This window comes from Streptomyces sp. NPDC015130 (assembly GCF_043080005.1).
In the GTDB taxonomy this organism is placed as follows: domain Bacteria; phylum Actinomycetota; class Actinomycetes; order Streptomycetales; family Streptomycetaceae; genus Streptomyces.
The window spans coordinates 1-57,149 of the sequence record NZ_JBIBVC010000007.1; the positions used below are offsets into that span (position 1 = coordinate 1).

Genomic DNA, 57,149 nt, shown 5'->3' on the forward strand with positions numbered 1-57,149 from the left:
ACCGCCGCCGCGAACGGAACGATCTTCGCCTCCGCCAGCGCACGCACCGACTCACGGAGCATGTCGTGCTCCTCGGAGGGCCGATACAGGTCGAAGTCCTTGCCCATGATGTGGAGCTCCCCTAGACGCTTGTGGCACTGAGTACCCTCAGCAAAACACACTCAGTGCCATGACGCCAGAGCGCCCCGACGCTGTTCCGCGTCGGGGCGATCATGAGACCGTGTGGTCGGTTTTGTTCGACGGAGTGTGGACGCGAGCCCTACTGCTCCTCGCGGCGCCGCTGGCTCGCGTCGTACTCCGCGGCCAGCTGGTCGGCGCGGTCCTCGTTCAACTGGAGACCCGTCAGCAGCGCCGGCGTGCAGATGCTCGGCAGGAGGTACTTGAGCAGCACCGAGACCCGGTGGTTCAAGTCGTTGCGATTGCGCAGGATCTGGGACATCGTCTGGATGCCGGCGTATGCGCCCGAGAAGAGCTCGGCCACGTCGGACACGTCCACGTGGCTCAGGATCTCGCCCCTGGTCCTCGCGACCGTCAGGATCTCCGTCACCTGGTCGATCCACGCCGTGAAGGGCGCGGCCCGGTCGACCCCGGTGGCACCGCTGTCCAGGGCCAGCGCGACGCTCGCCCGGACGAGCGGGTCGCGCTGAAGCCGGTGGCCGAGCAGAAAGGCCTGGTCCGCGAGCTCCTGGAGCTTGATCGGCTGCGGGGACATCGGCTCGTCGAGCATCTGGGCGTCCAGCACACCCAGGGCGAGGTCTTCCTTGGAAGCGAAGTGGAAATACAGAGCTCCCTTGGTCACCCCGGCGCGCACCAGGATCTCGCCGATGGTCGTCCGCTCGTAGCCGCGCTCGGCGAAGACCGTGGCGGCCGCCTCCAGAATCGCCCGTCGGGTCTTGATTGCACGCGCTTGCTGCGCCAAGGCGCCGCCTCCTGCTGTCTCGCTGTCTGTGCTCACCGTGTGACGTGATGCGTTGAAAAGAAAACCGGACTGTACGTATTCTATGTTTGGCGGACACATCCGCTCAGGGGTGTAGGACGCAAGGGGGATCCATGGACCAGGAGTGGCGAGGAGCGATGACGCGCGTCCCCGGGGAGTTCGTCCACCGTGCCGACCCCGCGGACATCTTCCCCACGGACTGGACGCGGCTGGCCGAAGACCGGTTCTCGGTATCCGCCCGCTGGCCTGCTGCGCATCCCTTCTTCTCTCCGGTGACAGGGGACCGGCACGACCCTGTACTGGTGGCCGAGACGATACGCCAGGCCACCATGCTCGTCGCTCATGCCGAACTGGGGGTACCCCTGGACGAGCAGTTCGTCATGTGGGGTCTCGGCTACACCACCGACCCCGAGGCGCTCGCCGTGGACGGCCTCTCCTCGGACGTCACCGTCGACCTCGTCTGCTCCGAGCTGATCCGCCGCGGCGGCAGCATCCGGAACATGCGCGTCGCCCTGGTGCTCACGCGCGACGGCCGGCACCTCGCCACCGGCAGCGCCCTGACCCGCTGCACCTCGGCCAGGGCGTACCGCCGGATCCGCGGCGAGCGTCTGGCCGCGCTCGGCAGGCCGGTCCCGCTCATACAGGGCGTGGCGCCGCAGCTGGTCGGCCGCGAGAGCCCCAAGGACGTCGTCCTCGGCGTGGGTGCCAGGCCCGGACAGTGGCAGCTGCGGATCAACACCGGACACACCACCCTCTTCCGCCGCCCGAACGACCACGTGCCGGGCATGGTGCTCCTGGAGGCCGCCCGTCAGGCGGCGACGCTGACGACCGGGAGCACCGCGTTCCTGCCGGTCGCCATGGAGTCCTCCTTCTCGCGGTACGCCGAGCTCGACAGCCCCTGCTGGATAGAGGCCCGCGTCATGCCGTCCTCGGACCCCTCGACGACCCCCGTCGTGGTCGTCGGCCGGCAGGACGGCCACGAGGTCTTCCGCTCCGTGCTCACCTCGCCGGCACGTGACCTCGCGGTCGCCGGAGGCGGCCTCCGCGGCCGGCTGGCGGGTTGAGCGGGCCCGGCGCCGTGGGGCCTCGCGTACTGATCACCGGCACGACCGGCTTCGTCGGGAGCCGGGTCGCCGCGCTGGCCGCCGTCCGTCCGGACCCCGGCCGACTGCGGCTGCTCACCCGTCGCCCGCAGTCGCCCGGGACGACGTACGGGACGACGCCCGACCGCGTGCCCGCTCCCGAGACCGTCACGGGTGACCTCCGCGACGCCGACTCCCTGCGCCGGGCCTGCGAGGGCGTCGACGTGCTGATCCACTGCGCCTCGGCGATCGGCGGGGACGAGGAGCTGGCCCGCAGCGTCAACGACGAGGGCACCCGCGCCCTCGTCGACGCGGCCGTACGCGCCGGCGTGACCCGGATCGTCTCCCTGAGCACCGCCTCCGTCCACGGCCGCGGACCCTTCCGGGCCGCCGCCCCCGGTTCCCTGCCGCTCGCTCCCGGCTCGGCGACCAGCCGTACGCGGGCGGCAGGCGAGCGGTACGTCGTCGAGGCCGGCGGGGCCGTCCTGCGACCCCATCTCGTGTACGGCTCCGGCGACCGGCAGCTGGTTCCCGGCCTGGTCCGGCTGCTCGAACTGCTGCCGGGCCCGCTCGACGCCGGGGCCTCGCTGCACTCCCTGATCGACGTGGAGAGCCTGGCGGGCGCCCTGCTCGGTGCGGCGCTCTCGCCGCGGACGGAGCCGGGCGCGTACTACGTCAACCACCCCGAGCCCGTACCGGTGGCGGAACTGCTCGCGCCCTGCGAGGCGCTCCTGGCCGGGCGTGCGGGGCGGTCCCGGGCCGCGGCGGTGGACCTCGCCGAGGCTCACGAGCTGCTCGCCGGTCATCCCTTCGGCCGGCACCACCTGGCCATGCTCGCCACCGACCACTGGTTCGCCGACGACCGTCCGTGGCGGGAACTCGGCTGCGACCCGGGACCGGGCTTCACCGCCGGGTTCGCGGCCCACGCGCGGTGGTACCAGAATCTTCTCGACCCTTCCTGAAGCAGGACCCGAACCCCGACCGAACCGCCCCGCACGACCGCGGGACGAACCGAAAGAAGGCACCACCGACATGTCCCCGCTGGCCGGCAGGACCGCGATCGTCACGGGTGCGAGCCGCGGCATCGGACGAGGCATCGCGGAGCGCCTGGCGAGGGACGGCGCCTTCGTCGCGGTGCACTACGGCAGCAACGGCGACGCCGCGCGCGAGACCGTGCGGCGCATCGAGGAGCACGGCGGCCGGGCCTTCGCCTTCCGCGCGGAGCTGGAGGCGCCGGACGCCGTGGACACGTTCTACGCGGCGCTGGACGCGGGTCTCGCGGAGTGCGGGGCGGAGCCCGGCTTCGACATCCTCGTGAACAACGCGGGTGCCAGCGGCTCCGGCCGCATCCACGAGCTGACCACCGAGGTCTTCGACCGGCTGTTCGCGATCAACGTGAAGGCCCCGCTGTTCCTGATCCAGCGGGGTCTCGGCCGGCTGCGCGACGGCGGCCGGATCGTCAACGTCTCCTCGGCGGCGACGCGGATCGCCTTCCCGGACTCCGTCACGTACGCGATGACGAAGGGCGCCGTCGACACGATGACGCTCGCCCTCGCCAAGGAGCTGGGGCCCCGGGGGATCACGGTCAACGCGGTCGCCCCCGGCTTCGTGGCGACGGACATGAACGCGCGCCGCAGGGCGACACCGGAGGCGAGCGCCGCCCTCGCCGCCTACTCGGTCTTCAACCGGCTCGGGACACCGGCCGACATCGCGGACGTCGTGGGGTTCCTCGTCTCCGACGACGCCCGCTGGATCACCGGCCAGTACGTGGACGCCACGGGAGGAAGCGCGCTCTGAGCCACGGTCAGCCGACCGGGGTGAGGGAGCGGAGGAGTACGGCCGGCGTGCCCGCCGGTTCCAGGGCCGCGAGGGCCTCCGGGGTGGTCATGGTGGGCAGCAGGGTGCGCCATAAGCCGGTGACGGCGTGGGGCGAGAGCCACTCGCCGCTGTCCTGGGACAGGGTCACGAGCCCGATGGTGGCGGCGACGATCGTGCGGGCGAGGTCCACCTGACGCAGGCCGCCGGTGGCGAGGAGGCCCTCGTCGGCGGCCTCGGCGAGCCGCTGCTGCACGCAGCTCTGCCACTCCTGGCGCAGATTGAGCTCCGTACGGCAGTCGTTCGCGCAGCTGAGCCGGAAGCCGGCCCGTACGACGATGTCCTCGCGGAACAGGCCGGCGAGTGCGTGCGTGGTGTCGACGAGGTTCTGGAGGGCGTCCGACCGGTGGCGGTAGGCGATCCTGGCGGTCCGTCGCAGTGTCGTACAGGCCGCGTCCTCGACCGCCTCGGCGACGGCCGCCTTGTTCTCGAAGTGGAAGTGGAGCGCGCCGGGGCTGACGCCGGCGCCCACGCTGATCGCGGACAGCGTGGCCTGGGCGAAGCCGCGCAGATCGAACTCCCCGGCCGCCGACCGGATCAGCGCGTCGCGCGTTCGTGTTCCCCGCTCTTGTTTGGTCACCCACGGCTCCCGTAGCACCCATGCGTCGCGGCGGCACGGACCTGCGCCCCGTCACACCGAACCACCCGACGACCTCAAACCGACTGATTGGTATTCTACGAGGTTTCGTCGTAGTCCAAAGGCGTATCCCGGTTGTCGGATTTGCCTACCCCGGGCGGGTGTTGGCGAGCCCTCCGCAGGGGTGTCCGGTGCGGGCCGGGTCGCGGAGCGGGGTTCGTGAACAAACCGAGAGGAAGGTTTGTCGGTCCGTCGGTGGCGGCGTACGGGCAGGCGTTCCGGTCCGGACGGGCGGTCGCGCTCCCACGGATAAAGTGGGGCCACGATGACACGTTTCCGCGAGAGCGTCCGTTCCCTGCTGCGCGAGCAGGTGCTCGACGCCGCCTACCGCCTCGTCGCAGCCGAGGGCTGGGGCGGGCTGCGTATGACCGCCATCGCGCGGGCAGCCGGGATCAGCCGCCAGACGCTCTACAACGAGTTCGGCTCGAAGGAGGCCATCGGCAAGGCCCTGGTGCAGCGCGAGCTGGAGGGCTTCCTGCTCGGGATCCAGCGCGAACTCGACGCCCACCGGGGCGAACTGGAGGCCGCGGCCGCCGCCGGGGTCGGCTACGCGCTCCAGCAGGCCGCGGACAACCCCCTGATCAAGGGGGTCCTGGTGGCCGCGCGGGGCGGCGAGGACGATCTCCTCGCCTATCTGACCACGCGACCGGAGCCGGTCTTCGGGACGGCGATGACGATGCTCGACGCGTACGCGACCGAGGCCTGGCCCGATGTGGACGAGGAGTCGCGGGGTCTCGCGGTCGAGACGATCGTCCGGCTCACGGTCAGCCACATCGTCCAGCCGGTGGCCTCCCCGGAGGAGTCCGCGCGGCGCATCGCCCGGATCACGGCACGTACCGCGTACCCCGGCGGCCGCTGAGGCGCGGCCCCGGCGGCGGGTGTGGGGAGGGCGGCCCGGAAGGTCGACGAGGCCCGCTGCCGGACACGGGGGATCTCCGGCAGCGGGCCTCTGTTGAAGATTCTACGAGATGGTCGGGGCCGGCCCGCACACCGGGACCGTCCCGGTCGCCCACCGGTGGCGCCGCCCGGCAGTGCCCGGCCATGTCCGTGACGGGCGAAGCGCGGGGCGACGGGGTAGATCTCAGCTGAGAGACATGTCGCCGGCGACGACAGGGAGGCCGCCGTGGAAGGCAGAAGCAAAGGGTTCGTGCACTCCTTCAACCGTCTCGGCGGGTACGGCTTCGTCGTCCCCGTGGGCTCCGAGGAGCAGGTCTGGTTCAACGCGGAGGACATCGAGGGGGACGTCCGGACGGTCTCCGAGGGCCAGCAGGTCACCTTCGTCCTCGTCCTCGGCGACGGCCGCTTCGAGGCGAAGGAGCTGCGTCTCTGAGTCACCCGGACGGGCGAGCGGCGGCTCCGCGTTCGGTGCGTGGGCACAGGCCCGGCCGTGCCGTGCGCGGGGCTGCCTACGATGACCCCATGTCCGAGCGCGCAGACCCGCCAGACACCGCGGGCCCCGAAGACCCCACGACGGATCCCGCGGCGGATCGCGCGACCGGTCCTACGGCGGATGCCGTGGCCGTCGCCGGCGCCGTCCCCCGTCCGCACGAGCGGACGCCCGGGGCGCGGGAACTCGCCGCGGCGGCCGAGGTGTTCGCGCTCCTCTCCGACCCCACCCGGCTCCACCTCCTCTGGCTGCTCACGCACGGCGAGGCCGACGTCGGCGCCCTGACCGAGGCGTGCGGGGCCGCGCGCCCCGCCGTGAGCCAGCACCTGGCCAAGCTGCGCCTCGGCGGGCTTGTGCAGTCCCGCAAGGACGGGCGCCGTGTCGTGTACGCGATGCCGGACGGGCACCTGAAGCGGCTGGTCGTCGAGGCGATCAGCCGCGCCGACCACGTGGTGAGCGGCGAGCCCTGGCACGACTGAGGCCGTTCCGCCGGGGCCCGTTCACGTGAACATGTGCGCACTTGTGCACACGTCGGCTACGGTGAGGAGACGGAGAAGTCCGCCGACCGCCGTGGCCGACCCGGGGGCGTCCTCATGCTGTCCGTGCTGCGCAACCGCGCCTACCGGCGCCTCTTCACCGCCCAGGTCGTCGCCCTCGTCGGCACCGGCCTCGCGACCGTGGCGCTGAGCCTCCTCGCCTACGACCTCGCCGGGACGGACGCCTCCGCCGTACTCGGCACCGCCCTCGCGATCAAGATGGCCGCGTACGTCGGCATGGGCCCCGTCGTCGGCGCCCTCGTCGGCCGGCTGCCCCGCCGGACCCTGCTCGTCACCATGGACCTCGTACGGGCCGGGGTCGCCCTGTCCCTGCCGTTCGTCACCCAGGTGTGGCAGGTCTACGTCCTGATCCTGCTCCTCCAGGCCGCCTCCGCCGCCTTCACGCCGACCTTCCAGGCGACGATCCCCGAGCTGCTGCCCGAGGAGCGCGACTACACCCGGGCGCTCTCCCTCTCCCGGCTCGCCTACGACCTGGAGAGCCTGCTCAGCCCGGTGCTCGCCGCCGCGCTGCTCGTCCTCGTCCCGTACGACCGGCTCTTCACCGGCACCGCCGCGGGCTTCCTCGTCTCGGGCCTCCTGGTCCGCGCGACCGCCCTGCCCCCGTCCGCGCCGGCCGCCCGCGCGGGAGGCCTCCGGGCCGGCGCCGCCTTCGGCACGCGGCTCCTCCTCGGCACCCCGCGCCTCCGGGCCCTGCTCGCCCTCGACCTCGCGGTGGCCGCGGCGGGCGCGACGGTCCTCGTCAACACCGTCGTCCTGGTCCGCGACACCCTCGGCCGCGCCCCCGGTGACGTCCCGCTCGCGCTCGGCGCGTACGGCGCGGGCTCGATGACGGTGGCACTCCTCCTCCCGCGCCTGCTGGACGGCCCGCCCGCCGACCGGCCGCGCCCACTTGGGTGCCTCCTCCGCCCCGCAGGGGAACGGGCGCTCATGCTGCGCGCCGCCTTCGCCCTGCCCACGGCCCTCGGGGCGCTCGCACTCGGACTCACGCTAGGGGTCGGGGTCGGGGCCGGGGGTGGAGCGGGAGCCGGGGCGGGAGCCGGGCCCGGGTGGGGCGGCGGGCCGTGGTCCTGGCCCGCGCTGCTCGTGCTCTGGGCGGTCCTCGGCGCGGCGACCTCGGCGATCCTGACGCCCGGCGGCAGGCTGCTGCGGCGCTCCGCACGGAGCGCCGACCTGCCGGCCGCCTTCGCCGCCCGGTTCTCCCTCTCGCACGCCTGCTGGCTGCTCACCTACCCCCTGGCCGGCGGGCTCGCCGCGGGCGCCGGGCTCGCGACCTCGGCCGCCGTACTCGCCGGGGTCGCGCTGCTCGGTGCCCTGGCCGCGGCCCGCCTGTGGCCCCGTACCGACCCGGCCGCGCTCGAACACACCCACCCCGAGCTCCCCGCGGGCCACCCCCACCTCACGGCGGCGGGCGGCGGAGGCCGCCACGCGCACGACTTCCACATCGACGAACTCCACCGCCGCTGGCCCCGCCGGGAGGCGGCCTAGGGCGTGTTGCGAAAGTCCCGCCTGCCCGACGGCCCTTCGGGCGGCCGGCGCTACTTTCGCAACACGCCCTAGAGACAGGTCTCAGCGGGGGAGGCGCATCTCCAGGCCGTCGAGGACGACGTCCAGGCCGTAGGCGAACTTCGTGTCGCGGAGTGCGACGGGGTCGACGGGCGCATGGACGGCGGCGTCGGCGTACGCCTCGGTGAGGTGGTCGTGGCCGGCCGCGGCCTGCTGGGCGGCGGGCATCAGCCGAGCGATGAACTCGCCCTCGGTGTCGCCGGAGCGGGCGACCGTGGTGAGCCAGGCGGCCTCCGTCGTGCTCATCCCGATGACGTACGACAGGAGCGTGTCGATCGCCCGGCTCGGCTCCGGGAAGCCGGCCGCCGTGAAGAGGGCGGCGAGCCGCTCCGAGTACGACATCAGGTTCGGTCCCAGATAGGCGAGGCCCGCCTGGCCGAGGACGGACGAGAGCCAGGGGTGGCGCAGGGCCGTCGCGCGGAACGAGCCCGCGGCCTCGGTCGCGGCGGCGCGCCAGCCGGCTCCGCCGCGGGCGGCGTCCGCCGGAGGGACGGTGATCTCGGCGGCGACCTCGTCCACGGCGAGCTCCATGAGCTCGTCCTTGGTCGCGACGTGGCGGTAGAGCGAGGTGGCGCCGGCGTTCAGACGGGCGCCGAGCTTGCGCATGCTGAGCGCCTCGATGCCGTCGGCGTCCAGCATGACGACCGCCTCGCGGACGATCGCGGTGCGGCTGAGCGCGGGCTGATCGGGTGCGGACTGCTGCCGCGTCCACACGGACGGGACGGGGTGCGCCTTGGCGGCCATGGGCCCTCCTTCACTGCGTACGGCGTTCGCATCCAGCGTACAGGTGATGGGGTTGCGAACACTGTGCGCGCCTGCGTACAGTGTTCGCACCGAAGGAGATCGGCAAGCGAGAGACGGAAGTCGAGGGGGAAGTCCGATGGATACCCGCAACCCACGCCGCTGGTGGATCCTGGTCGTGCTGTGCCTCAGCACCCTGGTCCTGGTGGTCGACAGCATGGCGCTGACCGTCGCGGTCCCCTCGATGACGGAGGACATCGGCGCGAGCGCCCAGGACATCCAGTGGATCCTGGACTCCTACATCCTGGTCTTCGCGGGACTCCTCCTCACCTCCGGAAGCCTCGGCGACCGGTTCGGCAGGCGGAAGATCATGGTCATCGGTCTGCTGCTCTTCGGCGCGGCGTCACTGGCCGCGACGGTCTGCACCAGCCCCGGCGAGGTCATCGCCGCGCGGATCACGATGGGCATCGGCGGCGCGCTGATCATGCCCTCGACGCTCTCCATCCTCATCACCGTCTTCGACGAGGACGAGCGGCCCAAGGCGATGGCGGCCTGGGGTTCCGTGTCGATGCTCGGCCTCGTCGGCAGCCCCGTCCTCGGCGGGGTCCTGATCGACCGGTTCTCCTGGCAGTCGATCTTCTTCATCAACGTCCCGGTCGTCGTCCTCGCGGTCGTCGCCGCCCTCACCCTCATGCCGGAGTCCAAGGGGCCCTGGCAGAAGCCCGACCCGCTCGGCGCGATCCTCTCCGCCGTCGGCATGACCGCGCTGATCTGGTGGATCATCGAGATCCCGCAGCACGGCGCCTTCGAGGGCCGCTCGCTCGTCACCCTGGCCGTCGCGGTCGTCGCCCTCGCCGGCTTCGTGATCTGGGAGAACGTCACCCCCGAGCCGATGGTGCCGCTGGTCCTCTTCAAGCACCGCAACTTCAGCGGCGGTTCGCTCTCGCTGACCCTCGTGCAGATCGGCAACGGCGGCCTGCTCCTCGTCCTCACCCAGTACCTGCAGTTCGTCCTCGGCTACTCGCCGGTCAAGGCGGGCCTCGCCTTCGTCCCGCTCGCCGTCGCCGCCCTCGTCGGCAACGGCGCCGGCGCCGGACTCGCGGCCAAGGTCGGCCACCGCGTCCTCATCCTCGCGGGCATGCTCGTCATGGCCGGTTCCTTCGCCCTGCTGACCACGGTCGACGCCGGCACCGGCTTCACCGTCCCCGCCATCGCCCTGAGCCTGCTCGGCCTCGGCGCCGGCCTCGCGATGCCGGCCGCCGTCGGCGCCCTGATGAGCACCATCCCCGAGGAGAAGGCGGGCGTCGGCTCCGCCCTGAACGACACGATCCAGCAGGCCGGCACCGCGCTCGGCATCGCGATCCTCGGCTCGCTCCTCACCAGCACCTTCTCCCGTGAGATGCCGGCGGACGCCCCCGAGCAGGCCAAGCAGTCGATCGGTGGGGCGCTGGCCGCCGCCAAGGGCGACCCGGTGATGATCGAATCGGCCCGCGAGGCCTTCACCACCTCGATGTCCACCACCTTCACGATCAGCGCGATCGGCGTCCTCGCGGCCGCCGTCCTCGCCACCCTGGTCATGCGGGACACCAGGAAGACCGCCGGTGAGGCCGAGGCGGCCAAGACGGACGAGGCGGCCGAGACAGGCGAGGCGGCCGAGGCGGACGGGACGGCCGAGACAGGCGGGACGGTCGAGGCGGACGGGACGGTCGAGGCGGACGGGACGGTCGAGGCGGACGGGACGGACCGGACGGACGGGCAGGACGGTCAGGACGCCGCGGGCAGGGAGAAGTCCGGGCTCGCGATCTGATCCGCCCCGACGACCGGAGCCGGTACCCCCTCGGGGGCGCCGGCTCCCGTCGTACGGCGAAAAGCTTCCGCGAACAGCCGCGTCCACCCGCCCCCGCCTGGCACGCTTTCGTCCGTGACCTATGTCGTAACCGTGGAAATACGCGTTCCGGAGGGTGCTCCGGAGCTGGACGGGCTCCACCGCGTGGGAGCCACCGCCCTGCTGGAGCAGGGCTTCGCGTCGGTGGCCGGGATCGAAGGCGCCGACGGCATGGAGATGGACCTGTTCGACGTCGCCGTGGCCGTCCATCCGGGCGGGGCGATCCTGAAGGTGATGGTCGCGGCGCCGTCACTGGAGTTCGCCGAGGAGGCGGTCGGCTCCGTGAGCGAGGAGGTCCTGGAGCGCTCGGAGCTGCTGGCCGAGTGGACGGTCGAGAGCAGCGAGGTGCAGCTCCACACCGACGCGGCGCGCGAGAGCCTCGAAGCGGCCGACGGGCCCGGCGCCCCGCCCAGCGACCCGCAGGCCCGCCGGGCCCACCACACGGCGAAGCCCGACACCGCCGACGAGGCGGAGCGGGAGGCGCAGGACCACGAAGCCGCGTTCCGCACGCTGGCGGCCCAGCTCCGCTCCTTCGGCCCGGCGGTCTTCGGCGCCACGGAGCCGGAGACGGAGTGGGGGACGGAGCCGGGGGCGGGGCCGGCAGCGGAAGTGGGCGAAGGCTCGGGAGGTCCGGGAGGCCCGGGACATCCGGGCGAGGGGGACGAACTCCCGCGGGTCAGCCCCGGCAGCGCCGAACTCGCCGCCGGTTCGCTGGTCTACGGCGCGGAGGTCCTCATCGACGAGCTGTACGACGACGTGCAGGCGCTCGCCGAGGAGGACACCACCGTCGCCGAGTGCCAGGGGCACCTGTGGCACCTGGACCAGCTGCCCTCGCGCCACGCCCACCAGTACAACGAGCTCTTCGCGCGCCGCTTCCTGGTGACCGCGATCGCCCTCACCACCCGGTTCACCGACGGCAGCTTCCGGCGGCTCGGCTGCCTCGCCGAGGAGCTCGTGCTGAAGCTCCTCCTCGAACAGGCCCACGTCACCCTCGACCTGCACGGACTCCTGGACGAGGAGGTCGCGGCGGCCCTCGGGCGCTTCGCCGGGGAGGTCTACGAGGACATGGACTTCGCGTGGCTCCAGGACGGGGCGGAGGACGGCACCCACGGCCACGGCACCCACGGCCACGGCGCCCACGGCCACGGCCCCGACGGACGCGGTGCCGCCGGGGCGGCGATCGGCTTCGGCACGTGGTTCACGCCCTTCGACGACGCGCGGTACGTCCACCCGTACGCCCTCGACGAGACGCCGGAGACCGGCGTCCCCGACACGGCGGAGAACTGAGCCGCCCGAGGCCCGGCACAATGCGCTCATGGCCCAGTCCTTCCGGCAGTCCTTCCTGCCCGTACTCGAACGCATCGGCGAGGAGATCGAGGGCCTCGCCGGCCGGGGCCGCCCCGCCGACTACATCCCGGCTCTCGCCGCCGTCGACCCGAACCGCTTCGGGATGGCCGTGGCGGAGCTCGACGGCACGGTGTACGGGGTGGGGGAGTGGCAGCAGCCCTTCTCCACCCAGTCCGTCACCAAGGTCTTCACGCTCGCCCTCGCCCTGTCCCGGGAAGGCGAGGAGCTCTGGGAGCACGTCGGCCGCGAACCCTCGGGCAACCCCTTCAACTCGCTGGTCCAGCTGGAGTACGAGCACGGCATCCCCCGCAACCCCTTCATCAACGCCGGCGCCCTCGTCGTCACCGACCGGCTGCACCGGCTGACCGGAGACGCCTCCGGCAGCCTCCGCGACTTCCTGCGCGCCGAGTCGACCAACCAGGACCTCGACTTCGACCGGGACGTGGCCGCGTCCGAGACCGCCCACGGCGACCGCAACGCCGCCCTCGCCCACTTCATGGCCTCGTACGGCAACATCACCACCCCCGTGCCGACCCTGCTCCGCGAGTACTTCCGGCAGTGCGCGATCGAGGCGTCCTGCGCCGACCTCGCCGTCGCCACCGGCTTCCTCGCCCGGCACGGCATCCGCGCCGACGGCTCCCGCCTGCTCACCCGCAGCCAGGCCAAGCAGGTCAACGCCGTGATGATGACCTGCGGCACCTACGACGCGGCCGGCGACTTCGCCTACCGGGTCGGGCTCCCCGGCAAGAGCGGCGTGGGCGGCGCCATCATCGCCGTCGTCCCGGGCCGCTGCACGCTCTGCGTCTGGAGCCCGGGACTCGACGACCGCGGCAACTCGGTCGCCGGAGTGGCCGCCCTGGACCGCTTCACCACCATCACGGGCCTGTCCGTCTTCTAGGGCGTGTTGCGAAAGTCCCGCCTGCCCGACGGCGCCTGGCACGCACGCTCGCCGCGTTATCGGGATCACCCCGATACATCCAGTGTCGGGGCGACCCTCCGCCTTGCGATCGCACGCACCAGACGCCGTCGGGCCCGCCCTTCGGGCGGCCGGCGCTACTTTCGCAACACGCCCTAAAATGACCGTGCGCGTACGGATGCGGGTACGGGCGGAGACCGGAGGGAGGGGGCGGCATGATCGACCGGAGCGGAAACGATTCGGGCACCTCGCCGAGCAGGCGCGGCCAGGGGAAGCTGGAGGCACACGTCCTCTCCGTGCTCAAGGGCGCCACCGAACCGGTGCCCGTGGCCTGGGTGCAGGAGCGCCTCGGCGGCGACCTCGCCTACACCACGGTGATCACGATCCTGACCCGGCTGCACGGCAAGGGCGCCGTGGAGCGCGAGCGCGCCGGGCGCTCCTTCGTCTGGACGGCCGTGTCAGACGAGGCCGGGCTCGCCGCGCTCCGGATGCGCAAGGTGCTGGACGCGGAGGCGGACCGTCAGGCGGTGCTCGCCAGCTTCGTCACCACGCTCTCGAAGAACGACGAACTGCTCCTCCGTGAACTCCTGGCCGCCGACCCGGAGCCCTCCGACCCTGCAGCGCCGTCCGACTCCGCCGCGCCCTCCGGCCCCGCCGCGCCCCCGGACCCCTCGGATGCCTCCGGGGAAGCCGGCTGACACGTCCATGGGGTTCTTCGTCTTCCTCCCGCTCGTCCTCCCGCTCACGGCCTGGCCCGTCGCCCGGCTCGCCGAGAGCCGGCTCCATCCCCGTACCGCCACGCGTCTCCTCTCCGTCGTCGCCGGCGTCCTCGCCGTGTGCAGCACCCTCTGCCTCGGCCTGCTCATGATCGTCGGCACGGCCCAGCTGCCCGGCAACCCGCTGCCCGACGCCTGGTCGGACCCCGAGGTGCGCGCAGCCCTGCCCTACGACGAGGTGGCGGGCCGAGTGGCGATCCCGGCCCTGCTCGCGGTGCTCGTCTCCTGCGCCGCGGCGGTCCGGCGCCAGTTCCGCGCGCGCCGACGGGCCGAGGCCGCACTCGCCGGTCTGCCCGAGACCTCCGTGACCGTCCTGCCGGACGGCGCCCCCTACGCGTACGCACTGCCCGGCCGTCGCCGCGACCGGGTCGTCGTCAGCACCGGCATGCTCGCCGGACTGACCTCCCGCGAACGCAGGGCGCTGTTCGCCCACGAGCGGGCCCACCTGGCGGGGCGCCACCACCGACACCTCCTGACGGTCCATCTGGCGGCCCACGCCAACCCGTTCCTGCGCCCGCTCCGTACCGCCGTCGCCTACACCGCCGAGCGCTGGGCCGACGAGGAGGCCGCGGCGGCGGTCGGCAGCCGCCGCTGCGTGGCCCGGGCGATCGGCACGGCCGCCCTCCTGGCCCCGCCCACGACCACCCCACTGCTCCCGGCGGTCACCGGCCCCGGCCCCGTGCCCCGCCGGGTGGCGGCGCTGCTGCGCCCCGCCCCGGCGGCCCGCACCTGGCCGCCGCTCTTCACCGCCGTCGGCCTCGCGGCCTGGGTCGCCGCCTTCGGCGCGACGGCCTCGGCCCTCTCCTCGGCGAACTCGGCCGTCGCCCTCTTCCTCACCCTCCGCGCGGTCACCCCTCTGTAGCCCCCGCCGCGGACCACTTCTCGGGCACGACCCGGAAGAGGCCCCTCAGAGATCGAACTCGTGCGGCGGCAGGCCGAGCGCGAAGCAGGCCTCGCGGACGACGGCCTGCTCCGTCTTGTCGAAGTCGCCGTCGGCGCCGCCGATGACGATGCCTATCTGGACGACGGCGCGGGCCTCGGCGGGCTTCTTCCTCGCCTTGGCGATCTCCTGGAGCACGCCGACCCTGCCGAAGTCGAAGTCGGCCGTCAGCTTGTCCAGGTTCTCGTCGAACCGGCGCTGGAGGTCCGTCGCGTCGAAGTTCTGCAGGACCTCGTTGGTCGAGATGAGCTGGGCGACCCGCCGGCGCTCGGACGGGTCGATCGTCCCGTCGGCGGCGGCCACGAGCGCGCACATCGCCATGCTCGCGTCCCGGAAGGCGCCGCTCTTCAGGTCGTTCTTCCTCGCCACCAGCTGGGTCTGCATCCCCGATGCGGATTCCTTGATGCGGTCCCACAGGGCCATGTTCCGTCACTCCAGTCGTCGTCGGTTGTTTCTACGCCTCTGTAGAACGTGGTGGTGCGGGCGAAGGTTCCCGGGTGTGCGCGGCGTCAGCGACGCGTATGCGTCACGGCCCGATCCGTCAGGGCCGCGTCAGGGGAGACCCGGGACCGGCGGGCCCCGGGAATAGCGTCGAAGAGCCCCTCGGCGCCGCGCCGGGGACCCTGTTCCGTTCCTCGGGAGGAACCGATGACAGACGCTCTGTTCGGGGACGACGCCGAACCCTTCGATCTGCCCCCGGCGGCCGGACGGCTCTGCGTCCCGGTCCGGCCGAGCGCCGGCGGCTGGGCCACCCGCCTCTTCCGGACGCCGGTCGGCGGCAGGACCGCCGTCGCTTTCACCGATCCCGCACGGCTGAGGACGGTCCTGGGAGCCGCCCAGCCGTGGATCCTCCTCTCCGAACCGGCGCTGCGCGCGCTCACCGAGCCGCTGGGCGTCCACGAGCTGAGGATCGACCCCGCCTTCACCGCACCGGCTCCGGTCGCCACGGCGACGCCGGCCCCCTCCACCACCACCCCCGTGGCCGGGCCGCGCCCGCTCACCGCGCTCGCGAGCTGAAGGGAACCCCGGAGATGACCACCCTGCCCCTGCCCGCCCAGGCCCCCGCGGGTCCCCGCCCCGCCGACGCCGGAGCCGGCGCCCTCTCCGTCTGGCCCGCCACCACCGCCGAGCTGCCCCACGGACAGCTCCTCGTCGGAGGCGTACCGCTCACCGAGATCGCCGAGGGCCACGGCACGCCCGTCTACGTCCTCGACGAGGCCGAGGTCCGGGAGCGCTGCCGCACCTACCGCACGGCCTTCCCCGGCGCCGAGATCCACTACGCGGCCAAGGCCTTCCTGTGCCGCGCCCTGGCGCACTGGGTCGAGGAGGAGGGCCTCGGCCTCGACGTGTGCTCCGCCGGTGAACTGGAGCTCGCCGTCACCGCCGGCTTCCCGCCGGAGCGGATCCTGCTCCACGGCAACGCCAAGTCCCCGCACGACCTGGCGACCGCGCTCCGCCTCGGTGTGGGCCGGATCGTCATCGACAGCCCCGCCGAGATCGCCCGGATCGCCGCGGCGGTCGGCACCGGAGGCCGGCAGAAGGTCATGGTCCGGGTGACCCCGGGCATCAGCGCGGGGGGCCACCGGAAGATCCGCACCGGCTCGGACGACCAGAAGTTCGGCCTCTCCGTCCGGGACGGCCACGCCCAGCACGCCATCGCCCGGGTCCTCGGCCAGCCGCGTCTCGAACTGACCGGGATCCACTGCCACCTGGGCTCGCAGATCACCGACGTCAAGCCGTACCTGCTGGCCGTGCGCCGACTCGTCGGCCTCTTGGCCCGGGTCCGAGACGCCCACGGGGTCACGCTCCCCGAGCTCGACCTCGGCGGCGGCCACGGCATCGCCTACCGCCCCGGCGAGCCCGCCCTCGACCTCACCGCCCTCGCGCGGAGGGTGCGCGCCGAACTCGCCGCGAGCTGCGCGGCGGCCGGGCTCCCCGTCCCCCGCCTCGTCGTCGAACCGGGGCGGGCGGTCGTCGGCCCCGCCGGGGTCGCGGTCTACCGGGTCCTCGCGGTGAAGCGCACACCCGGCCGCACCTTCGTGGCCGTGGACGGCGGGATGAGCGACAACCCGCGCCCCGCGCTGTACGGCGTGCGGTACGCGCCCCGCCTGGTCGGCCGCGGCTCGGCCACCGGGCCCGAGCGCGTGACGGTCGTCGGCCGCCACTGCGAGGCCGGCGACATCCTGGCCGAGGACGTCCCGCTGCCCGCCGACACCCGCCCCGGGGACCTCCTCGCCCTGCCGGTGGCGGGCGCGTACCACCTGTCGATGGCCTCCCCGTACAACCTCGTGGGCCGTCCTCCGGTGGTCGCCGTCCGCGACGGACGTGCCCGGCTCCTCGTCCGCCGGGAGACCCTGGCCGACCTCCGGGCCCGCGACGTCGGCCTCTGAGACGCGCGCGCCGACCCGCGCCGGCGCGCACAGGCCCGCGTCCGTCGCTCGGGAAAGCCGCGGCGCGGATCGGGAAAGCCGCGGGCGCGTATCGGGAAGGCCGCGGCGCGTAGGGGACGCGTCAAGAGCGCGCCGCGGGGCGTATGGGGGGCGTTAACGGCGGCCGCACCCCGTCTGAACAGGGGTTTGCTCATCTCGTCAGAGAATCCGTTCTTCACTCAGGAGCTCACGATGGCCGACGTGGCCTTCGTCGTCACCACGCTCGCGGTCTTCGCGCTGGTGGCCTTCATCGCCAAGGGGGTGGCCAAGCTGTGACCGCCGAGAACATCGTCGGGCTGCTGGTCGCCGCCGCCCTCCTCGGTTATCTCGTCCTCGCGCTCGTCAAGCCGGAGAGGTTCTGAGTACGGAGATGAGTCCCGTCCTTGCTGGGGTCCTCCAGCTCCTCGCCCTGATCGTCGCGCTGGGCCTCTCGTACCGCCCGCTGGGCGACCACATGGCGCGGGTCTACTCCTCGGAGAAGCACCACCGCCCCGAGAAGTGGATCTACAAGGCCATCGGCGCGAACCCGAACGTCGAGATGCGCTGGCCCGCGTACCTGCGCGGCGTCCTCGCGTTCTCCGCGGTGAGCGTCCTCTTCCTCTACCTGCTCCAGCGGGTCCAGGGCTCGCTGCCCGGCTCGCTCGGCTTCGTCTCCATCGACCCGGACCAGGCGTTCAACACGGCCGCCTCGTTCGTGGCGAACACCAACTGGCAGTCTTACTACGGCGAGCAGGCCATGGGCCACGTCGTGCAGACCGGCGGCCTCGCGGTGCAGAACTTCGTCTCCGCGGCCGTCGGCATCGCGGTCGCGGTGGCCCTGGTGCGCGGCTTCGCCCGGTCCCGCACCGGCGAGCTGGGCAACTTCTGGGCCGACCTGGTCCGCGGCACGGTCCGCATCCTGCTCCCGATCTCCGTGATCGGTGCGCTGGTGCTCGTCGCCTGCGGCGCGATCCAGAACTTCTCGGGCATCCACGAGGTCGGCCAGTTCACCGGCGGCACCCAGCAGTGGAACGGCGGTGCGGTGGCCTCGCAGGAGGTCGTCAAGGAGCTGGGTACGAACGGCGGCGGCTACTTCAACGCCAACTCGGCCCACCCCTTCGAGAACCCCGACGGCCTCTCCAACCTCTTCGAGGTCTACCTGATCCTGCTCATCCCGTTCGCCCTGACCCGGACCTTCGGCCGCATGGTCGGCTCGCTCCGGCAGGGGTACGCGATCCTCGGCACGATGGCCACCATCTGGCTCGCCTTCACGGGCCTGATGATGTGGACCGAGTTCGCCCACAACGGCCCGGCGTTCGACCTCGCCGGTGGGGCGATGGAGGGCAAGGAGACCCGGTTCGGGATCGGCGGCTCGTCGATCTTCGCCGTGGCGACCACGCTCACCTCCACCGGTGCGGTGAACTCCTTCCACTCCTCGTACACCGGATTCGGCGGCGGCATCACGATGCTGGGCATGCAGCTCGGCGAGATCGCGCCCGGCGGTGTCGGCTCCGGCCTCTACGGCATGCTGATCATGGCGGTCATCGCCGTGTTCATCGCCGGTCTGATGGTCGGCCGCACCCCCGAGTACCTGGGCAAGAAGATCGGCACCCGCCAGATCACGTTCGCTGCCTGCTACATCCTGATCACCCCGGCGCTCGTCCTCGGCTTCACCGCCGCCGCGATGGCCCTGGACACCCCGGCGAACTCGATGACGAACTCCGGCGCGCACGGCTTCTCCGAGATCCTGTACGCCTACACCTCCGGCGCCAACAACAACGGCTCCGCGTTCGCGGGCCTCAACGCCGACACACAGTGGTTCAACTCGACCATCGGCATCGCGATGCTCCTCGGCCGCTTCCTGCCGATGGCTTTCGTCCTCGCCCTGGCCGGCTCGCTCGCCGAGCAGACGCCGGTGCCCGAGACGGCCGGCACGCTCCGGACCGAGAAGCCGCTGTTCACGGGCCTCCTGGTCGGCACGATCATGATCATCACCGGTCTCACCTACTTCCCGGCCCTCGCGCTGGGACCGCTCGCCGAAGGGCTCGCAGCATGAGCACCATCACCCCCACCCGGCCCCCGCGACCGGAGGCGCCGACCGACGGACCGGCCGGGGCCGGACGCGTCGGCGGCGGACTGTTCGACCCGAAGCAGCTGGTGACGTCCTTCCCGGACGCGCTGCGCAAGCTCGACCCCCGGGTCATGGTCAAGTCCCCGGTCATGTTCGTCGTCCTCGTCGGCTCCGTCGTCACCACCGCCCTCGCCGCCGCGAACCCGGGCGACTGGTTCGGCTGGGCGATCACCGCGTGGCTGTGGCTGACCACGGTCTTCGCCAACCTGGCGGAGGCGGTCGCCGAGGGCCGCGGCAAGGCCCAGGCGGACACCCTGCGCAGGGCCAAGACCGACACCGTCGCCCGCCGCCTGACGAAGACGGGCGAGGAGGAGGTGCCCGGCACCGAGCTGCGCATCGGCGACCTGGTGGTCTGCGAGGCAGGCGACGTCATCCCCGGTGACGGTGACGTCGTCGAGGGCGTCGCCTCCGTCGACGAGTCCGCCATCACCGGAGAGTCCGCCCCCGTCATCCGCGAGTCCGGCGGCGACCGGTGCGCGGTGACGGGCGGGACGAAGGTGCTGTCGGACAGGATCGTCGTGAAGATCACGACGAAGCCCGGCGAGACCTTCATCGACCGGATGATCAACCTGGTCGAGGGCGCGGCCCGGCAGAAGACCCCCAACGAGATCGCCCTCAACATCCTGCTCGCCTCCCTCACGATCGTCTTCCTGCTCGCGGTCGTGACGCTCAAGCCGTTCGCGATCTACGCGGGCGCCGACGAGCAGACCTCGCTCATCGTCCTCACGGCCCTGCTGGTGTGCCTGATCCCCACGACGATCGGCGCGCTGCTCTCCGCGATCGGCATCGCGGGCATGGACCGGCTCGTGCAGCGGAACGTCCTCGCGATGTCCGGCCGTGCCGTGGAGGCGGCCGGAGACGTGTCGACGCTGCTGCTCGACAAGACGGGCACGATTACCCTCGGCAACCGCCAGGCCGCCGAGTTCGCCCCGGTCGCCGGGACGACGGAGGCCGAACTGGCCGACGCGGCCCAGCTGTCCTCCCTCGCCGACGAGACGCCCGAGGGCCGCTCGATCGTGGTCCTCGCCAAGGAGCGGTACGGCCTCCGGGAGCGCCACCAGGGCGAGCTCGCCGGCGCCGGGTGGATCGAGTTCACCGCCCAGACCCGGATGTCGGGTGTGGACGTCGAGGGCCGGAAGATCCGCAAGGGTGCGACGGGTTCGGTCGTCGCCTGGGTGCGGGAGCAGGGCGGCACCGTCGCCGAGGACGCGCAGGCGCTCACGGACCGGATCTCCGAGGCCGGCGGCACCCCGCTCCTCGTGGCCGTGGAGGACGGCAGGGGCGCGCGCGTCCTCGGCGTCATCCACCTGAAGGACGTGGTCAAGGAGGGCATGCGGGAGCGGTTCGACGAACTGCGCCGCATGGGCATCAGGACGGTCATGATCACGGGCGACAACCCGCTGACCGCGAAGGCCATCGCCGAGGAGGCGGGTGTCGACGACTTCCTCGCCGAGGCCACCCCCGAGGACAAGATGGCCCTCATCAAGCGCGAGCAGGCCGGCGGCAAGCTCGTCGCGATGACCGGCGACGGCACCAACGACGCCCCCGCCCTGGCCCAGGCCGACGTCGGCGTCGCGATGAACACGGGCACGTCGGCCGCGAAGGAGGCCGGCAACATGGTCGACCTCGACTCCGACCCGACCAAGCTCATCGAGATCGTCGAGATCGGCAAGCAACTCCTCATCACCCGAGGCGCTCTGACGACCTTCTCGATCGCCAACGACGTGGCCAAGTACTTCGCGATCATCCCCGCCATGTTCGCCGTCGCCTACCCGTCCCTCGACAAGCTCAACATCATGGGCCTGGCCTCGCCCGAGTCCGCGATCCTCTCGGCGGTCATCTTCAACGCCCTGATCATCGTCGCCCTCGTGCCGCTGGCGTTGAAGGGCGTCCGCTACCGGCCGTCCAGCGCCGACTCGATGCTCCGCCGCAACCTCGGGGTCTACGGACTCGGCGGCCTCGTCGCCCCGTTCCTCGGCATCAAGCTCATCGACATGCTCCTCACCCTCATCCCCGGAATCGGCTGACCGATCATGAACAACTCCGTAGGAAACACGGGCCGTGTCCTGTGGGCGGGCCTGCGCGCCCTCCTCGTCCTCACCGTGATCACCGGCGTCCTCTACCCGCTCGCCGTCACCGGCATCGCCCAACTCGCCTTCCCCGGAAAGGCGAACGGCTCCGAGATCAAGGACGCGAGCGGCCGGGTCGTCGGCTCGGAACTCATCGGCCAGAGGTACGACCTGCCGCTGAAGGAAGGGGAGGAGACGGCGGCGCCGGACCTCCGCTGGTTCCAGCCCCGCCCGTCGAACGGCCTGGGCACCAACAGCGTCAACACCCAGTACAAGCTGATCCTCTCCGGCGCCACCAACCGCTCGGGCGACAACGAGGACCTGATCCAGTGGGTCAAGGACGCCAAGGCCGCCGTGATCAAGGACAACTCGACGGCCTCGTACACCGTGCGGCCGTCGGACGTCCCGGCGGACGCGGTGACCTCCTCCGGCTCCGGCCTGGACCCGCACATCTCGCCGGAGTACGCGAGCCTCCAGGTCCATCGGATCGCCGAGCGGAACCACCTGACCGTCGCCCGGGTCGACCGGCTCGTCGCCGACCACACGGACGGCCGCGTCCTCGGCTTCATCGGCGAGCCGCGGGTCAACGTGCTCCGACTCAACGTCGCCCTCAAGGAGCTGACGTCGAGTTAGGAGCGGGCGCCGAGGCGGCCTCAGAGGGCGCGGCGGCACCTCGCGGCGACCGAGGCGATCCACGCCATCGCCGTGATCGCTCCGACGGCGAGGGTGAGCGTGCCGGCCGTGCCGCCGCCCATCGCCCAGCCGTTCCCGAGCAGCAGCGCCGTACCGGCGATCCGGGAGCCGACGGCGTGCCTCCGCAGCCCGGCACGGCCGAAGTGGCGGCCCAGGACGTAGCAGGCGGCGATCAGCGCCGTGAACGTGACCGAACCGGCGACGAAGTGGGCGTAGCTCTGCCACGACAGGGCGGCGGGCATCCCCTCGGGCGTACCCACGGGGAAGCCGTCGGCCGGGTCCATCACGAACACGCCCGCCGCGATCATGCCGAAGCCGCTGATCCGTACGAGCCGGGGCGCCCACGTGCCGCCGGGCGTGCCCCGCAGGGCCCGGCGCAGACCGCCGGCCCCGATGACGGTCAGGACGCCTGCAAGGACGAAGTTGGTGATCTGGATCCACCCGAGGGACCCGTTGCTGAGGGCGCTCAGCGGGTGGCGGGTGATGTCGTACCCGTCGCGGGTGGCCGCCTGGGTGAGCGACACGAGGGCCCACAGCGGCTGCGCCACCGCGGCCACCGTGAGCAGGGAGCGGGTGGTGGTACGGGAGAGGGCGGGGGCGACGGTGGTCGTCGTGCCGGGGGCGGGCTGCGTGGCGGTGGTGGCCATGGCGGGGACTCTCTTCCGGTGGGCGGGGCGGTTGCTTCTCGCTGACACGTCGAACCAGGCATGTGACAGGGAACGCTGCTATTCCCTGTCACATGATGCTGTTCGACGCTTGGGCAGAAGCACTTCACCGAGCGAGAAGCACGTCATCGACCGCGAAGTGCTTCACCGACCGCGAAGCGCTTCACCGACGAAGCACGTCACCGACCGAGAGGCACGAGATCCCATGCGCTACCTGATGACGACCAAGCCGTCCGACACCGCCCCCGACGAGAAGCTGTTCGCGGAGATGGGCCGCTTCGTCGAGGAACTGACGGCAGCCGGCGTGCTGCTGGCGACCGGCGGTCTGGAGCCGGGCGGCGTCCGGGTGACGTCCTCCGGGGACGAGATCACCGTGACGGACGGGCCCTTCGCCGAGGCCAAGGAGGCCGTCGCCGGCTTCGCGCTGATCGAGGTCCGCTCCCAGGAGGAGGCCATCGAACTGGCCCGCCGCTTCCGCCGGATCGTCGGGGACGGCGAGAGCGTGGTCCAGCAGGTCTTCGGCCCCTGACCACGGTCGGCGCCCGGCACGGCTTGCGAGCGAGCCGCGCCGGGTGCTGTGATCGTTCCTGTGCTGCCGGACGTTCACCGCACGGTCGATGCGGCCTGGAAACTGGAGTCGGCGAAGATCGTCGCCTCGCTCACCCGCATGGTGCGCGACGTCGGTCTCGCCGAGGAGCTGGCTCAGGACGCCCTCGTCGCCGCCCTCGAACAGTGGCCCGTCTCCGGCGTCCCCGACAACCCCGGCGCCTGGCTGACGACCACAGCCAAGCGGCGCGCCCTCGACCACCTCCGCCGCGCCCAGCGCCTCGAACGCAAGCAGGAGCAGCTCGCCCACGAGCTGGGGCAGCGTCAGGACCGGCAACAGGGCCCCGACGCACGGCCCGACGACGAGCCGGACGACGTCCTCCGCCTCCTCTTCCTCTCCTGCCACCCCGTCCTGCCCACCGAGGCCCGCGCCGCCCTCACGCTCCGCCTGCTCGGCGGCCTGACAACCGAGGAGATCGCGCGCGCCTTCCTCGTCACCGAGACGGTGATCACCCAGCGCGTCGCCACGGCCAAGCGGACACTGGCCGAGGAGAACCTCTCCTTCGAGCTGCCCGACGGCGACCACCTGGCCGAACGGCTCTCCTCGGTCCTCGAAGTCGTCTACCTGATCTTCAACGAGGGGTACTCGGCCACCTCGGGCGACGACCTGATGCGCCCCGGACTCTGCCTGGAGGCCCTCCGCCTCGGCCGCCTCCTCGCCGAACTGGCCCCACGGGAACCCGAAGTGCACGGGCTGGTCGCACTGATGGAGATCCAGGCCTCCCGCGCCGCCGCGCGCACCGGGCCCTCCGGCGAGCCCGTCCCCCTGCACGAGCAGAACCGGGGCCGCTGGGACCAGCTGCTCATCCGCCGCGGCTTCACCGCGATGCTGAAGGCCCGGGACGCGGGCGGCGCCCCCGGCCCGTACACGCTCCAGGCGGCGATCGCCGTGTGCCACGCGCAGGCGAGGAGCGCGGAGGACACCGACTGGGCGCGGATCGCCGCCCTGTACGAGGCCCTGACCAGCGTCCTGCCGACCCCCGTCGTCCGGCTGAACCGCGCCGTCGCGGTCGGCAAGGCGTACGGCCCGCAGGCGGGTCTCGACCTGGCCGACGCCCTCCTCACCGATCCGGTGCTGCGCGACTACCACCTCCTGCCCGGCGTCAGGGGCGACCTGCTGGCCGGGCTCGACCGCTTCGACGAGGCCCGCGTCGAGTTCCGGCGGGCGGCCTCCCTCGCACGGAACGCCGCCGAGCGGTCCTTCCTGGAGCGGCGCGCGGACGAGCTCGGCACCGCCGCTCCGGCCGGCCCCGTCCTGGGGCGGGCGGCCGAGGAGTTCCTGGGCCGCGACGAGCTGGACCCCGCGACGAGCCGCTCGTACGGGCAGACGCTGCGCCGCCTCCGCCGCACCCTCGGCGACCAGCAGCCGCTGGCGTCGCTCACGGCGGACCAGGTGGCGCGGGTGTTCGCGACGGCCTGGGGCGAGGCGGCGCCCGCGACCTGGAACCGGCACCGTGCGGCCGTCCGCTCCTTCGGGGCCTGGGCCTCCCTGGACGACCTCACCACCGGGCTCGACCGCCGCACCGGGACCCGCCCCCGCGCGCGGCCCCTCGACCCCGCGCAGCTCGACGCGGTCTGGAGCCTCCCGGACCTGCCGCTGCGTGAGGAGACGCTGTGGCGGCTGCTGCACGAGTCGGGCGCCGGGGTGACGGCGGTGCTCGCCCTGAACGTCGAGGACCTGGACCTGGACGACCGACGTGCCCGGACGCGTACGAGGAGCCGTACACCTGCCGGTACCCCGGCCCCCGCCCGCTCCCGTGGCGACTGGGTGGGCTGGCGGTCCGGAACGGCCCGGCTCCTGCCCCGGCTGCTCGCCGGCCGGACCCGCGGCCCGGTCTTCCTCTCCGACCGCCGCCCCGGCCCGGCCCGTACCCCCGAGGCGGCCGACCTCTGCCCGGACACGGGCCGCCGCAGGCTCTCCTACGAGCGGGCCGAGTACCTCTTCAAGCAGGCCACCGTCCCCCTGGACCCGGCCCGCGACGGCTACACCCTGCGCCGGCTCAGGCCGGACCCCCGGGATCGCTGACCGGCGCCCGTCGGCGCGCCGGGCCGAGGGCCAGGACCGGCGCGGCGGCGATGAGCAGAGCTAGGGCCCCGTAGCCGTACGTGAGGGTCGACAGCGTGGCGACGCCGGCGACGAGCAACGGACCGCCGGCGTCGCCGAGTTCGCGGCCGAGCTCGGCGGAGCCCATGGTCTGGCCGAGCCGCTCCTCAGGGGTGGAGGCGGCGAGCGCGGCGAAGCCGAGCGGGGTGATCAGGCCCGTGCCCGAGCCGATGAGGGCAGCGGCGAGCAGGATGCCGGCCAGGCCCGGGAGCATGGCCGCCGCGAGCCCCGCCCCGGTGACGGCGAGGCCGGTGAGGAGTCCCGTACGCGTGGTCAGACGGCCCGCGTCGAGGGCGCGTCCGGCCTTCGGCTGGACGAAGGCGGCCGTCGCGGCGAGGACGGACACGGCCGCGCCGGTGGCGACGGTCCCGAGACCGGCGGCTGCGCCGGAGACCGGCAGGAAGCCGACCCCGACGGAGAGCGCGGCGGTGGCGGCGGCGAGCGCGGCCGTCGGGGCGAGGAAGGACCGGTCGGCCAGGCGGCGCGCCAGGTCGGCCACGGTCTGCCGCCTGCGGGGGAGCGGCGGTACGGAGGGCACGGCGAGGGCCGCCCAGAGGGCGACGGCCGCACCGCACACGGCCATGACGACGAACAGCAGCCGCAGCCCCCCGGCCCAGACGAGGACGCCGCCGAGCAGCGGGCCCAGGGTGTAGCCGATCGACTTGTAGAAGCCGTAACTCCCGAACGCCCGGCCGTGCTTGGCCGCCGGGTTGAGGCGGGCCACGAGCGCGGAGGCGGACGGGGAGAAGGCGGAGGCGGCGGCGCCCTGGCCGAGGCGGGCGGCCCACAGCCAGCCGGGGCTGTCGGCCGCCGCGTACAGCGCGGACGCCGCGGCGAAGGCGAGCAGGCCGCCCAGGAGGACGGGCTTGCCGCCGATCCGGTCCGCGAGCGTGCCGAACACGGGCTTGAGCAGCACCTCGGCGCCGTCGTACAGGGCGAGCAGCCCGCCGAGGACGAGGAGGGAGGTGACGGCGTCCTCGGAGAAGCCGCCGAGGTTGGCGGCGATGCCGTGGGCACCGAAGGCGGTGGTGAACCCGGCGGCGTACAAAGGCCACATGGCGCGCCGGGTCTCCGGGGAGACCGGGGGAGCGGCGGGGTTCGGGGGCGGCGTCGCGGTCACGGCGTGACCTCCTCGTCGACGCCGTGCAGGGCGGCGAAGACCAGCTCGGCGTACCCCTCGCAGGCGGCGGCGCACCGCTTCAGGCGCTCGGCCGCCCCGGCCGCCTCCGGGGCGCCGAAGACGTCCCGGGCGGTCAGGTCGCGGTGCCAGCGGCGCAGCCGCTCCAGGCTCTGCTCCTCTTCCTCCAGCTCCGCCAGGGTGAACTTGGCGATGCGGATCTCCTTGGCGATCTCCTCCTCGAACTTCCCGCAGTCCGCGAGGAATTCGGCCCAGTCCGCGGACCGGGCGGCGGTGAACATCGCCTGGAGGCGGGCCGCGTCGGCCTCGCTCCGGCCCCCGGCCTCCAGCGTGACGGCCTCTCCGCCGTCGACGGCCCCGGCCAGCTCGACGGCCCGGGCGACACCGTCCGCGAAGGCCGGCACGTCGGGCACGGCCCAGACGCCCTGCCCGAGGGAGAGCGCGCCGACCTTCCGCAGCTCGCGCCAGACGGCGACGCGGTGCCGGGAGGGGGAGGCGGGGAGCCGGACGAGGAGGACGAGCCAGCGGACGCGGCGTTCGATGTCTGTCACGGCGGAGAATGTAGCACGCGTTACATCGGGCGGGGAGGTCACCCGAGTGCGGGGCAACCGGCCCCAGGACATGAGCCACGCGGGCGACCCGTCGGCCCGGGCTTCGGCAGGCCCGGGCCGACGGGTCGTCAAGGTCGTCTCGCGGCCGTGTCGCCACGACCGGCCGTGAGGCCGTCCGTCAAGGAGAATCCCGTGTCCCGAGTCCCACGCCTGGCCGCCACCGTCGCGGCCGCCCTCGCCCTCACCGTGCTCGCCTCAGGCCCCGGCGCGGCCGTCGAACCGGTCGTGACCGACCCGCGCATCGTCGCCCGCTTCGACTTCGCCCTCGGCCAGACGCCCGAGAACATCGCCCTCGAACCCGACGGCTCCGCGAACCTGACCCTGGCCTTCGCCCGGCAGGTCGTCAACGTCGACAAGAAGGGCGGGAAGCGGACCGTCGCCACGCTGCCCGCCGTCGAGAACCCGAACACCCCCGTCATCGGCGTGGCCGCCGCCATGGGCATCGCGCGCGCCCACGACGGCACGCTCTACGTCACCTACGCGACCGGGACGGCCGAGAACGGCGTCTGGCGCATCGGGACCGACGGCGGCGCGCCCGTCCAGATCGCGCAGCTGCCGCCGAACGGCTTCCCCAACAGCCTGGCCCTCGACGAGAAGTGCGGGGCGCTCTACGTCGCCGACTCGGTGCTCGGGACGGTGTGGCGGGTCCCGGCGGAGGGCGGGGCGCCCACGGCCTGGGCCACCGGCACCGCGCTCCAGCCCCTGCCCGCCCCCGACGGCCTCGTCGGCGCCAACGGCCTCAAGGTCCACAACGGCGCCGTCTGGGTCTCCAACACCGACCGTCGGACGCTGCTGCGCATCCCCGTGGAGGCCGACGGGGGCGCGGGCCCGATCGAGACGAGGGCGACCGGGCTCGCCTGGATCGACGACTTCGCCTTCACCGGCCACGACGACACGGTCCTGGCGGCGCGGATCATGGACAACGCCCTCGCGCTCGTACGCCCCGACGGCACGCACAAGGACGTCCTCGACGCGCAGGACGGCCTCTCCAACCCGACCTCCGTGGCCGTGCGGGGGAAGACCGTCTACGTACCCAGCGCGTCCTTCTTCACCGAGGTGAAGGACCCGAACCTCCTCCTCGCCGACCTGCGGAAGGGGCACGGGGCCCGCTGACCCGGCCGGAAGGCCGGGACGCGGGTCAGGCCGCGGGCTTGCCGGGCTGGTCGTGGGTGGCGCAGTGGATGCCGCCACCGCCGGAGGCGATGGTGTCGATCTGCACCTGCACGACGTCCCGGTCGGGGAAGTGCTCGCCCAGGATGGCCTTCGCCCGCGCGTCGGCCTTCCTGTCGCCGAACTTGGGCATGAACACCGAGTCGTTGGCGACGTAGAAGTTCGCGTACGTGGACACGAAGTCGTCGCCCTCGCCGGTGATCCTGTCCAGGTCGGGCTGCGGCAGGTCGACGATCTCGAAGCGCCGGCCGCGCGCGTCGGTCGCCTTGCCGAGCACGGCGCGGGCCTGGTCGGCCGAGCGGGACCAGGAGTCCGGGGGAGTGCCGGGGAAGGCCTGGTCGAGCAGGACCACGCCGGGCGCGGTGAACCGTACGAGGCTGTCCACGTGCGCGTCCGTGATGTCCTCGCCGCGGACGCCCGCGAGCCACACCACCTTCTCCACCCCGAGGGTCTCGATCAGCTCGTCCTCGATCTGGTCCCGGGTCTTCCCGCGGTTGCGGTTGTCGTTGACGATCGAGCTCTCCGTGACGAGGAGGGTGCCCTCGCCGTCGGTCTCGAAGGAGCCGCCCTCGGCGACGAGCGGCGCCTGCTCGCGGGGGATGCCGTACCGGGTGAGCAGCTTGCGGCCGACCTGCCCGTCGTTCGTGTGCTCCTGCTTGTTGCCCCAGCCGTTGAAGTTGAAGTCGACCCCGACGAGCTTGCCGTCGTCCTCCACGAAGACGGGCACGGTGTCACGCGCCCACAGGTCGTCGACGGCGAGCGGGATGACCTCGACCTGCCTGCCGCAGGCCCGCTGCGCCGCGGCCACCTGCTCCGGGCGGGCCATCATGACGACCTCCTCGTACTCCCCGATCGCGCGGGCGATACGGGCGATGTCCTCCCGTACGTAGGGGAGGTCGTCCTCCCAGACGGAGGCGAGCGCGGGCCAGGACATGAACGTACGGGTGTGGCTGTCCCACTCGGCGCCGAAGCGGCGCTCGCCGACGGGGGTACGGGAGGGGGCGCCGGCCGTGCCGCCGAGCGAGGGGTCTTCCGGACCGCAGGCGGTGGCACCGAGGCCGAGTGCGGCGCCGATGCCGGCGAAGGCGCGCAGGGCGGTGCGACGGGTGGGGAGGAAGTGGGACACAGAGTGCTCCGATCGTGGGCTGGCGAGAGTATCCGGCGGTGGCCGTGGGAGCGCGGGGACGCGGCGCGGTGACGGAATCGCGGGCCTTGGCTTCACGCTACAGCGGCCGTGAGGACGGCGGCTCGGCGGCGTGAGTGGGGGTGGGCCGTGATCCCACTGTGACACTGACTGGATTTTCAGTCAAATAGGCGAGGGAGGGGTCCGAGGGGGCCCGGGGAGCGCTCCGAGGGCCCGGGGAGCGCTCCGAGGGGCCCGAGAGTGCCCTGCTGGGATCGCGGTAGGGTGTTGGTGTCGATATTGACTGAAACTTTAGTTAAGAGGCACTCTCGGCGCGGGGCGCGCCGTGCACCCCATCGGCCCTGCCGTTCCGTACCGCCGAAAGAGCCGCCCATGTCCTCCCCTCAGCCCGTGGTCCAGTCGGCCCACCTGCCCCTGACGCCCGACGACCCCCGCGAGATCGGCGGCTACCGGATCCACGCCCGGCTCGGCTCGGGCGGCATGGGGGTCGTCTACCTCGCCCACACCCCGGGCGGCCGGCCGATCGCCCTGAAGGCGGTCCGCGAGGACTTCGCCGCCGACCCGGAGTTCCGCAGACGGTTCGCCCAGGAGGTCGCGAGCGCGCGCCGCATCCACGGCCTGTACACCGCGCAGGTCGTGGACGCCGGTGCCGACGACGTCGTCCCCTGGCTGGCCACCGCCTACGTCCCCGGCCCCTCGCTCCAGCAGGTCGTCGAGCGCCACGGCCCGCTCCCGGCAGCCGAGGTGCTGCGTCTCGTCGCCGGGATCGCCGAGGCCCTCCAGGCCATCCACGGCGCGGGCGTGATCCATCGCGACCTCAAGCCCGCCAACGTCCTGATCGCCGAGGACGGCCCGCGCGTCATCGACTTCGGCATCGCGCGCGCGGCCGACTCCACCGGACTCACGGGCACCGGCCTGCGGATCGGCACCGCCGCGTTCATGGCGCCCGAGCAGGCCCTCGGACACGCCGTGACGCCCGCGACCGACGTCTTCGCGCTCGGCGCCACGGCCGCGTACGTGGCCGGCGGCGTCCTGCCCTTCGGGTCGGGGCCCGAGTCGGCCGCCCTCTACCGGGTCGTCCACGAGCCCGCCGACCTCTCGCACGTCCCGGGGGAGCTGCGCGAGCTCGTCGGGCACTGCCTGACCAAGTCCCCGGAGCTGCGCCCCACCCCGGCAGAGCTGATCGTCGCCGTCCGGACGCACCTCGCGGCCGGCCCCGGTCACGACCTCGGCGGACTCCTGCCCTCCGGCGGGCACCGGCCGCCGGTCCTCGGCGGCTTCTCGCCGCACGACCGTCCCACACGGGCGGCGGCGCCCGCCGTCCCCACGCCGCCGCCGGCGGTCCACGTGCCCACGGAACGGGTCGCGACGGACGGCCGTGTGCCGGGCGGCGGAACGACGGGCGGCGCCGCGACGGGCGGACCGGACGGAGAGCGGGACGCGGCGCCCGCGCGGAAGAGCGGCTCGGCCGCACGCCGTGGCAGGCGTCGTGGCCGTACGGCTCTGGTGGCCGGCGGTGCCGCCGTCGTCGCCGGGCTCGTGGCGGCGGCCGGTGCCGTGTACTGGATGACGGGCGAGCAGGACGGGGGCGGCGAGGGGCCGGCCGGCGGGTACACGCCCGGCTACGCGGACGTGGAACTGACCGCTCCGGACGACGGCTACGAGTTCGACCTCCGCACCGGGAAGGTGGCGCCCGCCGAGACCGCCGTCTGGTACCTCGCCCGGGACAAGAACGGCTTCCTGCTCCCGGAGGACGCCGACGCCTTCGTCGCCGCGGGGTACTCGCTCGGCCCGGCCGACTGCGAGCGGGGGGTCGACGCGGAGCCGGTGACGAGCCTGCCGTTCGCGGAACTCGCCGACGAGCGGCCGTTCTGCGTGCGCAGCTCCGACGGCGAGCGGCTCGTCGTGGCGCGACTGGTCGAGGGGGGTGACGGAACCGGTCCCGTCACCGTCGTGCTGAGCCAGTACCGACGGAACGGCTGACGACGTGGGCGGGACCGGGAGGGGGTGCCGCCCGGAGGTCCGGATAGGGTTCGTGACATGGCATCTCGTAGTACTCAGATCCTGGAAGCGGCCGCCCGGGTGATCGCCCGGCGCGGGGTCCGCGGGCTCCGCGTGGAGGAACTCGCCGAGGAGGCCGGGGTCTCCACCGGTCTGATCTACTACCACTTCAAGGACCGCACCGGAATCCTGCGCCACACGCTGGAGTTCATCAACAGCCGCGCCGAGCGGTACACCGCGGCGCAGGACGCGGCGGCGGAGCCGCTGACCCCCCGCGAGGAACTCGACGAGGTGCTGATCCTGGAGCTCCAGGACACACCGGAGGTGCGGGAGAACAGCACGGCCTGGGGCGAACTCCGGGCCAGCGCCGTCTTCGACCCGGTCCTGCGCGAGGACCTCGCGCGGGCGACCCTGGTGTGGGTGCAGGAGGTGGCCGGACTCCTCGGCCAGGTGGAGCCCCTGGCCCCGGCGGTCGGACTCACCGCGTCCGCCGAGCGGCTCACGGCCCTGCTGGAGGGCCTGAGCATGCGCTGGCTGAGCGGCGGCATCACGATCGACCACGCACGGACGCTGATGGCGGAGGCCGTCGAGGTGGAACTGGCCCGGCTGCGGCGGGCATAAATCCGGCTCCCGGCTCCCGGCCCCTCGCCTCCGCCTTCCCTTTTCCTCGGCTCCCGGTGTCCCGGCACCGGTCCCGCTCCGGCCTCCCGCCCCGGCTCCCGGCCGCCCGCTCCCGCTCGTGGCCGCCCGCTCCCGCTCGTGGCTCCGCTCCGCACAAAGTCCAAGCGGCCGCGGGCGAGCGTCCATGTGCAGGGCCCGAGCGGCGCGCTTCTGTGTACGCAGCCGCCATGAAGGGCCGCGTACGGAGACCAGCCAAGGAGTCCCCCCATGCCAACTCCTCGAAGAAGCCTGATCGGTACGGTCGTCGCCGCCGTCACCCTCGCGGTGACCGCGGGCGGCGCCGAAGCCACGGCACCCGCTCCCGCACCCGTGCAGGCGTCGGCGCAGCCGTCCGCGAGCGCCGCCGCCTACACCGTCACCGTCGGCGCGAAGGGATCGTGGTCCCAGCCCGACGACACCCCGGCCGCCACCTACATCGACAAGGACGGCACCTTCTACTTCCAGCAGGCCCACGCGCTCTACGGATCGACGCAGCAGCGCAGGTGGACCTTCTACACCGGGACGAACTTCGACACCGCCACCCGGTCGAGCGCCCTCAGCGACGCCGTGAACCCGGCGAACGCCAACGACCGCAACAACGACACGACATGGCGGTGCAACAACAGCCCGACCGGACGGGATTCCACCTACGCGCCGACCGGATCGTCGTACTCCCAGCGGAACTTCTGCGACCTGGCGGGAGTGTGGGTCGACCCGGACACCGGTGACTGGTACGGCCTCGTCCACAACGAGTTCACCCCCCAACCCTTCGGCGACGGCGTCCACTTCGACGGCATCGACTACGCGGTCTCCACCGACCAGGGCAGGACGTGGACCATCAGGGACCACGTCATCACCTCCCCGTTCAGCACCCGGCGCGGCGACACGGCGGCCTTCCCGCAGCAGACGTACCACTACGGCGACGGCGACCAGCGCCTGTTCGTCGACACCGCCTCCGGCTACTTCTACGCCTTCTACGGCTCGCGGATCGTGGAGAAGGGCGGCGGCTGGAAGGCCTTCCACGCACACGTGGCACGCGCCCCCATCTCCGCGAAGATGGCGCCCGGTTCCTGGCGCAAGTGGTACGACGGGGCCTGGACCGAGCCCGGTGTCGGTGGCCGCGAGAGCAACATGACGCCGGTGACGGGGACCGACCCCGGCGGGTACACCCCCGTCGGCGGCGAGTACGACCCGGCCAACTCCGGCACCGTGAGCCAGCAGGTCGCGTCCGGCAAGATGCCTCCCACCTCGCCCCTCTTCGTCATGGACATCACCTACAACGCCCACCTGGGGCTGTACATCGGCGAGCCGCAGGCCGTCGACCAGAGCGGCAACGCGCCCCAGGAGATCTACGCCACCGACGACCTCAGCGCTCAGAAGTGGTTCCGCCTCGGCGACACGGGCAGTTACCGGAACGCGTCCTGGTACCGCTGGTTCCTCGACGGTGTGAACAAGACCGGCTCCGGGATCGTCGGCAGGAACTTCCGCTCCTACTGCTCCTTCGGCTGCTCGGGCGGCGCGTCCGGCGAGTACGTCAACCTCTCCGTCGACTCCTCCGCGCCCGCCGCCCCCGTCGACACGAGCAAGGCGTACCGGATCGCCGCCGCGGGCGGTCGTGTCCTCGCCCAGGCCGCCGGCGGCCCGGCCACCACCTCCGTACCGGCGGCCACCGGCGCCGCCCTGGAGTCGTGGATCTTCACCGCCAACGGCGACGGCTCGCACCGCATCGCCAACGCCGCCACCGGACACCTCCTCGGCGTCGACTCCGCCACCACGGGCAGCCGCGCCTGGGGCACCAGGCCGACGGTCACCCCCGCCCCGGCCGGCGGCCCCACCGTGGGCCAGCAGTGGTTCGTGATCCCCGGCACCTCCGCCGCGGACGGCTCGTCCGACGGCACGTACCGCCTCGTCAACCGCTACAGCGGCCTCGTGATCGGCCTGTCCGGCACCGCGAACCGCCTGGTGGAGACGACCCCCACCCGCAGCTGGACCGACACCACGGGCAGCGCGGTGGGCGGGGCGCGAAAGGCGGGGGAGCAGACCCTGACGCTCACCGCCGTCGGCCAGGCCCCCGTCGTGATCGCCGACGGCGACCACACGCTCACCGCGAGCGGCAAGGCGCTGGACAACCCCGGCCACAGCACCACCCCCGGGACCCAGCTCGTCACCTGGACCCCGAACGGCGGCGCCAACCAGACCTGGCGCTTCACCCGCGGCGCCGACGGCTCCTATCAGCTCGCCAACGCCGAGTCGGGGCTCTGCGCCGACGTCGACGGGGGTTCGACGACAGCCGGTGCCAAGGTGATCCAGTGGAACTGCACGGGCGGCGCGAACCAGCGCTGGACCGTGACGCGGCTCGCGAGCGGCGCCTACACGGTCACGTCCGTGAAGAGCGGACTGCTGCTCACCGCCACGTCCACCGCCAACGGCGCCCCGGTCACCCAACAGCCCGGCAACGGCTCGGCGTTGCAGCAGTGGACGATCACCTGAGGTGACCCGGGCTCCGACGGGGAGGCGGGCGGTCGGCCGCCCCCCGCCGGAGCGGCCGGCCGCCGCCCGTCCGTCACTCGTCCGTGTGGAATGCGCCGGGCACCGGCGCACGACAGGGGCCGGGCGCGCGCCCGGTGATCAACGGCGTACACACGGCCGCGGCAGGCGTGCGCCCCGAGCGCCCCCGCCGGGGGCGGCTCCGGCGCGCGCTCCCGGTCCCTACACTCCCCGCACATGTCGCTCTGGCTGCTCAATCACTTCAGTACCACCACCCTGGCCGTGGTCACCGTCGGCGGAACCGTCCTCCTGGCCGTCACCGGCAGCGTGCTGCTCCGCCGCAGGTACCCCTCGCTGATCCAGGGGGAGCACAACGACATGGTCGGGGTGACCCTGGGGATGTTCGGCGCGATCTACGGGATCATCCTTGCCTTCGTCATCGTCACCCTCTGGACGCAACTGGAGAGCACCCAGACCATCGTCGCCTCCGAGGCCACCGACATGGCCCTCATCGCCCGTGACGCCGCCGCCTTCCCGCCCGACGTCCGCGCCCGCCTCGACACCGCCCTGAGCGCCTACGTCCACGGGATCGTGGAGGACCAGTGGCCGCAGATGCGCGAGGGGAAGCCGAGCTACGGAGCCACCGCGACCCGGTTCCAGGCCGTCTTCGAGGTGCTTCAGGCGTACGAGCCGAAGACCGCCCGCGAGGAGGTCTTCTACGAGGAGGCCGTCGGCCACCTGAACGACGTCGCCGCCCAGCGCCGCGCCCGGCTGACCATGGCCGAGCAGGAACTGCCGCCGCTGCTCCAGGCCCTGGCCTTCGGAGGCGCGCTCGTCCTGATCCCGCTCACCTTCCTCTACGGCATGCGCAAGCTGCGGATCCAGATCCTCTTCGTCGGCTCCGTCGCCGCCCTCATCGGCTTCAGCCTGCTCCTGGTCTTCGTCCTCGACCGCCCGTTCGCCGGCGAGCTCAGCGTGAGCCCCGCCCCGTACCGGGAAGGAGCCCTCGCGCAGTACTGGACGACGGAGTGACCCCACCGGGCACACAAAAAGACGGACCGGGGCAGAGCGCCTCGGTCCGTCTCTCGTGCTCCGCCCACCTCGTCAGTCGGTCCGCTCCCCGAACGCGCCGAGGATGCGCTCCGCCGCGAGCGTCGCGGTCAGCTCGCCGTTCCTGACCAGCCGCTCGACGTCCGGGGCGAGCTCCCGCACCGCCGGATGGGAGTTCAGCCGGCCCAGCAGCTCGTCCCTGACCATCGTCCAGGCCCAGTCGACCTGCTGGTCCCGCCGCCGGGCGTCGAGACGGCCCGCCGCGTCGAGGATCGAGCGGTGGTTCTCCAGCCGCTCCCACACCTCGTCCAGACCGCTCGACTCCCTCGCGCTGCAGCTGAGCACCGGCGGGGTCCACACCGCCTCCCGGCCGTGCATCAGCCGCAGCGCGCCCGCCAGTTCCCTGGCCGCCGCGCGGGCGTCGGCCGCGTGCGGACCGTCCGCCTTGTTCACCGCCACGACGTCCGCCAGCTCCAGGACACCCTTCTTGATGCCCTGCAGCTGGTCGCCCGTGCGCGCCAGCGACAGCAGAAGGAAGGAGTCGACCATGTTGGCCACGGCCGTCTCCGACTGGCCGACGCCGACCGTCTCCACCAGGATCACGTCGTAGCCGGCCGCCTCCATGACCACGATCGACTCCCGCGTCGCCTTCGCGACGCCACCGAGCGTGCCCGCGCTGGGAGAAGGGCGGATGAAGGCCGACGGATCCACCGCGAGCCGCTCCATCCGCGTCTTGTCGCCCAGGATCGAACCACCGGTCCGCGTGGAGGACGGGTCGACGGCGAGCACCGCGACCCGGTGCCCGAGACCGGTCAGCATCGTGCCGAAGGCGTCGATGAAGGTCGACTTCCCCACGCCCGGCACACCGCTGATGCCGATCCGCCGCGCCCGGCCGCTGTGCGGCAGCAGCCGGGTGAGCAACTCCTGGGCGAGCACCCGGTGAGCGGGCCGGGTGGACTCCACGAGGGTGATGGCGCGCGCCACGAGCGCGCGCTTCCCCTCGCGCACGCCCTTCACGTACGTGTCGATGTCGATGGCCATGGGATCAGAGATCGTGTCCCAGGTCGGCGGCGAGCCGGCGCACCAGGTCCGCGGCCGCGTCCGGGATCACCGTGCCCGGCGGGAAGACCGCGGCCGCCCCCATGTCGAGGAGCGTCGGCACGTCCTGGGGCGGGATGACCCCGCCGACCACGATCATGATGTCCTCCCGGCCCTCGGCGGCGAGCTCCTCCCGGAGTGCCGGGACGAGCGTGAGGTGACCGGCCGCCAGCGACGACACGCCCACGATGTGGACGTCCGCCTCGACGGCCTGCCGGGCCACCTCGGCCGGGGTCTGGAAGAGGGGGCCCACGTCGACGTCGAAGCCCAGGTCGGCGAAGGCGGTGGAGATCACCTTCTGGCCCCGGTCATGACCGTCCTGGCCCATCTTGGCGACCAGGATGCGGGGACGCCGGCCCTCGGCCTCCTCGAACGCGTCGACGAGCGCGCGGGTGCTGTCCACGCTCGGGGACTCTCCTGCCTCGTTGCGGTACACGCCGGAGATCGTACGGATCTGGCCCGCGTGCCGCCCGTACACCTTCTCCAGGGCGTCGGAGATCTCCCCGACGGTGGCCTTGGCGCGCGCCGCGCGGACGGCCAGCTCCAGGAGGTTCCCGTCGCCGCCGGCGGCCCGGGTGAGGTCGTCGAGCGCGTCCTGGCAGGCCCGCTCGTCGCGCTCCGCGCGCAGCCGCCGCAGCTTCTCGATCTGCTGGGCCCGGACGGAGGAGTTGTCGACCTTGAGGACGTCGATCTGCTCGTCCCCGTCGACCCGGTACTTGTTCACGCCGATGACCGGCTGACGCCCCGAGTCGATCCGCGCCTGCGTACGGGCGGCGGCCTCCTCGATGCGGAGCTTGGGGATGCCCGCGTCGATGGCCTTCGCCATGCCGCCGGCCGCCTCGACCTCCTGGATGTGCTGCCAGGCGCGGCGGGCCAGGTCGTAGGTCAGCCGCTCCACGTAGGCGCTGCCGCCCCACGGGTCGATGACCCGGGTCGTCCCCGACTCCTGCTGGATCAGCAGCTGGGTGTTGCGGGCGATGCGGGCCGAGAAGTCGGTCGGCAGCGCGAGCGCCTCGTCGAGGGCGTTGGTGTGCAGCGACTGCGTGTGGCCCTGCGTGGCAGCCATCGCCTCCACACAGGTGCGGGTGACGTTGTTGAAGACGTCCTGCGCGGTCAGCGACCAGCCGGAGGTCTGCGAATGGGTGCGCAGCGAAAGGGACTTGGCGTTCTTCGGGTCGAACTCCTTGACCAGCTTGGCCCACAGGAGACGGGCCGCGCGCAGCTTGGCCACCTCCATGAAGAAGTTCATGCCGATCGCCCAGAAGAACGACAGGCGCGGCGCGAACGCGTCCACGTCGAGACCGGCCTCGCGGCCCGCCCGGATGTACTCGACCCCGTCCGCCAGCGTGTACGCCAGCTCCAGGTCGGCCGTCGCCCCCGCCTCCTGGATGTGGTAACCGGAGATCGAGATGGAGTTGTACCGCGGCATGTTCTGCGAGGTGAAGGCGAAGATGTCGGAGATGATCCGCATCGACGGCTTCGGCGGGTAGATGTACGTGTTGCGGACCATGAACTCCTTGAGGATGTCGTTCTGGATGGTCCCCGTGAGCTTTTCCGCCGACACCCCCTGTTCCTCGGCCGCGACGATGTACAGGGCGAGGACCGGCAGCACGGCGCCGTTCATCGTCATCGACACCGACATCTTGTCCAGCGGGATGCCGTCGAAGAGCTGCCGCATGTCGTAGATCGAGTCGATGGCCACGCCCGCCATGCCGACGTCGCCGGTGACGCGCGGGTGGTCGCTGTCGTAACCGCGGTGCGTCGGCAGGTCGAAGGCGACCGACAGGCCCTTCTGGCCGGCTGCCAGGTTCCGCCGGTAGAAGGCGTTGGACTCCTCGGCGGTCGAGAAGCCCGCGTACTGCCGGATCGTCCACGGCTGGTTCACGTACATCGTCGGGTACGGGCCCCGCAGGTACGGCGCCGTGCCCGGGAACGTACCGAGGAAGTCGACGTCCTCCAGGTCCTGCCCGGTGTACAGCGGCTGGACCGCGATGCCCTCGGGCGTCTCCCAGAGCGAGCCGTCACCGTCCGAGGCCCGCTTGGCGGCGGCGCGCCACTCCTCGGTGCTGCCGGCGGCGGACGGCGACCCCAGATCGATCCCGGTGAAGTCCGGGATCCCCATCATTCCCATCAGGACACTCCCATGCGGTCGAGGGCGGCGGTGAGCACGGCGACCGCGTCGCACCCCGCGAAGACGTACGTGTCGACACCGGCGTACGAGCCCGGCCGGCCGGCCAGCGCCACATGCCCGGCGCCGGCCTCCCGCAGCGTCGCGGCGGCGGACTCGGCCTGCTCCTCGTACACGGCGTCGCTGGAGCAGAGACAGGCCTCGGTCGCGCCGCTCTCCTCGAACGAACCCTCGGTGACGGGCTCGATGCCGCCCGCCTGGAGGAGGTTGGCGGTGAAGGTGAGGCGCGCCGTGTGCGCGGCGGCGGACCCGAGGGCCGCCAGGTAGACGCGCGGCCGGGCACCCGTCGCCGCGAGGTGGGCGTCGGAACGGGCGCGCAGTGCCTCGTACGCCTCGTCGCGGCGGACGCGCGGCAGGCCGCCGCCCGGCACGGCGGGCGCCGGCTCGCGCACCACGGGCTTCTCCGCCAGGTGCGGGAACTCGCTGACGCCGGTGACCGGTTCGCGGCGCTTGGCGAGCCGCTTGCTCCGCTCCGCCCAGTTGGCGGCGAGCTCCCGGCCGACCAGGCCCGAGCGCAGGGCGGCCGCCAGGCCTCCGGCACGCTCGATCTCCTGGAAGAACTCCCAGGCGGCCTGAGCGAGTTCGTCGGTGAGCGACTCCACGTACCAGGAACCGCCGGCCGGGTCGATGACCCGGGACAGGTGCGACTCCTCGATGAGGATCGTCGAGGTGTTCCGGGCGATCCGGCGGGAGAAGGCGTCCGGCAGGCCCAGGGCGTGGTCGAAGGGGAGCACACTGACCGAGTCGGCGCCGCCGACACCGGCCGCCAGCGTGGCGATCGTCGTCCGCAGCATGTTCACCCACGGGTCGCGGCTCGTCATCATGACCGAGGACGTCACCGCGTGCTGGCGCTGCGCCCCCGCGGCCGGCGCGCCGCAGGCCTCCGCCACCCGCGCCCACAGCCGACGGGCGGCGCGGAGCTTGGCGACGGTCAGGAACTGGTCGGCGGTGGCCGCGAAGCGGAACTCCAGCTGACCGAGGGCCTGTTCGACGGTCAGGCCGCCCTCGGTGAGCGCCCGCAGATAGGCGACACCGCCGGCGAGGGCGCAGCCCAGCTCCTGCGCGGTGGACCCGCCGGCCTCGTGGTACGGCAGCGCGTCCACGGTCACGGCCCGCACCTGCGGGTACGTCTCCGCGCAGCGCCGCGCCAGTGCGACGGTCCCGGCGAGGTCGTCACCGTCGTAGGCCTGTCCGGTCCGGGCCTCGGTGCCGAGCGGGTCGGCGCCGAGGTTGCCGGCGGCGGCCTCGGGCGCCACGCCACGCCGCTCGTAGAGCGCGAGGAGTTCGTCCGCGGCGGCCTGGGTCTCCGGTCCGGCGTCGAGGACGACCGGGGCAAGATCGAGGTAGACGCCCTGGAGGACCCGGTCGAGCTCGGCGACGGGCACGCCGTTCGGCCCGACGGCCAGCCACAGCGAGGTGACGCCGTTCTCCAGGTCGGTGAGGACCGCCTCGGGATCGGCCGCCACGTGCCGCTGGCGCACGTCCCAGCCGCTCGCGGTGTTGCCCTCCGCACGGCCGCCCCGTACGAACGGGGCGAAGCCGGGGAGGCCGGGATCGGGAGCGTCGTCGGCGGACGTGTACAGGGGGCGGGCGCGCAGGCCGTCCTCGAGGGCCGTGGACAGGGCGTCCTCGGCCTCGGCGTCCGGCACGTCCTTGCCCGACCTGCTCAGCACGCCCGCGACGAGGCGACGCCACTGGTCGTGGGTCGCTGCGGGGAACTCGGCGGCCAGGGAGAGGCCATCGTCAGGCAGCACAGTCATGCCTCGGATGCTAGGTGAAGCCCCTTGAGTGACAGCAGAGTGATCGACTGTGACCTTGACCTCTCCAGATCGGCCTTGCCCATGACGCGCCCGGCGTGATGCCCCGGACCTGCGGACGGCCGCGGCGGAGGCCGGTGGCGATCATGAATCGGGCGTCGGCGAGGCCGTCGGCGCCGCTCGTCCTCTCCGCCCAGGGCCGGGTGCCGAAGTCCGTCAGGTCCGCCTCGGCGCCGCCGGCCTCGGGGCCCTCACTCCCGCCTCGGGGCCCTCACTCCCTCCTCGCGGCCGCCGGCCTCGGGGCCCTCATTCCCCGGCCTGCGCCGTGCCGAGGAAGCGGATGTGGGGGCGGCCGCCCGGCTCCGGGCGGGTCACGGAGGCCCGGACGCCGTACACGTCCTCGATGAGCCGCGCGGTCAGCACCTCCTCGACCGGCCCGGCGGCCACCACCCCGCCCTCGCGCAGGACGACGACGTGATCGCAGTACATCGCCGCGAGGTTGAGGTCGTGCAGCGCGACGACGCAGGTGAGGCGCAGCCCGGCGACCAGGCCCAGCAGGTCCAGCTGGTGCTGGATGTCGAGGTGGTTGGTCGGCTCGTCGAGCAGCAGCTCGCGCGGCTCCTGGGCGAGGGCGCGGGCGATCTGGACGCGCTGGCGTTCACCGCCGGAGAGCGTGCGCCAGCTCCGCCCGGCCCGGCCGGTCAGCCCGGTCCGGGCGAGGGCGGACCGGACGGCGGCCTCGTCGGCGGCCGTCGCGGGCGACCACGCCCGCCGGTGCGGGATCCGGCCGAGGCGTACGGCGTCGGCCACGGTGAGGTCGACCTGGGTGTCGGCGTGCTGCTCGACGACCGCGACGCGCCGGGCGAGCGTGCGGCGCGGGACGGTGCCCAGCGGGTCGCCGTCCAGGGTCACGACCCCGGCGTCGGGCGCCAGCACGCCCGCCAGGACCCGCAGGAGGGTGGACTTGCCCGAACCGTTCGGGCCCAGCAGCCCGGTCAGCGTGCCGGGGCGCGGTGCGAGGGTCACCCCGTCCAGGACGAGGGCGCCGCCGGCCGTACGGGAGACGCGCTCGGCCCGCAGGCCCGGGGCGGCGCCCTCGGTACGCGTCGGAGTGCGGGTCATCGGGTGCTCCTGGTGCGGTACAGGACGAGGACGAACGCGGGGACGCCGACGATCGACGTCACCACGCCGACCGGCACCTCCTGCGGGTCGAGCACGGTACGGGCGAGGGTGTCGGCCCACACCAGGAACACCGCCCCGGCCAGTGCGGTCAGCGGCAGCAGCCGGGCGTGACCGGGGCCGGCGAGGGCCCGTACCGCGTGCGGCAGGACCAGGCCGACGAAGCCGATCGCGCCCGCGGAGGAGACCAGGACGGCGGTGAGCAGGGCGGTGACCGACAGGAGCACGAGACGGGTCCGGGCCACGGAGACGCCGAGCGTCGCCGCCGCGTCCTCGCCGAAGGCGAAGGCGTCGAGGGTCCGGGCGTGCCCGCCGCAGACCAGCAGCGCCCCGGCCAGGACGGCGGCGCACACGCCGACGTCGGTCCAGCCGGCGCCGGCGAGCGAGCCGAGCAGCCAGAAGAGGATGCCCCGGGTCGTCTCGGCGTCGGCGGCGGTCATCACCACGAAGGAGGTGAGGGCGGAGAAGAGCTGCATCGCGGCGACCCCCGCCAGGACCACGCGGTCCGTCGACCCGCCCAGCGTGTGACTGAGCAGGAGGACCAGGGCGAAGGAGCAGAGCGCGCCGAGGAACGCGCCGCCGGTGACGGACACCACGCCGCCGCCGACGCCGAGCACGACCACCGCGACGGCGCCGGTCGAGGCGCCGGAGGAGACGCCGAGGACGAACGGGTCGGCGAGCGGATTGCGCAGGAGGGACTGCATCACCGCGCCGCAGACCGCGAGTCCGGCCCCGCACACGGCGGCGAGGAGCGTGCGGGGCAGCCGCAGGTCCCAGACGATGCCGTCGCGGATCGCACTCAGCCCGGACGGCTTCCCGCCGAGGTGGGAGGCGACCACGGACCAGGTGTCGGCGACGCGGATGTCGGCCGGCCCGAAGGTGACGGCGAGGGCGACGGAGACGCACAGGAGGACGACCCCGAGGACCGCACCGGCACCGACGCATATACCCGTCTGCGTCTGCGTCTGCGTCTGCGTCTCCGTCTCCGTCTGCGTCTCCGTACGGGACGGGATCACTTCGCGAGCCCGTACGTCCGCAGGGCCGCGGCCACCTTCTCGATGCCTTCCACGGTGCGGACGGTCGGGTTCATGGCCTGGCCGCTGAGGATCACGTACCGCTTGCCCTTCACCGCCGTCATGTTCCGGGTGACGGGGTGGGACTCCAGGAACTCGATCTTCTTCGCGGCGCTCTCGGCCGACTGCGCCTTACGCGTCAGGTCGGCGATCACCAGCACGTCGGGGTCGCGGTCGGCGACGGTCTCCCAATTGATCTGCGGCCACTCCTCCTTGGTGTCGTCGAAGACGTTCCTCACGCCGAGCGTCCCGCTGACGATCCCCGGGGCGCCGCAGCACCCGGCCATGTACGGCCCCTGCGAGTCGGAGAACCAGTAGAGGACGGAGGCGTCGCCGAAGTCGGCACCGGCCCTGGCCTTCTCCACCCGCGCACGGAGCTCGCGCACGAGCTTCTCGCCGCGCTCCGGGACGCCGAACACCCGCGCCAGGTCATGGATCTCGCCGTACACGGCGTCCATCGTCAGCGGCCGGGTGCGCACGCCGTCGCCGTCGCCGCTGTTGTCCTTGCCGACACAGTCGGTGGGGGAGAGGTAGGTGGGGACGCCGAGCTTCGCGAACCGCTCGCGGGGCGCCACCCCGCCCTTGCCCAGGGTGTAGAGGAAGGAGGCGCTGACGAAGTCGGGCTCGGTGTCGAGCACCTTCTCGAACGACGGGTAACGGTCGGCGAGTCGGGGGACCTTCGCGTTCGCCTTCTCCAGCCCCTTGAGGACCGGGTCCGTCCACGTGGCGGTCCCCACCATGCGGTCGGCCAGACCGAGCGACAGCATGATCTCGGCCGAACCCTGGTCGAGGGCGACGGCACGGCGCGGGGCGCGGTCGACCTCGACCCGCTGCCCGCAGTTGTCGAGGGAGACGGGGTAGCCGGAGGCCGCCCCCTTCGCCGCCGGACCGGCGGGTGCCGGACCGCCGGAGCCGCAGCCGGCCACGAGGAGGGCACCGGCCACGAGGAGCACGGTGGAACGGACGGGGTGTGCGAGCGGCACGGAGGAGTCCTCTGCGTCACGGCTCATGCGCGGAGCCTGTCGTACGGTGCTCCCCGGGCGACGGTGTGCCGACCGGGGCCGCCAGCAGGTCTTCGGACTCGGGGTCGTCCGGACGGAACGCCTTCCCGGACCCCTCGGGACCCAGTGGCAGTTGCTCCGCCCGTCACCCTCACCGCTGCGCGTCAGCTCCGGATTCCCACCGGATTCCCTGACCCGTGCACATACCGCGTCGATATGTACAGAGGTACGACTGGCCCGGGCAAGCTACCACAGGGGTCAGGCGTCAGGGCGAGGTGACGGGGTCTCACCTGATCGAGTGAAGTATCGGTCACGTGATGTAATCCACTGGTAACGTTGAGTCACTTCGCAGATGACGGGCGGCATCGGGCGGGAGTGCCCACGGCCGCCCCGGTCCAGGGGAGACGAGTGATGGTTGACCTCTTCCGATACATCGAGCACGACTTCGCGGTACCGGCGCGGACCGACGCGATCGACGCCACGAACCAGTCCACGTTCCAGCAGGACCTGGAGGAGGCCGCGGGCGGCGGCGGGGGCGGCGCGGACGCGGGGCCGGACTCCGCAGTGGACGATCCGCCGCCCTCGCCGGCCGCTCAAGTGCGAGCCCTTGCCGAGAAGTTCCTGTCCGAGCGGTTCTCCTCGCCCACGGCCGATCCGACGAAACTGGGCCAGAAGCTCGGCGGGCTGGAGGCCGCGCTGGAGCAACTGCCCACGGTCAACACCCAGAAGGTCCAGCAGCTCGTCCAGGACGTTTTCGGCGCGCCCGTCGCGCAGGTGGTCGCCGGTGCGGCCTTCAAGAGCGACCTGGAGCTCCTGCAGAACGCGGTCGTGGCGGTGAAGCTCGCCACCGGATACGCGGCGGTCGACACCGCGACCGTCGTACGGCAACTCCGCGCCGCGTCCTTCCTGCGACACCTCGCCACCCCCGCCTCCGCCTCCGCGTCTCCGTCCGGGTCCGTCTCAGCCGCGGCCCCGCCCGGCGGCTCCGCCGCGCCCGCCGCCCCGAACCCGCCGCCGGACAAGCTGAACCGCGAGGAGGTGCGGCGCCTGCTTGCACGGCCCCTGAGGATCCCGCCCGGCCCGCTCGCGGCGGTGGCACACCCGTCGGCCGAAGGGCGAACCGTCCGAGCGTCCGAGGAGGGCGCCGCCGCGGAGACGGCCGCGCGGCACGAGCGGACCCACACGCTGCGGCGGGAGCGGGACCGGCTGCAGGCCGCCTACGACAAGCTTCTCGCCGTGCGCCCAGAAGAGTTGGAGGTCACCGCCTCCGAGCCACCGCCACCGCAGGCCGTCGCCACGGCCACGGACTCGGGAGGCGTCGCGGTGGAGGAGGGGCGCTCCGAGATCGGCGATTCAGCCGCGGTCGCCGCCGGGCCTTCGACGATCCTGCTGGCCGAGACGGCGCGCAGGCGGTTCGGCGAGGACGAGCGCGCCGCCATGGCGAAGCTGGACGTCAAGGTCGACCGGACCGCCGTCCCCGTGGCGCTCGACCGCATCGGGCAGCGACTCGTGTCGCTCAACGAGGAACTGCTGCCCGAGGAGGCGCCCACGACGGCCAAGGTCTACCGGGTCGGTGGGCAGCTGTTCGCCGAGACCACGCCGGTCGTCCCCACGGCCGAGGTGGACCAGGCCCGCGCCCCGGACTTCAGCAAGGCGGTCACCCGCCCGGCCGGCGTGGGCAACCTGTTCGTCGTGCGCCAGGAGACCGTCGGATACCGGGCGGGCGAGATCTCCCACATCGAGAACGTCCTGGAGCACGAACAGCTCCGCCGCTGGACCCGCCGATCCGAGAGCTCGGAGATCATCGAGACCGAGGAGACGCTGACCTCGCAGACCGACGAGCGCGACCAGCAGTCCACCCAGCGCAACGAGCTCGCCGCCGAGACCCAGCGGGAGTCGGGCCGGCAGAGCAGCACCTCCGGCGACGGCATGACCTCCTCCGACTACGGGCGGCTGGTGGAGAACAACAAGAGCAACTTCGCCCAGAGCGTCGTCGCCAGGTCGGTCGAGCGACGCACCTCGGAAGTGCGCCGGCAGAGGGTGAGCCGGGAGAGCCGCAGCTATGTCGAGCGGGTCGGACACGTCCTCGACAACCACCAGGGCGTGGAGAAGATCCGCGGGATCTACCAATGGGTCGACAAGGTCTACAACCTGCGGACTCTCAACTACGGCAAGCGCCTGATGTACGACGTCGTCGTGCCCGAACCCGCCGCCGTGCTCGTCCAGGCACTCAAGGACGCCGCCAAGCCCGAGCACTTCCAGCTGGTCAAGCCCCTCGACCCCGGGCTGTACCCCGACCAGATCAACGCCTCCAACTACATGTGGTACGCCACGCAGTACGGCGTCACCGGCTCCGTCACCCCGCCGCCCGCGGTCTACGCCAAGACGATCTCGCAGACTCAGGTGATCGAGGGCAGCAAGAAGGTCGCGGCGTACGGAGGGGAGTCCCACGTCGCCCAGCAGGCCTCCTTCAAACTGCCCGTACCCGAGGGGTACAAGGCGGTCGCCGGCTATGTGCAGACCACCAACATGGACTACCTGGCACCGCCCCCGGGAGCAGCCCTCGAAGTCGTCGTCGGCGAGAGCATCCACCGCCGTGTGCAGGAGTCCGGAGGCGGCAACCCCTTCCTCAACGCCCCGTTCACGATGGCGGGGGAGACCGGTGAAGTCCCGGTCGGCGTCCGCTCCTTCGCGCAGGTCGTCTCCGTCGCCTACGCCGTCGCGCTGGTCTGCCAGCGCACCGACGAGGCCTATGCCCAGTGGCAGCTGAAGACCCACGCGACCATCGTCGGCGGCTACCAGCGCAAGCTCGCGGAGTACGAGGAGAAGCTCGCCCGCTACGTCGCCGCCACGCGCGCCCAGCTCGCCGCCGCCGGCGGACTGGGCCACGACCCGGCCGTCACCCTCCAGGAGCTCAAGCGGGCCTTCGTGTTCCTGCTGCTCGGCGAGCACCCGCAGACCTGGCTGCCGACACCCGCACCGGCACCCGCGCCACCGGGCGCGGCGCTCCCCGATCCCCTCGCCGTGCGGGAATGGGGTTCCGTCGTGGCGTTCTTCGAGCGCGCCTTCGAGTGGGAGAACCTCATGCACACCTGCTACCCCTACTACTGGGGCCGCCCCCCGCGGTGGCAGGAGCTGCTGCTCACGCAGGACGCCGACCCGCAGTTCGAGGCCTTCCTCAAGGCCGGTGCGGCGCGCGTCGTCGTCCCCGTCCGGCCCGGCTTCGAGGCCGCCCTGGCCCACTTCCACGAGACGGGGGACGTGTGGATGGGTGAGGAGATCCCCGACATGTACGGCGACCACTACCTGTCGATCATCGAGGAGATCAAGGCCGCCAACCGGGCCCCCGGCGAGGAGGTGTGCGTGGAGCAGTGGGAGGTCGCCCTGCCCACGACGCTGGTCCTCCTCAAGGAGGACGCCACCCTGCCGGCCTGGCCGGCCACGACCTGCGGGCCGGAGTCCTGACGCCGTGGCGGAGGACCTGCGCGAGGAGGTGCGGCGCCGGGCGCTCTGGTTCTACGAGACCCAGCTCCGCCTCCTCAACTACGACAAGTTCCGGTCCCTGCGGCCCGACTCCGACGACCCGCGGCTGGACCTGATCTCGGAGCAGCAGTTCACGGCTACCTTCGGTGGCGGCCCGAGCGGCCGGCTCAAGGAGGCCGGCCGGGTCTACCTCGACAGCGGACAGCCCGTGTGGACCCAGGACGAGGAGGCCCGCCACGGCGCCTTCGGCGCCTCGCTCGTCGGCAGGATGGGCGACTGGCTCGGGGCCCACGAGCCCCGGCGGGTCACCGAGCGCCTCAGTGCGCTGCGTACCGCGTACGAGGCGAGCGCCTACGGATCGGACTGGGAGTCGCCCTCCGTCCTGGACCCGTTCAAGCGCGAGCACGCGGCCCTGCCCACCGAGGCGCAACCGGGCGGCGAGCGGATCGCCTACGCGATCGCCCGTGCCGAACTCGCCGCCGAGAAACCCTGGCTGATCCCCGAGCTGTACAAGGCCGCGGGCGAGGACACGAGCAAGGCGCCGGGCTGGGTCGGCAGCCTGGAGCGCTACGTCGACGAGTTCGAGGCCGAGCTCGGGCTGGCCGTGGGCGGCATCGGCGGCGTCCGGCCGCCCTTCGACCCGGACGCGCCCGCGGCGTACCGGGCCTTCCTCGCCGCCATGCTGGCCGCCGGCACCGAACGCCCCACCGGCGAGGCGGTGAAGGTCCGGCTGCTCGACCTCGTCAAGCTGAAGCCCGAGGACGCGGAGCCGACCTACCAGCATCGGCACTCCGTGGCGACCAACGGCGCACCGATGGGCCCGGTCGCGGCGTTCCCGTTCTCCCGGCGCGTGGCCTACTGGAGCGGCGTCATCCATGCGCCGCTCGGTGAGTGCCTCTGCCTCAAGGCCAACTCGGACATGGGCCTGTGCCAGCTGGTCCGGCTCCTCTACCGGTACGGTCCCGTGCCGGCCGGCCTCGCCCCCGGGACGACCCCCCGCTGGCGCGTCCGCACGGCACCCGGCGAGAAGTTCGACGCCTTCATGGAAGCCCGCGCCGCCGACGTCGCCGCCGACCCCGAACTGTCCGCCCGGTTCCGCTCCGCCGAGATCCGACTCCGGTCCATCCTGGAGGCGGTCACGGCCAATCCAAGGGCCCAGGACCCGAGTTGGTCCCCCCTCGCGGGCGAGATCCTCAAACAGGGCCTCCTGTCCTACAAGTACTGGATGGACGAGAAACCCCGCGCCCAGGACAACGACCGGCTGAACAAGGTCAAGACCGGACTGGGGCAAGGGGACGCGGCCGACCAGGAGATGGAGTTCTGGTCGGAGAACCACTACATCATGTTCGCCTCCTCCGAGTACCTCCTCGGACAGCTCTGGGCGGACGACACCTTCCAGCCGTGCGGACTGTTCGCCGACCCGGGCGACCGCACCGGTGCGAAGACCGGGGCCCAGCGGCGCGAGCGCGGACGAGCCCGCGTGCTGAAATGGCTCAACAACCGGCTGATGTTCGGTTGGATGGAGTACAACTCGTCGGGCTACTACCGCGAACACCTCTGGGCCCTGCTCAATCTGGTCGACTTCGCACTCGACGAGGAGGTGCGTAAGAAGGCCGAGATGGCGGTCGACCTGATGCTCTTCGACGTCGCACGGTTCTCGCACCGCGGATCCATGGGAGCGGCCGGCGGACGCAGCCAGTTCAAGTCGAAGAGCCACGGTTACGACAACGGGCTCACCGACGTCGCGGAGATGCTCTTCGGTGAGAAGGGCGTCTACAACGAGGGCAACGCCCAGGTCGGCGCCAGCTTCGCCTCCTCCACGTACGCCCGGGCCGTCCCCCGGGTGCTCCTGGAGATCGGCGCCCATCCCCCCGGGTTCGCCTTCACGGACCGCTCCCGTGTCTCGGTCACCTTCGACGAGGCCCCCAAGTACGGCATCACGTGGTCCCAGAAGTCCGTCGTGAAGGACTCGCTGCTGCGGGGATACGCCGCCAAACGCGCCCGCCACTTCCCCCACGTCGCGGAGGTGAACCGCGACATCGCCCGCACGCACGAGGGGTACGGCGCGGTCGAGGACGACACCGTCTTCTTCTGGGGCATGTCCGCGTTCTTCAACAAGCAGGTCGTCCGGAACTCGCTGCACGTGGTCCATCGCTTCGGCCTGGAGAAGTCCAAGGCCTTCGGCGCGATCCGGTGGCTGGTCGAGACGATCATCCCGCTGCTCCGGGCGCCCGCCGACGGCCTCCTCGACCTGCCGGCACTCGTCGCGGCGCCCTTCACGGGCGGCCAGGGCCCCGACGAGCTGGACGAGAAGACGGCCGACGACCTCTCCCTGCTCCTCGAAGGATCGACCCGCAGCCGCGCCAACATCGTCACCTACCGCTCACCCGGGGCGATGCTCTCCACCACCCAGAACTTCCGCTACGGCCAGCTCAACTTCCAGAGCAGCGTCCAGCAGGCCACGCTCAACGGCGCGGTCAACGTGTTCGTCACCACCGGATTCGGCGGACTCGACATCCCCGGCACGGCCGCCTTCGGCGCGGGCGCCCTGATCGGCGGACTGGTGCTCGGACCCGTCGGCGCCATCGGCGGCGGCATCGCCGCGGTCGTCGCCAACAACGAACTCGTCCAGGGCGAGGTCATCGACGACACGGACGGCCCCGACTGGTGGACGGGGTACTGGGCGATGCCCCGCGTGCTCCAGCACGGTGGCGCCGCGATCATGCTCTCCGAGTTCCACGACATCCAGGACTTCCTGGCCGAGACAGGCTCGCACGCCTGGTTCCCCAAGGCCGGGTTCGACCAGGTGACGGAACGGCGCACGTCCGCGTACGACGACGCCAACTTCCCGCTGCTCGACATCGGCCACATCGGACCCAAGGGATTCTGGCTCTTCGGCAAGGTGGTGCACCCGGCACCCGAGGGCTCCACCGCCGAACCCGAGGAGGGGTACGTCGGAGTCTTCTCCAACAAGCGTCCCGAGTGGCTGACGAAGGAGTCCGACCCCTACGCGGGGCGCCTGGAGAAGCAGGGCACGGAGGGGATCTGGAAGGACCCGCCGGACCTCTTCGCGGACAAGGACTGGTACGTCAACGGCAAGAACGTGTGGATCGTGCAGGTCGGCTCCAAGAGCGAGTTCGGCGGCTTCGAGGAGTTCATGGACCGGGTCTCGGCCGCCCGCGTGCACGTGGACGACACCGGCGACCTGGAGTGCACCTACGACGTGCCCCGGCCCGGTGGAGGGTCGGACCGGCTGCGCCTCACCAACGGGGACGGCGGGGAGTTCGAGCTCAACGGCCGGCCACTGGGCACCGATCTGTTCCCGCGCTTCGAGAACCCGTTCGTCCGGGGCGGGCTCGTGGAGTGGGGGCAGCGGGCCTACTGCCTGGAGTGGAACGGCAGCACGCTGGTGCACGACTTCGGCGACTTCCGGGACCCGGTCCGCGAGGAGCAGCCGGAGGAGGAGCCGCGGGACGCCGACACGATCATCGCCCTCGTGATCCATCTGCGCACCGGGGACGCGGCCATGGAAGCGTTCACGGTGGCGACGGCGACGGTGGAGGTCGGCTGCGCACGCCTCACGAGCGACCAGGTGGTCGCGGCCGGCCCGATCGGCGAGGACACCACCCACGACGCCGAGTGGATCTTCCTGGACCGGCCCGTGCGCCGCAGCCCCGACATGACCCTGGCCCTCACCCATCCCGCCTCCGGCGGCGACCCCTTCGACCCGGGCCTGCTCGGACTGCGGGAGCCGGAGCTCCCGGACCTGTCCGACCCCCTGGACCTGCCGGCGTTCGACCCGGTCCTGCTGCTCGGCCCCCTGGCGCTCTTCGGCGAGGCGGGCGACCCCGAGTGGCAGGCCACGTACTCCCTCAAGGCGCTCATGGGCGACCGGCGGCTCCGGGACTGCTCGGTGCCCTTCGGGCAGGTGGACGTGTCGGGGGACCGCCGCGGCACCGGGCCGCGTCCGTTCGCCGTGCGCGTCGGGGCGTGGGACGAGTGGGTGCAGGTGCCGGGAGCGGTTCGGGCCCGCCGCTGGCTGGCGGGCCGGCAACCGGCGGCCGGATCGGTCTGGCAGGCCCACCTCGATCTGTTCCTCGTCGACGACGACGGGGAGTTGTGGCACAAGCGGGCCTCGTGCGGCATGAGCGTCGGCGTGTGGAAGCGGGTGCGGCCGGACGGGGAGGCGCCGGAGTGGCGGCGCGTCCGCTCGTGGGCCGCAGCCTCGGACGCCGCAGGCCGGGCGATCGTGTGGGCGCTCAGCGAGGGGCGTCTGCTGGCACGGGTCAGCGACGCACAGGGTCACTGGGGAGAGGGGTGGTCCGACCTTCGGCCGAAGGTGCTGAGCGGACTCACCGTGAAGACGGTGCCCCTCGGGCCGGGCAGCGCCCTGAGCGCCGTACCGGGAGACGGCCTGCTGTCCGCGACGGCCGTCCTCTGTCTGACCGGCGCGGACGGCGAGGTCTATCTCCACCACGGGTGGAACCCGGGCGAGGACGGTCTGTGGGAACGGGTGGAAACCACCGGGTTCGACCTCGCGCCGGGTTCCCCGGTGGGCGTGGCCGGTGAGTGCCTCGTCGCGCGTTCGGCGCAGGGCGGCCTGTGGCTGAGGGACCCCGGCGCGCTGGTCCTCCTCGGCGGACCCTGGCAGGAACTGGAGGGACCGGGACACACGGTGACGCGGTGCGTCGTCGCGGGTGGCGGGGGCGAGGTGCTGATCGCGGCCTCCGGGGCGGCGGGCCGGGTCAGCCTCGGACGGCGCCGCGGCGGCGAGCCTCTGCGCTGGATGCCCGCACGGGCCGAGGACGGCTGGCGGCCCCGCCCGGATGCCGAGGTGACGTGGGCCTTGCCGGAGCCTGGGGTGGCCTGGGCCCTCGCCGCCGGGACCGACGGGACGGTGCGGTCGGCCTCGGTGACGGACGGCATCTGGCGGCCGGTGGGGCGCGTACCGGGCCCGGGCAAGGGGCCGGACGGGGGATCGGCCGAGGCCTCCGGCGAGGACTCGGGTGGCCGGACGGTGGCCGCCGTCTGCCGGATCCCCGGACAGGTCGAGGTGATCTCCGACACCGAGGAGGGGCTCCTGAACTGGACGTGGTGGTCGTAGCGGCCGCCCCGGCGGGACGAGATCGGCACGGGCACGGCGATGGATCGGGCGGGCGGGCCCGGCCCGATCCCGGTCATGGGGGAGAGCGCACCGCCCGCCGACGGCACACGTGTCCGGTGCCCGCGGCCCTCCCCGGGCGCCGAGGGCATCGGCTCCGCCGGCCTCCAGCTCACAGCCCCGCGAGGAGACGCCCGGTGTAGCCGAGCATCACGGTCCAGAACAGACCGGTGTAGCCGCGCTCACCGATCTTGTAGTTGAACCGCCGGCCCAGGAACGTCGCGACCAGCATGAGCGGCACGCACGCGAGGGCGACGAGGTAGTCCCCGCCGTCGAGCAGGGCCGCGTCCGTCCAGACCGCCGTCTTGGTCACGTCCCCGACGAGCGAGACCAGGGACAGGGCCCCGACGAGGTGCATGCGGTCCAGGTCCAGTGCCCGGACGGCGAGTCCCTTCAGGGGGCCTGACGTACCGCTGAACCCGGAGGTCGCGCCGGAGGCGAACGCCAGGATCGGGGATCCGATCCGCCGGAAGCGCTGGAGGTCGAGGGTCTCCACCAGGAACGCCAGTCCGAAGCCCAGGATGACCGCGATCGTCACCCACGTCTCCGGCGCCGAGACGAACAGTTTCGCGCCCAGGAACGTTCCGGCCGCGACCAGGACGACCACCGGAACCGCCGCCCGGTAGGGCAGGGTCTTGCGGTACGCGGCGACCTTCACCAGGTTGTTGGCGGCGAGCAGCAGTGCCGCCAGGGCCACGCCGGACTTCGTTCCGAGGGCGAGGGCCAGCGTCGGCACCAGGACGAGACTGCCTCCGAACCCGGCGGAGGCGGACAGCGCGAACGCGGCGAAGACCGCCACGAACACGACCGGAACCAGATACGGATCCATCGGTGTGCTCCTCAGTCGGCCGGCCCCCCGACGCCGCCCGCCCCCTCGTCGGCGCCGTCGTCGGCGGCCGGAGCGGTGTGACCTTCTTCCTCCACGATGGAACCGTCCGCGCCGGCGCGCCACAGGGGGCGGACATCCCGTGGTTTATTCGTCTGAGGCAACCAATTCCCTTCCGGACGTGCCCTGTTCCGCCCGCACGTGTCCTCCACTCGGTCCTGATGAATCGTTTCTGATGTCCCCGCACGGGTGATCCGTCACCCCGAACACGTACCGAACCGAGCGATCCGGGGCAGACATGTCCCATCGGCGAATGGCTCCGCAGCGAGGGATTCCGACGCATGGCTCCTGCCGTCCCGCGACCGAAGGTTCCAGATGGACGCTGAACCAAGGCGTGTCGTCGTCGTAGGAGACTGCCCGCTCATACGGCTCGGCATCGTCCAACTGATCACCGGCGAACCGGATCTCCGCCTGGTCGCGGCCGTGTCCTCCGTCGACGAGCTGGACGAGCATCCCGTCGACGCCGGAACAGCGGTGCTCAACCTCCGGCTCTCGACCTTCGAACTGGCCCGTGCCGTGTCCCGGCTCTGCACCCGCGGCCACGGGGTCGTCGTCGTCTCGGCCGCGGCGCACATCGACCTGGCGCCGGCGATCCGCGCCGGAGCGCGCGGCTGTCTGGACAGCCAGGCCGAACAGGCGGAGGTGCTCGCCGCCGTGCGGTCCGTGGCCGCGGGCGAGACCTACGTGCCGGGGCCGCTCGCCGTTCATCTGATCGTGACGCCCCTCCACCTGACGGACCGGGAACGGGAGATCCTGGGACGCGTCGCCAGCGGTGACACCGACCGGGAGATCGCCCTCCTGCTCGGCATCAGCGAACACACGGTGCACTCCCACCTGGACCGCCTCCGGGACAAGGTCGGTGGTCGGCGGAGGGCCGACCTCACCCGCTTCGCCATCGAGCACAGCCTCGTTCCGCCCACCCCGGGCCTGGGTAGATATACCCACCCGGCACGGGGCGAATAGGCCCTAGGCAGAGTACGCGCCGGGAGGAAGACTGGATGTGGACGACCGCGAGGCCATACGGCGCTGAGTGACGGCCCTTCCGTCCGCGTTCGCGCCTCCGTCCCCTGGAATGTCCCGCCTGCGAAAACCGATTCGGTGTGCTCCGGGACGTTCTCTGCAAGGCCTCCTGCACCTTCATCCGCACCAGAGCGGGGAGGTCGAGTTGATACGTCGGCAGCCCGGTTTCCCGGACGAATCGGAAGACGACCGCGCGGCGCGTCGGCTGGAGGAATTCCTGCGAGCCCGAGGGCTCAAGGGCGCCGAAACCGACGAGCCGGACGAGCCTGATGAGAAGGACGAGCCGGACGAGAAGGACGGGCCTGATGAGTCGGATGAGACGGCCGACCCCGATGAGACCGCGGCCGAGTCCGGCGAAACAGCCGAATCCGACGAGACGGCCGAGTCCGACGAGACGGCCGAGCCGGACGACGAGGCCGGCTCCGGCACCCCCGAGGGCCGGTCGGCCGAGCCGTGACGCGGGACCTCGACGGTACGAGGAGATCAGCGATGCGTGGGAATCCTCAGGACACAGCAGTCGTGAAGGGCGAACGCCAAGGCATCCCCGGCGGCAAGGCGTTGGCGCGCCTCATGCTCGAACTGGCCCGCACCGGCCACGCGGACGCGGCCGTGGAGGCGGCCCTGCACGCCCGCCCGGACATGGACGAGGAGGCGGCCCAGGCCCTGCTGGAGAGCGTGGCGGGCCGTCCCCCCGACGGCCATGACGACGACGGCGGGGGAGACGACGACGGAGGCGACGGAGGCGACGGAGACGCCGGGGGAGCCGGTCCGGGAGAGGGCGGCACGCAGTCCGCCAAGCCACCGTCCGCGGGTGGCGCCGACCCCGGCGAGGAGATGGAACAGGTCGCCGCGAACTACATGGCCGTGGCCGAGAGACTGTCGATGACCCAGCCGAGCCCCACCGGCCCCAACTGGCGCTCGCTCGGCCCGTGGACGATACCCAACGGACAGACCTACGGCGCCGCCCGGATCAACGCCTCCGGACGCGTCTCGTCCGTGGCCGTGGACCCCGGCAACGCCAGTCACCTGCTGGCCGGAGCGGCGCACGGCGGCATCTGGGAGAGCTACAACCGCGGACAGTCCTGGGCCCCGCGCACCGACCACGCGGCGACCCTCACCACAGGGGCCATCGCCTTCCACCCGACGGCCCCGGCCACCGTCCTCGCGGGCACGGGCGAAGGCGACTGGTGGCGGGGCTTCGGGACCGGCATCCTCCGGTCCACCAACGGCGGATCCACCTGGACGAGCCTGGTCACCGCGCCGTTCGTCGGCCAGGGCTTCCACGACCTGGAGTTCGACCGGGCCACCCCCACCCGCGTCTACGCGGCGACGACGGGCGGCCTCTACGTCTCCAACGACACCGGAGCGACGTGGACACAGCGGCGCACCGCGTGGACCTGGTCGGTCGCGGTCGCCCCGTCCGGCGCCGAGGCGTTCGCCGCCTGCCGGGACGGCCTGTTCCGGTCCACCGACGGCGGCACCACGTGGAACGCCGTCACCCTGCCGGGCACGCCCCCCGCGACCTGGAGCAGGCTCGCCGTTGCCATCGCCCCGTCGGACCCGACGGTCGCCTACGTCTTCGGCGCCGGCGCGTCCCCCTACCTGGCCCGGCGCGCCGCCGGCACCTGGACGGCGATCGGGGCGCCCACCGGAGTGAGCATCCTCCAGGCCTGGTACGACTGGTTCCTGGCCGTCTCGCCGGACAACGCCGGCCAGATCTACTGCGGAGCCATCAGCGCCCACCGGGGTGACCTCTCCGGTACCACCTGGACCTGGACGGACATCGCCAGCAGGCCCTCGCCCGGCCAGTCGATCCACCCCGACCAGCACGCCATCGCCTTCGAACCGGGCCAGCCCCAGGTCGTCTACATCGGCAACGACGGCGGGCTCTACCGCAGCCCGGACCGGGGCGTCACCTGGCAGCACCTCAACAACGGACTGGAGATCACCGAGTTCGAGTACCTCGCGCAGGACCTGGGCTCCTCGCGCTGGCTCATGGGCGGCACCCAGGACAACGGCACCGAACGGTGGACCGGTTCGCCCAGCTGGCTGCACTCGCAGGACGGAGACGGCGGTGACTGCGGGGTCAACCGCACCGACCCGCGCACGGTGTTCCACAGCTTCTACAACATGGGCGTGGAGCGCTCCACGTCCCGGGGCGACTGGGGCAGCTGGGCGTGGCTGCCGCCGCCGGTCGTGGCCGGAGAGCAATCTCTCTTCTATCCGCCGTTCGAGTCCAGCGCCACCAACGGCAACACGGTCGCCCAGGCCGGCGGAGCCCTCTACGTCTCCCGCGACAACTGCACCAACTGGACGCGGCTGGGTTTCCCCACGGCCGACACCGCCTCCGCGATGTACATCCCGACGGCGGACCAGGTGTACGTCGGAACCATCGCCGGCCGGCTCTACGTGACCCGGTGGAACGGCACCGCGTGGGGCGCGCTCACCGCGCTCACCACGCCCCGGGCCAACGCCTGGATCAGCGACATCCACGTCGACCCGACCGACACGAACCGCGTCTGGGTCACCCACACGACGCGCGACGGAGGCCGTGTCTGGCGGTCGACCGACGGCGGCACGACGTGGGCCGACCGCACGGCCGCCCTGCCCAACCTGCCGCTGAACGCCGTCGAGGTGCACCCGGGGAACCGCGACCGCGTCTGGGTCGCCGCCGACCTGGGCGTCTACCAGACGCTGGACGGCGGCGCGTCCTGGCAGATGTT

At 72.6% G+C, this 57,149-nt stretch carries 47 protein-coding genes and 1 riboswitch (1 of these 48 running past the window's edge); of the genes, 31 read left to right on the forward strand and 16 right to left on the reverse strand.

Annotated features, from left to right (window positions below):
* Together ACF08F_RS16170 and ACF08F_RS16175 are read right to left on the reverse strand one after the other, a co-directional pair.
* The coding region (locus ACF08F_RS16170; protein ID WP_146250805.1) for an acyl-CoA dehydrogenase family protein at positions 1-107 on the reverse strand (107 nt) is incomplete at its 3' end.
* 152 nt (positions 108-259) lie between these two features.
* Entirely contained in the window at positions 260-919 is a 660-nt protein-coding gene (locus ACF08F_RS16175) for a ScbR family autoregulator-binding transcription factor (protein WP_392299128.1), read from the reverse strand.
* A 155-nt stretch (positions 920-1,074) separates the two neighbouring features.
* Here ACF08F_RS16175 and ACF08F_RS16180 point away from each other — a divergent pair, with 155 nt between their 5' ends.
* From ACF08F_RS16180 to ACF08F_RS16190, 3 genes are all read left to right on the forward strand, one after another.
* Positions 1,075-2,001, forward strand: a complete 927-nt coding sequence (locus ACF08F_RS16180; RefSeq protein ID WP_392299129.1) for a ScbA/BarX family gamma-butyrolactone biosynthesis protein — start codon at positions 1,075-1,077, stop codon at positions 1,999-2,001.
* A 14-nt stretch (positions 2,002-2,015) separates the two neighbouring features.
* Positions 2,016-2,981 (forward strand): NAD-dependent epimerase/dehydratase family protein, encoded by a 966-nt coding sequence (locus ACF08F_RS16185; RefSeq protein WP_392299130.1) that lies wholly within the window; start codon positions 2,016-2,018, stop codon positions 2,979-2,981.
* Positions 2,982-3,051: 70 nt separating this feature from the next.
* The gene (locus ACF08F_RS16190; protein WP_392299131.1) at positions 3,052-3,816 is read left to right on the forward strand and encodes an SDR family oxidoreductase; all 765 of its coding nucleotides are present in this window, start codon (positions 3,052-3,054) and stop codon (positions 3,814-3,816) included.
* A 7-nt stretch (positions 3,817-3,823) separates the two neighbouring features.
* On the opposite strand, the gene ACF08F_RS16195 is transcribed toward ACF08F_RS16190, so the two are convergent.
* A complete protein-coding gene (locus tag ACF08F_RS16195) occupies positions 3,824-4,474 on the reverse strand; it encodes a ScbR family autoregulator-binding transcription factor (RefSeq protein ID WP_392299132.1) in 651 nt (216 codons plus the stop codon).
* 322 nt (positions 4,475-4,796) lie between these two features.
* Here ACF08F_RS16195 and ACF08F_RS16200 point away from each other — a divergent pair, with 322 nt between their 5' ends.
* From ACF08F_RS16200 to ACF08F_RS16215, 4 genes are all read left to right on the forward strand, one after another.
* Positions 4,797-5,390, forward strand: a complete 594-nt coding sequence (locus ACF08F_RS16200; RefSeq protein ID WP_392299133.1) for a TetR family transcriptional regulator — start codon at positions 4,797-4,799, stop codon at positions 5,388-5,390.
* A gap of 264 nt (positions 5,391-5,654) precedes the next feature.
* Positions 5,655-5,861 carry a cold-shock protein gene (locus ACF08F_RS16205; protein ID WP_392299134.1) on the forward strand — a complete coding sequence of 69 codons (207 nt, stop codon included), beginning with the start codon at positions 5,655-5,657 and terminating at the stop codon, positions 5,859-5,861.
* Positions 5,862-5,950: 89 nt separating this feature from the next.
* Entirely contained in the window at positions 5,951-6,397 is a 447-nt protein-coding gene (locus ACF08F_RS16210; protein WP_392299135.1) for an ArsR/SmtB family transcription factor, read from the forward strand.
* A 114-nt stretch (positions 6,398-6,511) separates the two neighbouring features.
* Positions 6,512-7,960, forward strand: coding sequence for an MFS transporter (locus ACF08F_RS16215; RefSeq protein ID WP_392299519.1), 1,449 nt, complete (start codon positions 6,512-6,514; stop codon positions 7,958-7,960).
* Positions 7,961-8,041: 81 nt separating this feature from the next.
* Here ACF08F_RS16215 and ACF08F_RS16220 read toward each other — a convergent pair whose 3' ends face one another.
* Positions 8,042-8,782 (reverse strand): TetR/AcrR family transcriptional regulator C-terminal domain-containing protein, encoded by a 741-nt coding sequence (locus ACF08F_RS16220; protein WP_392299136.1) that lies wholly within the window; start codon positions 8,780-8,782, stop codon positions 8,042-8,044.
* 136 nt (positions 8,783-8,918) lie between these two features.
* Here ACF08F_RS16220 and ACF08F_RS16225 point away from each other — a divergent pair, with 136 nt between their 5' ends.
* The 5 genes from ACF08F_RS16225 to ACF08F_RS16245 all read left to right on the forward strand — a co-directional run bounded on the left by ACF08F_RS16225 (position 8,919) and on the right by ACF08F_RS16245 (position 14,565).
* Positions 8,919-10,586, forward strand: coding sequence for an MFS transporter (locus ACF08F_RS16225; protein ID WP_392299137.1), 1,668 nt, complete (start codon positions 8,919-8,921; stop codon positions 10,584-10,586).
* 114 nt (positions 10,587-10,700) lie between these two features.
* Positions 10,701-11,951, forward strand: a complete 1,251-nt coding sequence (locus ACF08F_RS16230; protein WP_392299138.1) for a hypothetical protein — start codon at positions 10,701-10,703, stop codon at positions 11,949-11,951.
* A 28-nt stretch (positions 11,952-11,979) separates the two neighbouring features.
* Positions 11,980-12,909: a glutaminase gene (locus ACF08F_RS16235; RefSeq protein ID WP_392299139.1), complete on the forward strand. Its 930-nt coding sequence runs from the start codon at positions 11,980-11,982 to the stop codon at positions 12,907-12,909.
* A gap of 233 nt (positions 12,910-13,142) precedes the next feature.
* Entirely contained in the window at positions 13,143-13,625 is a 483-nt protein-coding gene (locus ACF08F_RS16240; RefSeq protein ID WP_392299140.1) for a BlaI/MecI/CopY family transcriptional regulator, read from the forward strand.
* 7 nt (positions 13,626-13,632) lie between these two features.
* Positions 13,633-14,565, forward strand: a complete 933-nt coding sequence (locus ACF08F_RS16245; protein ID WP_392299141.1) for a M56 family metallopeptidase — start codon at positions 13,633-13,635, stop codon at positions 14,563-14,565.
* A 45-nt stretch (positions 14,566-14,610) separates the two neighbouring features.
* Here the strand turns inward: ACF08F_RS16245 and ACF08F_RS16250 are convergent, their stop codons facing one another.
* Complete coding sequence (locus ACF08F_RS16250) at positions 14,611-15,066, reverse strand: tellurite resistance TerB family protein (RefSeq protein ID WP_392299142.1); 456 nt, start codon at positions 15,064-15,066, stop codon at positions 14,611-14,613.
* Between the two features lie 225 nt (positions 15,067-15,291).
* On the opposite strand from ACF08F_RS16250, the gene ACF08F_RS16255 reads away from it, so the two are divergent.
* From ACF08F_RS16255 to ACF08F_RS16285, 7 genes are all read left to right on the forward strand, one after another.
* Positions 15,292-15,660 (forward strand): SAV_915 family protein, encoded by a 369-nt coding sequence (locus tag ACF08F_RS16255; RefSeq protein ID WP_392299143.1) that lies wholly within the window; start codon positions 15,292-15,294, stop codon positions 15,658-15,660.
* 14 nt (positions 15,661-15,674) lie between these two features.
* Entirely contained in the window at positions 15,675-17,033 is a 1,359-nt protein-coding gene (gene lysA, locus ACF08F_RS16260; protein WP_392299144.1) for a diaminopimelate decarboxylase, read from the forward strand.
* Positions 17,034-17,219: 186 nt separating this feature from the next.
* Positions 17,220-17,348, forward strand: a complete 129-nt coding sequence (locus ACF08F_RS16265; protein WP_392299145.1) for a hypothetical protein — start codon at positions 17,220-17,222, stop codon at positions 17,346-17,348.
* Positions 17,345-17,434 carry a K(+)-transporting ATPase subunit F gene (gene kdpF, locus ACF08F_RS16270; RefSeq protein ID WP_037673713.1) on the forward strand — a complete coding sequence of 30 codons (90 nt, stop codon included), beginning with the start codon at positions 17,345-17,347 and terminating at the stop codon, positions 17,432-17,434. Before ACF08F_RS16265 ends, kdpF begins: the two co-directional genes overlap by 4 nt.
* An 8-nt stretch (positions 17,435-17,442) precedes the next feature.
* Positions 17,443-19,107 (forward strand): potassium-transporting ATPase subunit KdpA, encoded by a 1,665-nt coding sequence (kdpA, locus tag ACF08F_RS16275; RefSeq protein WP_392299146.1) that lies wholly within the window; start codon positions 17,443-17,445, stop codon positions 19,105-19,107.
* Complete coding sequence (gene kdpB, locus ACF08F_RS16280; protein ID WP_392299147.1) at positions 19,104-21,209, forward strand: potassium-transporting ATPase subunit KdpB; 2,106 nt, start codon at positions 19,104-19,106, stop codon at positions 21,207-21,209. The genes kdpA and kdpB overlap by 4 nt, the downstream gene beginning before the upstream one ends.
* A 6-nt stretch (positions 21,210-21,215) precedes the next feature.
* Entirely contained in the window at positions 21,216-21,884 is a 669-nt protein-coding gene (locus ACF08F_RS16285; protein ID WP_392299148.1) for a potassium-transporting ATPase subunit C, read from the forward strand.
* Positions 21,885-21,904: 20 nt separating this feature from the next.
* On the opposite strand, the gene ACF08F_RS16290 is transcribed toward ACF08F_RS16285, so the two are convergent.
* Positions 21,905-22,591, reverse strand: coding sequence for a DUF998 domain-containing protein (locus tag ACF08F_RS16290; RefSeq protein ID WP_392299149.1), 687 nt, complete (start codon positions 22,589-22,591; stop codon positions 21,905-21,907).
* Between the two features lie 223 nt (positions 22,592-22,814).
* On the opposite strand from ACF08F_RS16290, the gene ACF08F_RS16295 reads away from it, so the two are divergent.
* Positions 22,815-23,138 (forward strand): YciI family protein, encoded by a 324-nt coding sequence (locus ACF08F_RS16295; RefSeq protein WP_392299150.1) that lies wholly within the window; start codon positions 22,815-22,817, stop codon positions 23,136-23,138.
* Positions 23,139-23,198: 60 nt separating this feature from the next.
* Complete coding sequence (locus ACF08F_RS16300; protein WP_392299151.1) at positions 23,199-25,241, forward strand: sigma-70 family RNA polymerase sigma factor; 2,043 nt, start codon at positions 23,199-23,201, stop codon at positions 25,239-25,241.
* Here the strand turns inward: ACF08F_RS16300 and ACF08F_RS16305 are convergent.
* Together ACF08F_RS16305 and ACF08F_RS16310 are read right to left on the reverse strand one after the other, a co-directional pair.
* Positions 25,216-26,376: an MFS transporter gene (locus tag ACF08F_RS16305; protein WP_392299520.1), complete on the reverse strand. Its 1,161-nt coding sequence runs from the start codon at positions 26,374-26,376 to the stop codon at positions 25,216-25,218. The genes ACF08F_RS16300 and ACF08F_RS16305 overlap by 26 nt on opposite strands.
* Positions 26,377-26,435: 59 nt before the next feature.
* Complete coding sequence (locus tag ACF08F_RS16310; protein ID WP_392299152.1) at positions 26,436-27,008, reverse strand: Chromate resistance protein ChrB; 573 nt, start codon at positions 27,006-27,008, stop codon at positions 26,436-26,438.
* A gap of 192 nt (positions 27,009-27,200) precedes the next feature.
* Between ACF08F_RS16310 and ACF08F_RS16315 the strand changes: the two genes are divergently transcribed.
* A complete protein-coding gene (locus ACF08F_RS16315; RefSeq protein WP_392299153.1) occupies positions 27,201-28,181 on the forward strand; it encodes an SMP-30/gluconolactonase/LRE family protein in 981 nt (326 codons plus the stop codon).
* Positions 28,182-28,206: 25 nt separating this feature from the next.
* Here ACF08F_RS16315 and ACF08F_RS16320 read toward each other — a convergent pair whose 3' ends face one another.
* The gene (locus ACF08F_RS16320; protein WP_392299154.1) at positions 28,207-29,364 is read right to left on the reverse strand and encodes an agmatine/peptidylarginine deiminase; all 1,158 of its coding nucleotides are present in this window, start codon (positions 29,362-29,364) and stop codon (positions 28,207-28,209) included.
* A gap of 390 nt (positions 29,365-29,754) precedes the next feature.
* On the opposite strand from ACF08F_RS16320, the gene ACF08F_RS16325 reads away from it, so the two are divergent.
* The 4 genes from ACF08F_RS16325 (at position 29,755) to ACF08F_RS16340 (ending at position 35,562) form a co-directional block, all read left to right on the forward strand.
* Positions 29,755-31,365 (forward strand): serine/threonine-protein kinase, encoded by a 1,611-nt coding sequence (locus ACF08F_RS16325; RefSeq protein ID WP_392299155.1) that lies wholly within the window; start codon positions 29,755-29,757, stop codon positions 31,363-31,365.
* Between the two features lie 57 nt (positions 31,366-31,422).
* The gene (locus tag ACF08F_RS16330) at positions 31,423-32,004 is read left to right on the forward strand and encodes a TetR/AcrR family transcriptional regulator (protein WP_392299156.1); all 582 of its coding nucleotides are present in this window, start codon (positions 31,423-31,425) and stop codon (positions 32,002-32,004) included.
* Between the two features lie 267 nt (positions 32,005-32,271).
* Complete coding sequence (locus tag ACF08F_RS16335; protein ID WP_392299157.1) at positions 32,272-34,533, forward strand: RICIN domain-containing protein; 2,262 nt, start codon at positions 32,272-32,274, stop codon at positions 34,531-34,533.
* Positions 34,534-34,767: 234 nt separating this feature from the next.
* A complete protein-coding gene (locus ACF08F_RS16340; RefSeq protein ID WP_392299158.1) occupies positions 34,768-35,562 on the forward strand; it encodes a DUF4239 domain-containing protein in 795 nt (264 codons plus the stop codon).
* A 72-nt stretch (positions 35,563-35,634) separates the two neighbouring features.
* Here ACF08F_RS16340 and meaB read toward each other — a convergent pair whose 3' ends face one another.
* From meaB to ACF08F_RS16370, 6 genes are all read right to left on the reverse strand, one after another.
* Positions 35,635-36,621: a methylmalonyl Co-A mutase-associated GTPase MeaB gene (meaB, locus tag ACF08F_RS16345; RefSeq protein WP_392299159.1), complete on the reverse strand. Its 987-nt coding sequence runs from the start codon at positions 36,619-36,621 to the stop codon at positions 35,635-35,637.
* A 4-nt stretch (positions 36,622-36,625) separates the two neighbouring features.
* On the reverse strand, positions 36,626-38,800 hold the full coding sequence (scpA, locus tag ACF08F_RS16350) for a methylmalonyl-CoA mutase (protein ID WP_392299521.1): 2,175 nt from the start codon (positions 38,798-38,800) through the stop codon (positions 36,626-36,628).
* An 8-nt stretch (positions 38,801-38,808) separates the two neighbouring features.
* Entirely contained in the window at positions 38,809-40,626 is a 1,818-nt protein-coding gene (locus ACF08F_RS16355; RefSeq protein WP_392299160.1) for a methylmalonyl-CoA mutase family protein, read from the reverse strand.
* Between the two features lie 303 nt (positions 40,627-40,929).
* Positions 40,930-41,745 (reverse strand): ABC transporter ATP-binding protein, encoded by an 816-nt coding sequence (locus ACF08F_RS16360; RefSeq protein ID WP_392299161.1) that lies wholly within the window; start codon positions 41,743-41,745, stop codon positions 40,930-40,932.
* Positions 41,742-42,749, reverse strand: coding sequence for a FecCD family ABC transporter permease (locus tag ACF08F_RS16365; RefSeq protein ID WP_392299522.1), 1,008 nt, complete (start codon positions 42,747-42,749; stop codon positions 41,742-41,744). The genes ACF08F_RS16360 and ACF08F_RS16365 overlap by 4 nt, the downstream gene beginning before the upstream one ends.
* Positions 42,750-42,814: 65 nt before the next feature.
* A complete protein-coding gene (locus tag ACF08F_RS16370) occupies positions 42,815-43,885 on the reverse strand; it encodes an ABC transporter substrate-binding protein (RefSeq protein WP_392299162.1) in 1,071 nt (356 codons plus the stop codon).
* 59 nt (positions 43,886-43,944) lie between these two features.
* A riboswitch (cobalamin riboswitch) is annotated at positions 43,945-44,068 on the reverse strand.
* Between the two features lie 219 nt (positions 44,069-44,287).
* Between ACF08F_RS16370 and ACF08F_RS16375 the strand changes: the two genes are divergently transcribed.
* Positions 44,288-47,341, forward strand: coding sequence for a hypothetical protein (locus tag ACF08F_RS16375; protein WP_392299163.1), 3,054 nt, complete (start codon positions 44,288-44,290; stop codon positions 47,339-47,341).
* A gap of 4 nt (positions 47,342-47,345) precedes the next feature.
* Entirely contained in the window at positions 47,346-52,463 is a 5,118-nt protein-coding gene (locus tag ACF08F_RS16380; protein ID WP_392299164.1) for a hypothetical protein, read from the forward strand.
* 169 nt (positions 52,464-52,632) lie between these two features.
* On the opposite strand, the gene ACF08F_RS16385 is transcribed toward ACF08F_RS16380, so the two are convergent.
* Complete coding sequence (locus tag ACF08F_RS16385) at positions 52,633-53,349, reverse strand: TSUP family transporter (RefSeq protein WP_392299165.1); 717 nt, start codon at positions 53,347-53,349, stop codon at positions 52,633-52,635.
* Positions 53,350-53,721: 372 nt separating this feature from the next.
* Between ACF08F_RS16385 and ACF08F_RS16390 the strand changes: the two genes are divergently transcribed.
* The 3 genes from ACF08F_RS16390 to ACF08F_RS16400 all read left to right on the forward strand — a co-directional run.
* Positions 53,722-54,369 (forward strand): LuxR C-terminal-related transcriptional regulator, encoded by a 648-nt coding sequence (locus tag ACF08F_RS16390; protein WP_392299166.1) that lies wholly within the window; start codon positions 53,722-53,724, stop codon positions 54,367-54,369.
* 109 nt (positions 54,370-54,478) lie between these two features.
* Positions 54,479-54,883 (forward strand): hypothetical protein, encoded by a 405-nt coding sequence (locus ACF08F_RS16395; protein WP_392299167.1) that lies wholly within the window; start codon positions 54,479-54,481, stop codon positions 54,881-54,883.
* 32 nt (positions 54,884-54,915) lie between these two features.
* Positions 54,916-57,149, forward strand: the 5' portion of a protein-coding gene (locus ACF08F_RS16400; protein ID WP_392299168.1) for a WD40/YVTN/BNR-like repeat-containing protein. The gene runs 385 nt beyond the window's last position; only the first 2,234 of its 2,619 coding nucleotides appear in the window; its start codon is at positions 54,916-54,918; the stop codon falls past the right edge of the window.

What these genes read in the sequence shown, in the direction of transcription:
- ACF08F_RS16325 (WP_392299155.1), top strand. Translation starts at nt 29,755, where the DNA reads ATGTCCTCCCCTCAGCCCGTGGTCCAGTCGGCCCACCTGCCCCTGACG.
- ACF08F_RS16360 (WP_392299161.1), bottom strand. Translation starts at nt 41,745, where the DNA reads ATGACCCGCACTCCGACGCGTACCGAGGGCGCCGCCCCGGGCCTGCGG.
- ACF08F_RS16355 (WP_392299160.1), bottom strand. Translation starts at nt 40,626, where the DNA reads ATGACTGTGCTGCCTGACGATGGCCTCTCCCTGGCCGCCGAGTTCCCC.
- ACF08F_RS16210 (WP_392299135.1), top strand. Translation starts at nt 5,951, where the DNA reads ATGTCCGAGCGCGCAGACCCGCCAGACACCGCGGGCCCCGAAGACCCC.
- ACF08F_RS16180 (WP_392299129.1), top strand. Translation starts at nt 1,075, where the DNA reads ATGACGCGCGTCCCCGGGGAGTTCGTCCACCGTGCCGACCCCGCGGAC.
- ACF08F_RS16225 (WP_392299137.1), top strand. Translation starts at nt 8,919, where the DNA reads ATGGATACCCGCAACCCACGCCGCTGGTGGATCCTGGTCGTGCTGTGC.
- ACF08F_RS16340 (WP_392299158.1), top strand. Translation starts at nt 34,768, where the DNA reads ATGTCGCTCTGGCTGCTCAATCACTTCAGTACCACCACCCTGGCCGTG.
- ACF08F_RS16390 (WP_392299166.1), top strand. Translation starts at nt 53,722, where the DNA reads ATGGACGCTGAACCAAGGCGTGTCGTCGTCGTAGGAGACTGCCCGCTC.
- kdpA (WP_392299146.1), top strand. Translation starts at nt 17,443, where the DNA reads ATGAGTCCCGTCCTTGCTGGGGTCCTCCAGCTCCTCGCCCTGATCGTC.
- ACF08F_RS16335 (WP_392299157.1), top strand. Translation starts at nt 32,272, where the DNA reads ATGCCAACTCCTCGAAGAAGCCTGATCGGTACGGTCGTCGCCGCCGTC.
- ACF08F_RS16245 (WP_392299141.1), top strand. Translation starts at nt 13,633, where the DNA reads ATGGGGTTCTTCGTCTTCCTCCCGCTCGTCCTCCCGCTCACGGCCTGG.
- ACF08F_RS16330 (WP_392299156.1), top strand. Translation starts at nt 31,423, where the DNA reads ATGGCATCTCGTAGTACTCAGATCCTGGAAGCGGCCGCCCGGGTGATC.
- ACF08F_RS16215 (WP_392299519.1), top strand. Translation starts at nt 6,512, where the DNA reads ATGCTGTCCGTGCTGCGCAACCGCGCCTACCGGCGCCTCTTCACCGCC.
- ACF08F_RS16375 (WP_392299163.1), top strand. Translation starts at nt 44,288, where the DNA reads ATGGTTGACCTCTTCCGATACATCGAGCACGACTTCGCGGTACCGGCG.
- ACF08F_RS16220 (WP_392299136.1), bottom strand. Translation starts at nt 8,782, where the DNA reads ATGGCCGCCAAGGCGCACCCCGTCCCGTCCGTGTGGACGCGGCAGCAG.
- ACF08F_RS16250 (WP_392299142.1), bottom strand. Translation starts at nt 15,066, where the DNA reads ATGGCCCTGTGGGACCGCATCAAGGAATCCGCATCGGGGATGCAGACC.
- ACF08F_RS16370 (WP_392299162.1), bottom strand. Translation starts at nt 43,885, where the DNA reads ATGAGCCGTGACGCAGAGGACTCCTCCGTGCCGCTCGCACACCCCGTC.
- ACF08F_RS16190 (WP_392299131.1), top strand. Translation starts at nt 3,052, where the DNA reads ATGTCCCCGCTGGCCGGCAGGACCGCGATCGTCACGGGTGCGAGCCGC.
- lysA (WP_392299144.1), top strand. Translation starts at nt 15,675, where the DNA reads ATGACCACCCTGCCCCTGCCCGCCCAGGCCCCCGCGGGTCCCCGCCCC.
- scpA (WP_392299521.1), bottom strand. Translation starts at nt 38,800, where the DNA reads ATGGGGATCCCGGACTTCACCGGGATCGATCTGGGGTCGCCGTCCGCC.
- kdpB (WP_392299147.1), top strand. Translation starts at nt 19,104, where the DNA reads ATGAGCACCATCACCCCCACCCGGCCCCCGCGACCGGAGGCGCCGACC.
- ACF08F_RS16290 (WP_392299149.1), bottom strand. Translation starts at nt 22,591, where the DNA reads ATGGCCACCACCGCCACGCAGCCCGCCCCCGGCACGACGACCACCGTC.
- ACF08F_RS16255 (WP_392299143.1), top strand. Translation starts at nt 15,292, where the DNA reads ATGACAGACGCTCTGTTCGGGGACGACGCCGAACCCTTCGATCTGCCC.
- ACF08F_RS16385 (WP_392299165.1), bottom strand. Translation starts at nt 53,349, where the DNA reads ATGGATCCGTATCTGGTTCCGGTCGTGTTCGTGGCGGTCTTCGCCGCG.
- ACF08F_RS16200 (WP_392299133.1), top strand. Translation starts at nt 4,797, where the DNA reads ATGACACGTTTCCGCGAGAGCGTCCGTTCCCTGCTGCGCGAGCAGGTG.
- ACF08F_RS16295 (WP_392299150.1), top strand. Translation starts at nt 22,815, where the DNA reads ATGCGCTACCTGATGACGACCAAGCCGTCCGACACCGCCCCCGACGAG.
- meaB (WP_392299159.1), bottom strand. Translation starts at nt 36,621, where the DNA reads ATGGCCATCGACATCGACACGTACGTGAAGGGCGTGCGCGAGGGGAAG.
- ACF08F_RS16285 (WP_392299148.1), top strand. Translation starts at nt 21,216, where the DNA reads ATGAACAACTCCGTAGGAAACACGGGCCGTGTCCTGTGGGCGGGCCTG.
- ACF08F_RS16305 (WP_392299520.1), bottom strand. Translation starts at nt 26,376, where the DNA reads ATGTGGCCTTTGTACGCCGCCGGGTTCACCACCGCCTTCGGTGCCCAC.
- ACF08F_RS16235 (WP_392299139.1), top strand. Translation starts at nt 11,980, where the DNA reads ATGGCCCAGTCCTTCCGGCAGTCCTTCCTGCCCGTACTCGAACGCATC.
- ACF08F_RS16240 (WP_392299140.1), top strand. Translation starts at nt 13,143, where the DNA reads ATGATCGACCGGAGCGGAAACGATTCGGGCACCTCGCCGAGCAGGCGC.
- ACF08F_RS16395 (WP_392299167.1), top strand. Translation starts at nt 54,479, where the DNA reads ATGTCCCGCCTGCGAAAACCGATTCGGTGTGCTCCGGGACGTTCTCTG.